Annotated in this window: 39 protein-coding genes, 1 other RNA gene and 1 pseudogene (1 of these 41 running past the window's edge); 31 read left to right on the top strand and 10 right to left on the bottom strand. The window is 50.2% G+C overall.

What is annotated here, in order from left to right:
• Window positions 1-960: the 3' portion of a protein-L-isoaspartate(D-aspartate) O-methyltransferase gene (locus ACN0YR_RS22805; RefSeq protein WP_417851516.1), read on the top strand. Its footprint begins 264 nt before the window's first position; only the last 960 of its 1,224 coding nucleotides appear in the window; its start codon lies off the left edge, out of view; its stop codon occupies window positions 958-960.
• 156 nt (window positions 961-1,116) lie between these two features.
• Here the strand turns inward: ACN0YR_RS22805 and ACN0YR_RS22800 are convergent, their stop codons facing one another.
• Together ACN0YR_RS22800 and ACN0YR_RS22795 are read right to left on the bottom strand one after the other, a co-directional pair.
• A complete protein-coding gene (locus tag ACN0YR_RS22800; RefSeq protein WP_417851515.1) occupies window positions 1,117-1,698 on the bottom strand; it encodes a DNA-3-methyladenine glycosylase I in 582 nt (193 codons plus the stop codon).
• Window positions 1,699-1,793: 95 nt separating this feature from the next.
• Complete coding sequence (locus tag ACN0YR_RS22795; protein ID WP_417851514.1) at window positions 1,794-3,233, bottom strand: AI-2E family transporter; 1,440 nt, start codon at window positions 3,231-3,233, stop codon at window positions 1,794-1,796.
• Window positions 3,234-3,619: 386 nt separating this feature from the next.
• Between ACN0YR_RS22795 and ACN0YR_RS22790 the strand changes: the two genes are divergently transcribed.
• From ACN0YR_RS22790 to ACN0YR_RS22770, 5 genes are all read left to right on the top strand, one after another.
• Window positions 3,620-6,178 carry a PQQ-binding-like beta-propeller repeat protein gene (locus ACN0YR_RS22790; protein ID WP_417851513.1) on the top strand — a complete coding sequence of 853 codons (2,559 nt, stop codon included), beginning with the start codon at window positions 3,620-3,622 and terminating at the stop codon, window positions 6,176-6,178.
• Window positions 6,179-6,456: 278 nt separating this feature from the next.
• Window positions 6,457-8,136, top strand: a complete 1,680-nt coding sequence (locus ACN0YR_RS22785; RefSeq protein WP_417851512.1) for a PQQ-binding-like beta-propeller repeat protein — start codon at window positions 6,457-6,459, stop codon at window positions 8,134-8,136.
• Window positions 8,137-8,748: 612 nt separating this feature from the next.
• Window positions 8,749-12,060 carry a PSD1 and planctomycete cytochrome C domain-containing protein gene (locus ACN0YR_RS22780; protein WP_417851511.1) on the top strand — a complete coding sequence of 1,104 codons (3,312 nt, stop codon included), beginning with the start codon at window positions 8,749-8,751 and terminating at the stop codon, window positions 12,058-12,060.
• Window positions 12,061-12,086: 26 nt separating this feature from the next.
• A complete protein-coding gene (locus tag ACN0YR_RS22775; RefSeq protein WP_417851510.1) occupies window positions 12,087-13,502 on the top strand; it encodes a DUF1501 domain-containing protein in 1,416 nt (471 codons plus the stop codon).
• Between the two features lie 215 nt (window positions 13,503-13,717).
• Entirely contained in the window at window positions 13,718-14,830 is a 1,113-nt protein-coding gene (locus ACN0YR_RS22770; protein WP_417851509.1) for a Gfo/Idh/MocA family protein, read from the top strand.
• Window positions 14,831-15,084: 254 nt separating this feature from the next.
• Here ACN0YR_RS22770 and ACN0YR_RS22765 read toward each other — a convergent pair whose 3' ends face one another.
• Window positions 15,085-16,377 (bottom strand): polysaccharide biosynthesis/export family protein, encoded by a 1,293-nt coding sequence (locus ACN0YR_RS22765; RefSeq protein ID WP_417851508.1) that lies wholly within the window; start codon window positions 16,375-16,377, stop codon window positions 15,085-15,087.
• Between the two features lie 594 nt (window positions 16,378-16,971).
• Between ACN0YR_RS22765 and ACN0YR_RS22760 the strand changes: the two genes are divergently transcribed.
• The 3 genes from ACN0YR_RS22760 (at window position 16,972) to ssrA (ending at window position 20,689) form a co-directional block, all read left to right on the top strand.
• Window positions 16,972-18,273, top strand: a complete 1,302-nt coding sequence (locus tag ACN0YR_RS22760) for a hypothetical protein (RefSeq protein WP_417851507.1) — start codon at window positions 16,972-16,974, stop codon at window positions 18,271-18,273.
• A gap of 158 nt (window positions 18,274-18,431) precedes the next feature.
• A complete protein-coding gene (locus tag ACN0YR_RS22755) occupies window positions 18,432-19,991 on the top strand; it encodes a hypothetical protein (protein WP_417851506.1) in 1,560 nt (519 codons plus the stop codon).
• A gap of 342 nt (window positions 19,992-20,333) precedes the next feature.
• Window positions 20,334-20,689, top strand: a transfer-messenger RNA (tmRNA) gene (gene ssrA / locus ACN0YR_RS22750).
• A 368-nt stretch (window positions 20,690-21,057) separates the two neighbouring features.
• Here the strand turns inward: ssrA and ACN0YR_RS22745 are convergent.
• Window positions 21,058-21,327 carry a hypothetical protein gene (locus ACN0YR_RS22745; protein WP_417851520.1) on the bottom strand — a complete coding sequence of 90 codons (270 nt, stop codon included), beginning with the start codon at window positions 21,325-21,327 and terminating at the stop codon, window positions 21,058-21,060.
• Between ACN0YR_RS22745 and ACN0YR_RS22740 the strand changes: the two genes are divergently transcribed.
• The 3 genes from ACN0YR_RS22740 (at window position 21,214) to ACN0YR_RS22730 (ending at window position 22,709) form a co-directional block, all read left to right on the top strand.
• Window positions 21,214-21,537: a hypothetical protein gene (locus ACN0YR_RS22740; RefSeq protein WP_417851505.1), complete on the top strand. Its 324-nt coding sequence runs from the start codon at window positions 21,214-21,216 to the stop codon at window positions 21,535-21,537. The two genes, ACN0YR_RS22745 and ACN0YR_RS22740, sit on opposite strands and share 114 nt — an antisense overlap.
• 86 nt (window positions 21,538-21,623) lie before the next feature.
• Window positions 21,624-22,244, top strand: a complete 621-nt coding sequence (locus ACN0YR_RS22735) for a hypothetical protein (RefSeq protein ID WP_417851504.1) — start codon at window positions 21,624-21,626, stop codon at window positions 22,242-22,244.
• A gap of 15 nt (window positions 22,245-22,259) precedes the next feature.
• On the top strand, window positions 22,260-22,709 hold the full coding sequence (locus ACN0YR_RS22730; protein WP_417851503.1) for a hypothetical protein: 450 nt from the start codon (window positions 22,260-22,262) through the stop codon (window positions 22,707-22,709).
• A 1,344-nt stretch (window positions 22,710-24,053) separates the two neighbouring features.
• Here ACN0YR_RS22730 and ACN0YR_RS22725 read toward each other — a convergent pair.
• Window positions 24,054-25,658: a DNA cytosine methyltransferase gene (locus tag ACN0YR_RS22725; RefSeq protein ID WP_417851502.1), complete on the bottom strand. Its 1,605-nt coding sequence runs from the start codon at window positions 25,656-25,658 to the stop codon at window positions 24,054-24,056.
• A 357-nt stretch (window positions 25,659-26,015) separates the two neighbouring features.
• On the opposite strand from ACN0YR_RS22725, the gene ACN0YR_RS22720 reads away from it, so the two are divergent.
• Window positions 26,016-26,234: a hypothetical protein gene (locus tag ACN0YR_RS22720; protein ID WP_417851501.1), complete on the top strand. Its 219-nt coding sequence runs from the start codon at window positions 26,016-26,018 to the stop codon at window positions 26,232-26,234.
• Window positions 26,231-26,434 (top strand): DUF2997 domain-containing protein, encoded by a 204-nt coding sequence (locus ACN0YR_RS22715; protein WP_417851500.1) that lies wholly within the window; start codon window positions 26,231-26,233, stop codon window positions 26,432-26,434. Before ACN0YR_RS22720 ends, ACN0YR_RS22715 begins: the two co-directional genes overlap by 4 nt.
• On the opposite strand, the gene ACN0YR_RS22710 is transcribed toward ACN0YR_RS22715, so the two are convergent.
• On the bottom strand, window positions 26,431-27,249 hold the full coding sequence (locus ACN0YR_RS22710) for an endonuclease/exonuclease/phosphatase family protein (RefSeq protein WP_417851499.1): 819 nt from the start codon (window positions 27,247-27,249) through the stop codon (window positions 26,431-26,433). The two genes, ACN0YR_RS22715 and ACN0YR_RS22710, sit on opposite strands and share 4 nt — an antisense overlap.
• A gap of 294 nt (window positions 27,250-27,543) precedes the next feature.
• Complete coding sequence (locus ACN0YR_RS22705) at window positions 27,544-27,726, bottom strand: hypothetical protein (RefSeq protein ID WP_417851498.1); 183 nt, start codon at window positions 27,724-27,726, stop codon at window positions 27,544-27,546.
• A 584-nt stretch (window positions 27,727-28,310) separates the two neighbouring features.
• Between ACN0YR_RS22705 and ACN0YR_RS22700 the strand changes: the two genes are divergently transcribed.
• The 5 genes from ACN0YR_RS22700 (at window position 28,311) to ACN0YR_RS22680 (ending at window position 32,645) form a co-directional block, all read left to right on the top strand.
• On the top strand, window positions 28,311-28,784 hold the full coding sequence (locus ACN0YR_RS22700; RefSeq protein WP_417851497.1) for a DUF2141 domain-containing protein: 474 nt from the start codon (window positions 28,311-28,313) through the stop codon (window positions 28,782-28,784).
• A 127-nt stretch (window positions 28,785-28,911) separates the two neighbouring features.
• The gene (locus ACN0YR_RS22695; RefSeq protein WP_417851496.1) at window positions 28,912-29,535 is read left to right on the top strand and encodes a TetR/AcrR family transcriptional regulator; all 624 of its coding nucleotides are present in this window, start codon (window positions 28,912-28,914) and stop codon (window positions 29,533-29,535) included.
• 31 nt (window positions 29,536-29,566) lie between these two features.
• A complete protein-coding gene (locus ACN0YR_RS22690; protein ID WP_417851495.1) occupies window positions 29,567-30,712 on the top strand; it encodes an efflux RND transporter periplasmic adaptor subunit in 1,146 nt (381 codons plus the stop codon).
• Window positions 30,709-31,920 carry an ABC transporter permease gene (locus ACN0YR_RS22685; protein WP_417851494.1) on the top strand — a complete coding sequence of 404 codons (1,212 nt, stop codon included), beginning with the start codon at window positions 30,709-30,711 and terminating at the stop codon, window positions 31,918-31,920. Before ACN0YR_RS22690 ends, ACN0YR_RS22685 begins: the two co-directional genes overlap by 4 nt.
• On the top strand, window positions 31,920-32,645 hold the full coding sequence (locus ACN0YR_RS22680; RefSeq protein WP_417851493.1) for an ABC transporter ATP-binding protein: 726 nt from the start codon (window positions 31,920-31,922) through the stop codon (window positions 32,643-32,645). Before ACN0YR_RS22685 ends, ACN0YR_RS22680 begins: the two co-directional genes overlap by 1 nt.
• Window positions 32,646-33,032: 387 nt before the next feature.
• Here ACN0YR_RS22680 and ACN0YR_RS22675 read toward each other — a convergent pair whose 3' ends face one another.
• The 3 genes from ACN0YR_RS22675 to ACN0YR_RS22665 all read right to left on the bottom strand — a co-directional run bounded on the left by ACN0YR_RS22675 (window position 33,033) and on the right by ACN0YR_RS22665 (window position 40,688).
• Window positions 33,033-37,088, bottom strand: coding sequence for an SHD1 domain-containing protein (locus tag ACN0YR_RS22675; protein ID WP_417851492.1), 4,056 nt, complete (start codon window positions 37,086-37,088; stop codon window positions 33,033-33,035).
• 530 nt (window positions 37,089-37,618) lie between these two features.
• Entirely contained in the window at window positions 37,619-40,144 is a 2,526-nt protein-coding gene (locus tag ACN0YR_RS22670; RefSeq protein WP_417851491.1) for a serine/threonine protein kinase, read from the bottom strand.
• A complete protein-coding gene (locus ACN0YR_RS22665) occupies window positions 40,137-40,688 on the bottom strand; it encodes an ECF-type sigma factor (protein WP_417851490.1) in 552 nt (183 codons plus the stop codon). Before ACN0YR_RS22665 ends, ACN0YR_RS22670 begins: the two co-directional genes overlap by 8 nt.
• A gap of 657 nt (window positions 40,689-41,345) precedes the next feature.
• Between ACN0YR_RS22665 and ACN0YR_RS22660 the strand changes: the two are divergent.
• From ACN0YR_RS22660 to ACN0YR_RS22605, 12 genes and pseudogenes are all read left to right on the top strand, one after another.
• Window positions 41,346-42,157, top strand: a pseudogene (locus tag ACN0YR_RS22660) (MsnO8 family LLM class oxidoreductase); the annotation flags it as partial.
• Between the two features lie 89 nt (window positions 42,158-42,246).
• Entirely contained in the window at window positions 42,247-42,864 is a 618-nt protein-coding gene (locus tag ACN0YR_RS22655; RefSeq protein WP_417851489.1) for a glutamate synthase-related protein, read from the top strand.
• Between the two features lie 22 nt (window positions 42,865-42,886).
• Window positions 42,887-44,101 (top strand): alpha/beta fold hydrolase, encoded by a 1,215-nt coding sequence (locus tag ACN0YR_RS22650; protein ID WP_417851488.1) that lies wholly within the window; start codon window positions 42,887-42,889, stop codon window positions 44,099-44,101.
• A gap of 70 nt (window positions 44,102-44,171) precedes the next feature.
• On the top strand, window positions 44,172-45,212 hold the full coding sequence (locus ACN0YR_RS22645; RefSeq protein WP_417851487.1) for an NADP-dependent oxidoreductase: 1,041 nt from the start codon (window positions 44,172-44,174) through the stop codon (window positions 45,210-45,212).
• 619 nt (window positions 45,213-45,831) lie between these two features.
• Window positions 45,832-47,847, top strand: a complete 2,016-nt coding sequence (locus ACN0YR_RS22640) for an ATP-binding protein (RefSeq protein WP_417851486.1) — start codon at window positions 45,832-45,834, stop codon at window positions 47,845-47,847.
• 89 nt (window positions 47,848-47,936) lie between these two features.
• Window positions 47,937-48,194 (top strand): response regulator, encoded by a 258-nt coding sequence (locus tag ACN0YR_RS22635; protein ID WP_417851485.1) that lies wholly within the window; start codon window positions 47,937-47,939, stop codon window positions 48,192-48,194.
• A gap of 156 nt (window positions 48,195-48,350) precedes the next feature.
• A complete protein-coding gene (locus ACN0YR_RS22630; RefSeq protein ID WP_417851484.1) occupies window positions 48,351-48,590 on the top strand; it encodes a response regulator transcription factor in 240 nt (79 codons plus the stop codon).
• 148 nt (window positions 48,591-48,738) lie between these two features.
• On the top strand, window positions 48,739-50,235 hold the full coding sequence (locus ACN0YR_RS22625) for a DUF1549 domain-containing protein (RefSeq protein ID WP_417851483.1): 1,497 nt from the start codon (window positions 48,739-48,741) through the stop codon (window positions 50,233-50,235).
• A complete protein-coding gene (locus tag ACN0YR_RS22620; protein ID WP_417851482.1) occupies window positions 50,216-52,150 on the top strand; it encodes a DUF1553 domain-containing protein in 1,935 nt (644 codons plus the stop codon). Before ACN0YR_RS22625 ends, ACN0YR_RS22620 begins: the two co-directional genes overlap by 20 nt.
• Window positions 52,151-52,155: 5 nt before the next feature.
• Complete coding sequence (locus ACN0YR_RS22615) at window positions 52,156-53,598, top strand: DUF1501 domain-containing protein (RefSeq protein ID WP_417851481.1); 1,443 nt, start codon at window positions 52,156-52,158, stop codon at window positions 53,596-53,598.
• 858 nt (window positions 53,599-54,456) lie between these two features.
• Complete coding sequence (locus ACN0YR_RS22610) at window positions 54,457-55,617, top strand: lipocalin family protein (protein ID WP_417851480.1); 1,161 nt, start codon at window positions 54,457-54,459, stop codon at window positions 55,615-55,617.
• Between the two features lie 174 nt (window positions 55,618-55,791).
• Window positions 55,792-56,922 (top strand): hypothetical protein, encoded by a 1,131-nt coding sequence (locus ACN0YR_RS22605; RefSeq protein ID WP_417851479.1) that lies wholly within the window; start codon window positions 55,792-55,794, stop codon window positions 56,920-56,922.
• The last annotated feature ends 749 nt before the right edge of the window (window positions 56,923-57,671 follow it).

The following is a 57,671-nucleotide window of genomic DNA, read 5'->3' as shown; positions in this document are numbered from 1 at the left end:
ATCTCTCCGCCGTTCATTGTTGCATACATGACGGAGATGCTCGCCACGCAGCCGACTGACAAAGTACTGGAAATTGGAACCGGTAGTGGCTATCAGGCAGCCGTGTTGTCCGGATTGGTTCAGGACGTTTACACGATTGAAATTGTAGAACCACTCGGGCAGCGGACCGAAAAACTTCTCAAGCGGCTTAAGTATGACAATGTTCATACCAAGATTGGAGACGGTTACCAGGGTTGGCCGGAGCATGCTCCGTTCGACAAAATTATCGTCACCTGTTCCCCGGAGTCAGTCCCCGCTCCGTTGGTGGAGCAACTCAAAGAGGGGGGGCGGATGATTGTTCCTTTGGGAGAACGGTATCAGCAAGTCTTCTATCTGTTTGAGAAGGAAAACGGGCAGCTGAAGCAAACGAAACTCCTGCCCACTTTGTTCGTCCCGATGACTGGCCAGATGGAGGAACTTCGCAAAGTCAAACCTGATCCATTGAATCCAACAATTGTGAACGGAGGATTTGAAGAGGACGAGAATGGTGACGGACTTGCAGATCACTGGCACTATGTTCGCCGTGGTGAGCTCTCTGATGAATCGTCAGCTGGTCGAAAGAGTATCCGTTTCGAAAACTCTGAATCTGGTCGGATGTCGCACATGCTCCAGGGGATGGCGATTGATGGTTCTCAAATTTCCGAGGCACGCGTCAGTTGGGCGATGAAGTCTGAAAACATTCGCAGCGGACGTGCCGCACAGCAGCAGCCAGGAATTGCTTTCTACTTTTACGATTCTCGCAGACTCCCAATTGGACGTGTTGCAATTGGTCCCTGGCTGGCAGATCAAGAAGAATGGAAGCGATCCTCAACGGTCATCAAAATTCCTCGCACTGCAAAAGAAGCAATCATACAGGCCGGCCTGAACGGGTCGACGGGAATTCTGTATCTGGACGAAATCCAAATCACTCCGATCCGCTAGAGCAGTTTGCTCTACCATGTGCCCGTGAAGGACGCATTTCTTTAGTAAAAATGCTGTTCGCCACGAGGCAGAACCTGCAAACCAATTCGAAAGATGCTCTAAAGCAGTTCCAGCCTTGGTCTTGATGCTCTGCCTCGTGGTGAGCTGTCTATGAAGTTATGAAAGTTCGGAGTGGCGGAAACAATCGGTGAGATGATCATTGACCATCCCGACAGCCTGCATGAAGGCGTAACAGATCGTACTCCCCACAAAGCCGAATCCACGCTTCTTTAAGGCTTTGCTCATTGCTTCAGATTCTTTAGTTTGAGCAGGAACTTCACCCGGAGTCTTCCAGCGATTCTGTCGCGTTTGACCTTTGGTAAACTGCCAGATGTATTTGTCAAACGAACCGTACTCTTCCTGGACGTCCAGAAACGCTTGAGCGTTGCGGACGGCAGAGTTGATCTTTAATCGATTTCGAACAATCCCAGCATCTAACAGAAGCTCATCGATTTTCTTTTGGTCATAATGCGCGACAACTGCAGGATCGAAATTGTCGAACGCTGATCGGTAATTCTCTCGCTTCTTCAGAATCGTTGTCCAACTGAGCCCAGCTTGTGCCCCCTCCAGAATTAAGAATTCAAATAACATCCGATCGTCGTGAAGCGGAACACCCCACTCACGATCATGATAGTCAATATCAAGGTCGCCGCGTGCCCATGCACAACGAGTCAGCTCAACCGGTGATTTCTCTGGCATGACGCTCTCTCTGATAATTTTATTCTCGCGAGAGTCTGGAGCAGTCTGTCTCTGTGGCGTTGACAGGCTTCCGAGGTAATACAGAACCCTCTCCATCAATCCTTTTCGAGAAGACCTTCAATCGGAGAGTCTTTCTCTTTTGACAACTCTTGAAGTTCGTGATTGAAAATTTGCACGAGGGCATGCAGACACGACGCAACGATTGGACCAATAAAGACTCCCCACAGTCCCATCACTTGCAACCCGCCGAGTATACTGATGAATGCTAAGAGTGGATGGAGCTTTGTATCGCTATTGAGGACGTAAGTTCTGACAACATTATCAAGGAACCCGACGAAAGCAGCCCCGTAAATCGTAAGCAAAATGGCCTGCACCCAATGCCCGGTGGCAAAAAGGATGATTGCACACGGAACCCAGACCAGCCACGTCCCGGCAATTGGAATCAATGCGGATATCGTCGCGAGCATCAGCAGGATGAACAGATGATCAAAATCGAAAAGCCATAGTGCAAAGGTGGTGGCAAAGCCTTGAGCGAACGCTGCCAGAAAGGTTGCGACCACAACAGATCGCACCACTAAAGCAAACTGCTCAAGTAGCTGACGCTGATATTTGGCATGAACTGGAATCATCTTCTCAGCAGCCAGTAATAATGTCGTTCCATCCGCCAGGAAATAGTACAACGCAACGACATACATCATCAGTCCGATCAGCGCGGAAATAATAGCCCCCGCTGCACCAGCCAAAAAACCGAATGTCGTACCCGCAGCTCTTCCCAATGATCGGTCTCCCAAATCGTGAAGCATGGCGCCGATTCGCAATCGGATCTCTCGGCTGACTTCTGCGGGGTTACTCTTCAGCTCTTTGGGCAACCAGGAATTGACAAAGTTCACGGCATCATCCAGAACCGATGGTTCAGTTATTTCTGATGATGCGCTGGCAGGTGGCTGCTCATCGCTGTCGTGTTTCTCGTCCTTCTGCCTGTCCGGCTCAATACCCTCTATTTCATCTTTGACTTCTATAGCTTCCGTGTTCGTGACGATTTCGTTATTCGCTGTGGTTTCTGCATTCACGACCGGTTCAGAGATGGCAGCATCATCGACGGGCACATCCTCCAGCACCGCGCCGGGGAGTTTCGTGGCTGCTTCTTTGACCTCAAGATCTGCAGAGAAAGAGTTGTCCGGGTCACTCTCGACAGTTACCACTTCCGGAGCGAGGAAGATCCTCAACCAGCGGCTCTCATCGACTACGCGTGATGAGAAAGTGTAGAGCTGCAACGTTGCAATCAAGATGCCTGTAATCAGCGGGACCAGAATGGAGGTCATGATGGTCGCTGTCGTCAGAGCTGCGGAGAGAGAAATTTGCTCATTGGTTCGCGAGAGGAAGTAGCGAAAGAGCGGCTGACAGACAACGGCAGTCATCCCTGCCAGAAAAAGCGGAAGCAAGAAGGGGGCGACAACTCTGAAGAACGTCACGCCCAAAGCGACGATCAGAACTAGCAGGACAACTAGAGAAACTTTTCGACGCATCGAGGACATGATGTCATATTCTCATAAAATGAAAATCAATTATGGGGAATCGGAGAATAGAGGGAATCAACCGTTGTCAGCAAGGTCTGATTCGTCGATCGGCTTGCGAGTAAGAAGTCCACGGATCGGGCAGGTCAGGGCATTTATCATCTTTATCAGAGAAAAGCGGCACTTTGAACTACAGCGTTCATTCGTCCCAACTTCATCGTGTCTGACTACTCTAATTAAAACACGACGACTTAGAAGTTCGACGAAATTTCTCGATTCCTTGCCCACTGGTCCGGTGTTGAGTATCGTTGTAGACGGCGTAGATGTGAGTCTACGCGCCCACCTGCCTGCCTCAAAGTTGAACGAGACCCTTCGTTCAAAGTCTTCCTGTACAGATGAGTTCACAGATGATGAGAAGAACAACTCTTTTTTGCGTTGTCGCAAGCATTGCATTCACATTACAAAGTTCTACGTTCGCTGAAGAAAACTGGCCATACTGGCGTGGACCCGATTTCACGAACGCCTCTGCAGAGAAGAATTTGCCTGCCGAGTGGGATCCGAAGGGAGGGGAAGGCAGCAATGTCATTTGGGCGGAACCCTACCCCACACGTTCAACACCGACTTTGATGAACGACAAGCTGTACATTCTCACGACAGCTCATCCTGAAGAAGAATCAAAGATGGGCGAAAAGGTCGTCTGCATCGACTCCAAAACTGGAAAACAACTTTGGGAATATTCGTTCAATGTCTACTTGAGTGATGTTCCTGCTGAACGTGTCGGGTGGTCCAGTGTGACCTGTGACCCTGCGTCCGGGAATGTTTATGCCTTGGGAGTCTGTGGATACTTCTGCTGCCTCAACGGGGAAACAGGTGAAGTGATCTGGGATCGCTCACTCCACGAAGAATTCGGATTGTTGAGCACCTACGGCGGACGAACTAACTTCCCACTCGTTTATGAAGACAACGTGATCATCAGCGCAGTGGTCATTGGTTGGGGTGAACAGGCGAAACCAGCACACCGCTTCATTTGCTTCGACAAAAACAACGGAGTCCCGATTTGGTTCGAAGGAACAAGACTTCTCCCCGATGACACAACCTATAGTGCTCCTGTGCTGGCTGTCATTGAAGGTGAATTGCAGATGATCTTCGCTTCTGGCGATGGTGGCGTTTACGGTTTTCAGCCACGAACCGGAAAGCAATTATGGAGCTACATGGTCAGTGGTCGCGGAATTAATACCTCTCCGCTGGTCGTTGGAAACAAAGTCTATTGTGGTCACTCTGAAGAGAACCTCGACACCACTCAGATGGGGGCTGTTTTCTGCATCGATGCAACAAAACGAGGCGACATCACCAAAACAGGTGAGGTCTGGCGAAAAACCGGCTTCCTCGTGGGACGTTCCAGTCCGGTGATGATCGATGGACGACTTTACTGTGCTGACGACCGTGCCAAGTTGCACTGTTTCAATCCTGAAACAGGTGAAACGATCGGACAGCCCGTTCGACTTGGAACGATGATGCGATCGAACTTGCTCGTCGCTGATGGCAAAATTTATGCACACACTGCCAACGGTCGCGGATACATCTTGAAGGCAACAGAAGACGGCGCGGAAATCCTGTACAAATTCCGCTTCCAGAAAGGTGAAGAGTCCCACGGAACACCTATTGTCTCCAAGGGGCGAATTTTCATTCCTACGACTGGAAACTTGTACTGTGTCGGTTTGAATGATGCCAAAGTCGAAATCGGTGAACTTCCGCCAATGGCGAAAGAAACGGACCCTGCTAACGATGACAAGCCAGCGACTGTGGTCCTTGCTCCAGTGGAATCATTACTGCTTCCAGGCGACCGTCAGCCAATGCAGGTTCGCCTGTACAACTCCAAGGGACAATTCATTCGTCTCGCAAATCAGGAAGAAGTCGAGTTTGAACTGACTGGTCCAGGAATGATGGACAAAGAGGGGGCCTATAACATCCCCAAAGATCAGGAAACTGCTGCTGCAACACTCATGGTTGCCAAAGTTGGAGAGATCAGCGGGAACGCACGGATTCGTGTCATCCCACAACTGCCGTGGTCAATTGACTTCGACAATGGGGTGATTCCGGTCACTTGGGTTGGAGCACGCTATCGGCATATTCCTCTCGATTTTGACTTGCTGATGAAGTTAAAGAAAGATGATCAACTCGCCAGCGATTTGTACATCTATTTCATGACACAATTCAAAAACGTCGGACCTAAGGGAGTCTTTGACGACTCGACGCCTCGCCAGACATGGACAGCCTTGCTCAGCTTTACTGGTCTTGCGGACGGAGCGAATCGTCCAAAGAACATTGAAGATGCCAAAAAAATCTTCGGTGCCGCTCTACAGAAACTGACTGATGAAAAAATTCTGTCGTCTGTGGAATGGTCAGAATGGGAACGCCCAAGTGCCGTCGAAGGAGAAACCGTTAAAGAGCCACGCCTCACAGTGACTCAAGGCGAACGGAAGATCGATGGAAACGGCGTGATGTGTAAAATTACCACCATCCCCAAAGGGGCTCGCAGCCAAGGTTGGATGGGGCACCCGGACTTCCATGACTACACCATCGAAGCGGACGTTTATGCCTTCGAGCGAAACGGAAAACTCCCTGACATTGGACTTGTTGGACAACGATACACCCTCGACTTGATGGGGGCATCGAATCAGCTTCAACTCCGGACCTGGACGCCTCAAATGAACCGTTTCTCTGCAAACGTTTCTTTTGTCTGGGAAGCAAATAAATGGTACACCATGAAATTCCAGACAGAGGCTCAAGACGGAAAAGCGATCTTGAAAGCCAAAGTCTGGGTGAAAGGTGAAGAAGAACCAGCTGAGTGGACCATTACAGCAACCGATGAAATCGGCAACGTCATTGGAAGCCCTGGTTTGTTCGGTAACGCGAAAGATTCAGAAATTTTCTACGACAACCTAAAAGTGACAAAGAACAAATAGATCAAACGAAGTTTCGATCTCAATTGAATTCTGTCAAAGACACCGATTCCCGAAACCTGAATGGTTTCGGGAATTTATCACAAGAAGCCCTGGCAGCCCTGTTCGAATCGTTGTGATTCACTCGATTATCGATCACTTGTGCAGGTTTTGTTAGAGCTCATCACACTCTCTGGCAAAATGTTGTTTGAATCGATTGTGAGCAAGAAATAACCTTGCCAGAACAATACTACGATTTGAACTGCAGGTTGGCAGATTCATTTTCCATAACGGGGAATCAAATGAAATCACGATTTTTTGGCATCTCACTGGCAGCTGTCCTGATGGTTGCCCTTTCTGTTCAGGTGACTGCACAGGATGGAGAATATAACCCTCGAAAAGAAGCACTGGCTGAAATCAAGAAGATGGATGTCGGCCCTCATGACTGGCCTCAATGGGGTGGCTGGTCACACAAAAACAACGTCCCCGAAGCAACAGGAATTCCAACAGAATTCAATGTTGAATCGGGCGATGGTGTTCTTTGGAAAGTTCCTCTCGGATCACAAACATACGGAAACGTTGTTGTCGCTAACGGCAACGTCTACGTCGGGACGAATAATCACCATGGATATGTTCCACGGTTTCCAAAGTCAGTCGACTTAGGAGTCTTGCTCTGTCTTGACGAGAAAACCGGTGAATTTAAATGGCAGCATTCGAGCCAAAAACTCTCAACAGGACGCGTCCACGACTGGCCTGACCAAGGGATTTGCTGCTCACCAATGGTCGACGGAAACCGATTGTGGTACGTCACCAGTCGTGGTGAAGTTGTCTGTCTGGATACTGAAGGTTTCCTCGACGGAAAAAATGATGGCCCTTACAAGTCAGAACCGATCGAAAGTAAAGTCGAAGCGGACATCATCTGGCGATTCGATATGATGGGCGAACTGGGCGTCTCTCAACACAACATGTGTAGCTGTTCGATCACCGGACACGGAGATATTATTTTCGTAAACACTTCGAATGGTGTCGACGAATCGCACGTCAACATTCCGGCCCCAAGTGCTCCGAGCTTCATGGCGATGGACCGCAACACAGGCAAAGTTTTGTGGACGGACAGGTCACCAGGACTCAACATTTTGCACGGTCAATGGTCATCACCGTCGTACTGCGAAATTGATGGGCAAGCACAAGTCCTCTTCGGTGGTGGAGATGGCTGGTTGTACAGCTTCGATCCAGCTGGTGATGGAAAAGGAAATGCGAAACTCCTTTGGAAATTCGATGGCAACCCCAAGGAATCACTTTACTCCGTCAGTGGACGCAGTGAACGAAACCATATCATTGGAACAGCCGTAATCTACGATGGACTCGTTTACATTGGTGTTGGCGAAGATCCTGAGCACGGCGAAGGAAACGGTCACCTGTACTGCATCGACCCAACGAAACGTGGCGATGTCAGCCCGACCATTGCTGTCGATAAAGACGGAAAAGAGATCGAGTTCAAAAACGATGGAACGCGACGCCTCCAGAAGATTCGTCCCGATGATGGAGAAACGACCAAGCCAAATCCAAACTCTGCAGTTGTTTGGCACTTCACCGGTGAAGATACCAACGGAGATGGTGAAGTTGAGTTCGAAGAAGAAATGCACCGGACCTGTGGAACTGTCGCGATTCTGGACGATATTCTTTACGTCGCTGACTTCTCGGGAATCTTCCACTGCATCGATGCAAAAACTGGAAAGCCTTACTGGCACTACGACATGTTCTCCGCAGCGTGGGGATCACCATTGCTGGTTGACGGGAAAGTCTACATCGGGGATGAAGATGGAGATATCGCTGTCTTTAAGCATGGCAAAGAAATGGAACTTCTTGCGGAGAACCTGATGGACAGTTCTGTTTACAGTACTCCTGTCGTTGCCAACGGAGTGTTGTACATCAGTACAAAGGACACTCTTTACGCCATCGGAAATAAGAAGAACGACTGATTGGCGGAGTATGGTAATCACTATGACAACTGGGACGTTTGCCGGATTTTTTTTCGACATCTTCCCACGAATCCTCATAAGTGAGTCCACTCCTTACCAGTGAAATTAACAGTGACATCATCAAGCCCGGAGCAACATGCTTCGGGCTTTTTTTGGTACTGAAAATGAAATCACCGCTATGGATTCGGCGACGCTTCACACATTCAATAAAAATAGATTGTGTGAAATGTTTTCATGTGGTGCTTGATCTTCGTTTGGGTTCGACATTTGTTTGCTAAGTCCCTTATGCTAGAGCAAGTCTAGGTTGGTCTTTACGTAATGCTCCGTGGAGAGCAGTCAATCAAGTTGCAAGAGTGAACTTCACGGACACAGGAAGCCGGACGCAGCAAGCCGGGCACGGCGAGCATATTAAATGAAGTAAGCATTCTGTCTCCTGGGAATGAGCCATTGATAAATTGAAAGCAAAATTCACGGAGACGCAACAACACGAAAGTGTTCTAGCCCATGGAGCTGAGGTCGTTCCCAGCTCTGCTGAAATCCAGACGAGACAGGTTGACAGCGGTCTCATTCCTCTGTTGGTCAGTTGAGTCAGTCTCAGGGAATTCGAAGTCAATGATTGAACAAGATGTTCGAAAATTACTACTTGCTTCACTGGTCCTCGGGTGCGTCCTTGGATTGGTGCAGAAGACTGTGCAGGGCGAAGAGAGCACTGCCTTGATCGAGCAGTTTGAAAATGAAATTCGCCCATTGCTGATCGACCATTGCATCGAGTGTCACCAGCAGGATAACGATTCCGGTTCCCTGGTCATTAACTCCCGCAAAAGTCTTCTTGAAGGTGGCGATTCAGGGCCTGCAATTCAACCTGGAGATCCGGAACGAAGTCTGTTAATTCAGGCAGTTCATCGTTCAGGAGAACTGAAAATGCCTCCCGATGAACCGTTGACTGATCGCCAGATACAATCACTTGTTCAGTGGGTGAAAGCGGGGGCAGTCTGGCCAGATAAATCACCACCACTAGCGGAAACGGTTCATCAGAATGCTTTGAAACATTGGGCCTTTAAACAAGTCGTTCAGCCAGTTGTTCCTTCGTTTCCGGATAACAGCTGGATTCGAAATCCGATCGATGCATTCATTCTTCAGAAGCTGATTTCTAACGAACTCGAACCCTCTCCGGAAGCAGATTCTCGCACGTTGCTTCGTCGTTTAAGTTATACCCTGACCGGTTTGCCGCCGACTGCTGAGCAGGTCGAAGCATTCACCAACAATTTCAGTTCAAAAAACTATGAGAAGCAAGTCGATGAGCTTCTGGCCTCAGAACACTATGGCGAACAGTGGGCGCGTCACTGGCTGGATGTAGCGCGTTATTCAGATACAAAAGGTTATGTCTACGCCAGGGAAGAGCGCTTCTGGCCACATGCCTGGGTTTATCGTGATTGGGTAGTCGATGCCCTGAATGCGGACATGCCCTATGATCGATTCCTCTTGCTGCAGTTGGCTGCAGACCAAGTCGAAGACAGTCAGCGGCACGACTTGGCGGCTATGGGGTTTTTGACTCTCGGTCGTCGGTTTCTGGGAGTGAATCATCTCATTCAGGATGACCGGATTGATGTCGTGACTCGCGGAACGATGGGGCTGACAGTCGGATGTGCTCGATGTCATGACCACAAGTATGACCCGATTCCTACTGCCGATTATTATTCCCTGTTCGGAGTCTTCAACAACTCGGCGGAAAATCTTGTTCGTCTGTCCGATCCGGGAACTGAATCAGAAGAGTTCGAAGCCGAATTAAAAAAACGAATCGAAATTCAGGCGACAAGGTTTGCCGAGAGTCGAACAGAAACTTCCAACCGAGCGAGAAGTCGTGTTCGAGAGTATCTGATTGCTCAAACGGAACTGCAGAAGTATCCCCCCAAAGGCTTTGACCAAATCTTTTCAAAATCCGATCTCCTTCCTGCGTTTGTCTGGAAATGGGAACGCTATCTCGACGCTGCCAAACGGAACAATGACCCGATCTTTATTCCCTGGCATCGCTACGCTGCTCTGAACAAAGAATCATTTACCGAGCAGGCCGAGACTGTGACCGAGGGATTACACAAGGCCTCTTCAGTTCAAATGAACTCGCTGGTGCTTGCTCGATTCGGAACTCCGCCTGCTTCGTTTGTTGAAGTCATCAATCGTTATGCAGATCTTTTTGAAGAAGTTCGTGACGCAGCCCTGGAAGACTCGTTCCCCGGGACGTTTGAAAACCAGGAACGGGAAGAGATCCGGAAATTACTTTTTAGTGAGTCTTCTCCCTGTTTTATCCCAGATGAACCGATCGTTCATACCGAATTCTTCTTTGACTCATCAACGACAACGGAACTCTGGAAGTTACAGGGTGACGTCGATCGCTGGATTGTGGATTCGAAACGAGACGTCCCATTCGCCCTGGCGATGACAGATACGGTCGCTCCGAGTGATCCCCAGATTTTCATTCGTGGCAACCCTGTGAACGCAGGTCGTGTCGTTCCTCGTCAGTTTTTATCCATACTCTCCGGAGAAAATCGACAACCCTTCAAGACTGGGAGCGGAAGATATGAGTTGGCTCAGCACATCATCGATCCCAAGAATCCTCTCACTGCGCGTGTGATTGTGAATCGCGTTTGGACTCACCATTTCGGGCAAGGTCTCGTCTCGACTCCCAGCGACTTTGGGACTCGTGCAGAAACCCCGTCTCACCCGGAATTGCTCGACTGGTTGACTTACCGATTTGTTGAAAATGGCTGGAGCTTGAAAAGCCTGCATCGCTTGATTTTAACCTCAGCCACATATCAACAGCGTTCGCAGTTTGCAGAGAATGAAGTTGCTCTGCGTGCTGTGAAAGTCGATCCCGAAAACCGGCTGCTCTCAAGAATGAATTCACACCGCCAGACCTTCGAGGAGTTTCGAGACTCGTTACTGAGTGTGTCGGGCGAACTTCAACTTGAACTAAAAGGGAAGCCGAAAGATCTCTTTGCAAGCCCGTTCCCGAAACGTCGAACATTGTACGGACGTGTCGATCGACAGTATCTCCCCGGAACATTACGGGTCTTCGATTTCGCTAATCCCGATTTACATATTCCAAAGCGAAGCGAAACAACCGTTCCACAACAGGCGTTGTTCTATCTCAACCATCCCATGGTCTTAGAGCAAGTGCAGAGATTGGCGAATTCCGTCTCAGAGAAGAAAACAGCTGAAGAGAAAATCACTGCATTGTTTCAACGTACACTCCTAAGACTTCCGACGTCGATTGAACTCGCTGAGTCGTTGGCATTCATTGAATCTAACGAGAAGATCGATCAGCCCATTCCATCGGTCACTGCCAAAGACTGGTCCTATGGATTCGGAAAGTTTGACGAGGAGCAGAAACAGGTTGTCGGTTTCACTCCGCTGCCACATTATACCGGGGATGCCTGGCAAGGTGGTGTCAAATGGCCCGATCCCAAGCTGGGCTGGGTCCAGCTGACATCGGCAGGAGGCCATCCTGGGAATACTCGTGAGAAGGCTGCGATTCGGCGTTGGACAGCTCCGCGCGACGGGAACTTCAGCGTGACAACAAAGTTGACACATGAAGCCGCGCCGGGTGACGGCATTCGAGCATTCATCGTGAGTTCGAGCGAAGGGCTTCTCGCTTCTGCGGTTGTCCATCAATCTCAGGCAGAACCTGGCATTGATTCGATTTCGTTGAAGAAAGGCGAAACTCTCGACTTCGTTGTCGATATCAAAGATGTTTTGAACAGCGACCAGTACCTTTGGTCGGTCGATATTCAGGAAAAAATCTCTGAGTCCGGGACAACCTGGGATTCTGTCGCAGACTTCACTCCGAAGGAATTCGACCTGCTGACTTCGTGGGAGCAACTCGCCCATTTATTGATCTGCACAAATGAATTCCTCTTTATTGACTGAACCTCTTCGAAATTGAGAGTGTCGAGATGAACACAAATTCGCTGCTGAATTCATTGAATCGTCGAGAACTTCTCAAGCGTTCCGGGATGGGACTTGGATCGCTTGGACTGGCGAGTCTGTTGAATGATGATGCCCATTCTCTTCAGGCGGACGATGGACTGGTGACGAAGAAGTCTCCTCATTTCCCCGGCAAAGCGAAGCGAGTGATCCACTTCTTTCTCAACGGCGGTCCCTCTCATGTCGACACATTTGACCCTAAGCCAGCGTTAACGAAGTACGATGGGAAACTGCTCGAAAACACTTTGACCACTGAGCGTAAAACCGGCGCAGCGTATGCATCACCATTCCAGTTTCAGAAGTATGGCGAATCTGGAATTGAAGTCAGCGAACTCTTTTCGAAAACCGCTCAGCATATTGACGACATCGCTGTCATTCGTTCCATGTCTGCAGAGGTCCCCAATCATGAACCATCGTTAATGCTCATGAACTGCGGAGATTCCGTGCAGGCTCGACCGAGTGTGGGGGCCTGGGTGCTGTATGGTTTGGGGACTGAAAATCAAAATCTGCCCGGCTTTATCGCCATGTGCCCGAGTGGATTGCCCATTAAAGATAATGAAAACTGGCAGGCGAGTTTCCTGCCCGGTGCTTATCAAGGGACATTTGTCGATTCCCAACATACTGAGATCAGCAAGCTGATTGAAAATATCGACCATCCGCACATCTCTCGGAAGGACCAACGCCGACAACTCGATCTGCTCAATCGCTGGAATCAACGCCATCTTGAGACTCGCAACGACGATCGGCTCAATGCGAGAATTCATTCGTACGAGCTTGCTTTTCGGATGCAGCAGGATGCCGCGGTCGCCTTTGATATCTCAGACGAACCAAAGCATATTCAAGAAGCTTACGGTTCAGAAGTTCACGGTCGCCAAACATTGATTGCACGTCGACTGTTGGAACGCGGTGTACGATATGTTCAGCTCTGGCATGGAGCGGGCCAACCATGGGATAATCATGACAACATCGAAGCCAACCATCGTAAGCTCGCGTCGCAAATCGACGGGCCCATCGCAGCATTGCTCTCGGATTTAAAACAACGGGGAATGCTGGAAGAGACACTCGTTGTCTGGGGCGGAGAATTCGGTCGGACACCGACCGTTGAGCTTTCAAGCGAAGGAAAGTCGAAACTGGGCCGAGATCATAATCACTACGGATTCACCGTCTGGATGGCGGGTGGCGGGATCAAAGGAGGGACAGTTTATGGTGCGACAGATGAATTTGGGTTTGCTGCGACTGAGAACCGAATGACTGCTCACGATCTTCATGCAACCATGCTGCACACTCTTGGTTTTGACCACGAGAATCTGACGTATCGCTACGCCGGTCGCGACTTTCGATTGACAGATGTGCATGGTCGTGTGATTCGTGAAATCCTAAGTTAGATCGTCATCTCTATTTTTCGTTTCCGTGAAGGCTACTTTCTCAACTTCTGAAACGGTACGACGATTCCCTGATTCTTCCGCATCGACTTTATCGGTTTTCCACTCCTCGATCCGACTCATTAAGGATCACCAATCTTTTGCAGCTCGAACAATTCATCCCACTCAACTCCAACACCACCAAAGTCTCAGCCTGAGAACACAAGGAGATAGAAGCAATGCCGAAGAAGTATCGAGTGGGAATCATTGGGGCGACTGGCAAAGGAAACTACGGGCACAGTGTCGACAAAGCGTTTACAAAGCTCCCAAACATCGACATCGTTGCAGTGGCAGACGACAATACTGCGGGACTGGCAGCGGCGAAAGAGCGGCTCAAAGCCAAGTCGACCTACTCCGACTACAATGTAATGCTGCAGAAAGAAAAGCTTGATATCGTAGCGATCTGTCCCCGCTGGATCGATCAGCATCACGCAATGCTCATGGCTGCTGCCGAAGCTGGCTGTCATATTTACACGGAGAAACCATTTTGCCCGACCCTCAAACTCTCTGACGAGGTTGTGCAAAACCTGGAGATGAGACATCTCAGCCTTGGGATTGCACATATCAGCCAATACTCGCCAGTGCTGGATGTCGTCCTGGAGATTATCAAGTCTGGTGAAATCGGGGATGTTCTGGAGATTCGCGGTCGTGGAAAAGAGGACCATCGTGGTGGAGGTGAAGATCTGTGGGTGCTTGGTTCTCACGTCTTTGGATTGATGCGATCTCTCGCAGGAGGCCATCCCGTCTCTTGCACAGCGACAGTCACAAATGGCGGACAACCAATCGCCCCGAAAGACATCGTCCAGGGAGGCGAAGGATTGGGCCTGATTGCTGGAGATCATGTGCAGGCCCGTTACGATTTCGAAAACGGCATCGTCGGCTACTTTGCGTCAAAACGTTCCATGGGTGGGAAACCGTCGCGTTTTGGGCTGCAACTTTTTGGGTCCAAAGGAGTCATTGAAATGACAAGCGGGTATTTGACTCCGGCTTACATTTTGCGTGATAGCAGTTGGTCTCCCGGGCGAACAAGCAAAACGTGGGAGACGATCACATCGAACGGCATTGGAAAACCTGAGACCCGAAAAGATGGGAGCTACGAAGGGGGGCACATTGCAGCGATCAAAGATCTCATCGACAGTATAGAAATTCAACGGCCGACTCGCTTTACTGCAGAAGATTGCCGAGGCATCATCGAGATGATTGCAGCGGTTTACGAATCACAACGTATTGGAAAAACTGTCTCTATGCCTTTGGAAACTCGGGTCAATCCGCTCTCTTTGATGTCGCGATAGCGATTCGTCTTTCGAGTTGTGATGACTCCAACATTCCCGAAGACAGCCGGTCTGGTCGCCTGCTTGATGGACTAACAATTCTCCAACAGGTGGTTGAGTATGCAATCAGCAAGTCATCGCACTTCGCTCCCCTGAAAAGGGGCTTCTCAAAGCAGGGCATCTCAATGTTTGAGTATAATCCTTCCATCTCGCAAAACTGAAGGAGCGATCAATCAAAATACTCATCACGAGCGAGGCAGGCTTTGCAAACTGCTCTAGAAAGAGCTTCCGTTCTGAACTTGGTCAAGTAGGAAGTTAAACCCAATCACACTGATGGCTGCGTTGTAAAGTTCTTCAGCGAGTGTGTATCGAAGAATGAGAGTGTCGCCAGGTTGGACCAGGATTCGTTGCGACGGATTCTGAAGTGCTTCGTTAAGATCCACCCGAATCGGAATTTGTCCTCCGCATTCAAGCCGGCGAAGTACAATGAGGTCGGAAGGACTTTTTCCGACGCTCCTGCCAGAACCTCCTCCTCCTCCAAAGCCACCACCTTGTGAAATCCCGCCAATTCCAGTTCCACCGCTGGCAAATGTACCGCCAGCAAGTGCGACAGCTTCGACAACATCCAAGTCATAATCACGTGGCAGTAATTGTTCACCCCCATTGAGCAAGCCGCCAGTGTAGTATCGTTCTTGATCTCTGGCTGGGATGTAAACGATGTCACCTTCTTCAAGGATGATGTCTTCTTCTTTGAATTGTGGGATTTTTTCAGAGTAAAAACGGAGTGGAATTCTCGTAATAGTTGGACCATCCGGGATTGCTGGAGGGCATTCACATTCTGCTTTGCAATTTTTAATTGCAGCGATCATTTGATCTCGTTGGTAACCATCTTCGAACGTTCCTCGAATGATGAAGACTTCGTTGAGAGCATCCGTTCCTGGCAGGCCACCAGTCAGGTTGAGAGCGTGCATCACATCGTTTTCGTATGCAGGCAATTCAACCGTTGTCCCTGTTCCCCGCTTGCTAACCCCTTCGGCTCCACCACTCTCTTCACGAATGACCGTCACCTGAATTTCACGACGCCGCATCAGTGTGACAATCACCTTCGCTTGTTCGCTTTCAAGAATTTGATTTTTGGCATAGACCTCACGTATGAGATTCGTCGCTTCAACCACGGTCAAGTCATTGACGGGAATCGCGTCCACATAGGGAAGATCGACGGTTCCGTCTTCGCGGACCGGGATCGGGAAACCTAAAGCAGGTGCCTGATTTCCTTCTGTTGGAAAGTGAACTGGCGGCGAAGCATCCGGAGTTCCCAAGACATTTTCGATGTACACTCCCAGTACATCACCAGATGCGAGCCGATAGGCATCTACCTGATCTTGACGCAATCGTGAAAGAGAGATGTCTTGCATCTGCTCTTTACCACGTCCAAGGAATTCCTCAGGGACCCGATTTGCCGGGACCGCCTGAAGGTTGTCACAGAGTGAACAGCCATTCAGAAGAGCGACGCTCAAACAAATGACTCCAAACAGTTGTCGCTGTTGTGTTGCCATTAGTGATGACATGAAATTCTTCCTTGAGATGTAATCTACGACGCGTCCTTGCAAGCCCGATTCTTAAACCCTCGTAGATGAGGTCTACGTCTCGCACATAGAATTCAGGCCATTGAGAATCTCACACAAAACTGATGACATCGTTGTCCGTGACTGAAACGACAATCACTTGCTCAGTTCGGTTAGAGCTTCATACGTCTTACTATCGGACTTGACATCGGGGCTGAGTGATGAAAACTCATCTCAAAAATGCCTGTTTTGACGGGAAATTTGATTATCGGAGCTGCTAATTTCAATTGAAGAATCACCTACTTTCCAGAAACTACCAGACCGGACTTCCGTTCGATTTTCTTGGAGAATTCGGATGAAATGCATCTTTGGGCTCAAGCCGCTTTGCTCACCTCGCGAAGGTTTCCGGGAGAAAGACTCTGATGGGGAAAATTCAGGATCAATGAATTCAATTCAATTGGTTGTAAACATATCAGCAGAAGCAGATAATGATCGGCCCCGCAGCAATCTTCTTCATGAGCCTATAACTGAAGAGATTCCAATACTGTATTTTGATCTGAGCTGCTTCACCCACCTGTAAATCAAAACGGAAGAAATATGTTTCGTCCTGTTGTTCTTGCCTCTGTCGTCGTTGTACTGGCTGTTGCCAGTTTCGCGGTCCTGAGTGATCGCTCGTTACAGGCCGACCCCGCCCGAGATGTTGGCTCACTTCCCACGCAATGGTTCAAGGGGAATTTGCACACTCACTCACACTGGAGCGACGGCGATGATTACCTGGAGAACATCGGTCTCTGGTATCGTGAGCAAGGTTACCAGTTTCTTGTTTTCACCGACCATAACGTTCTCGCGGATAGCGAACGTTGGGTTGTTGTTGAAAAAACAAAGGGCAAGCAGAAAGCCTATGACAAGTTGAAGAAGAATTATCCTGATTGGATCGACGAACGAACAAAGGATGGGAAATTAGAGGTTCGCTTGAGGAAATTCACCGAGGTCTCTGAAAAACTCAATCGACCTGGGAAATATCTATTGATTCAAGGTGAGGAAATTAGCGACAGCTTCCATCGCCATCCGATTCACTTGAACGTGAGTAATGTGAAAGAAGTCATTGCGCCTCGCCATGGTTCCAGTGTCTTCGAGACGATACAGAATAATGTCGATGCAGCGATTGCTCAAAGAGAACGAACCGGACAAGTGATGATGATTCACCTCAATCATCCAAATTTTGGATACGCGATCACAGCTGAAGATCTCGTACGAGTTCAGGGAGAGAAATTCTTCGAAGTCTACAATGGACACCCCGGTGTTCATAACACTGGTGATGACACTCATGCTTCAACTGAACGAATTTGGGACATCGTCCTTTCACAGAGGCTGGGGAAATACGATCTGCCAATCATGTATGGTCTGGCAACTGATGATGGGCACAACTACCACAACATCCCCAGCCGAGCGAGTGAGCCTGGCCGTGGCTGGGTCATGGTTCGTGGAAAAGAATTAACAGCGGAAGCCTTAATTCGCGCGCTCGAAGCGGGGGATTTCTATTCCTCTTCTGGAGTCTCATTGAAGTCTTTTGAAGCGAAGAACGGACAAATGGAAGTCGTAATCGATCCTGTCGAAGGGGAGACTTACACCATCGAATTCATCGGGACACTCGAAGGAACTCCTCTTGAAGGTGAGCCTCTCCTCAACGACAAAGGTGAACCGCTTTCAACCACTCACAGATACAGCGCTGATCTCGGGAAGATTCTTCAGAAGAATGAAGGAACATCTGCGACATACAAGTTTACCGGCAAAGAACTTTATGTCCGTGCTCGTGTTACTTCCTCAGCAGATCATCCAAACCCTTCAGAGGTCGGCGATAAAAAACAGGCTTGGGTACAGCCCGTCGCTCCTGAATAATTGGCGAAGGATTAAGCACGAATTCAACAAGAAATTTTACGTGGCTGTAGTCGTGAAGCTTCTTGTGACCCATACTACTTTTCAAGAATCCGGTCGCTCGTTGATTCGTCGACCGGATTCTTTCGTATTGACGACATGTAAATCTCTGCGGAAACGAAATGATGATATCACTGAAACAAACAAATGGTCTTCACGAGATGAGAAGCATCCAATGCTTAAGCCGGTTAAATTTGCTAGTGCTTTCAGGACTGATTTTCCTCTCCTCGATTCAAACTATTCATGCAGCAGGCCTTCAAGCTGGAGCTGCGAAAGTTGATGTCACCCATCGTGACGCCGGCCCCGTCAACGATACACTTTATGCTCGAGCTTTGGTGATCAAGTCTGGTGAAACAGTAGCTGTGATCGTTTCAGTTGATGCAGTTGCAATCGGTGAAATCGGACCAATCAAAAACGACTATCTTCCATCGGTTCGAAAACAACTGCAAAGTAAACTAGGGATCGCTCCTTCAAACGTGATGATTAATGCCAGCCACTGCCACGGGATCGTCGTGCCGGATGTCGCTGACAGGACGGTTCAGGCAGTCACGCAGGCAATGGAGAATCTCGAACCCGTTCGCGTAGGCGTCGGGATCGGTCACGAAGACCGCATCCAGGAAAACCGACGACTGAAACTGAAAAGCGGCAAGGAAGCCGACGTGCGTCATGCCTATTCGCTTCCCGCTGACGAAGAAGTAGCTGAAGTTGGGCCAATCGATCCTCAAATCGGAATCTTGAAACTCGATCGGGAAGATGGGCGAACCCTCGCCGTCGTATACAACTTCGCCTGCCATCCTATCCAAGGTGTTCCTGGAGGAGCGAATACGGCAGACATGACTGGGTACTCATCGAAAGTGATTGAGGACAATCTTGCAGAGGGAGCAATCGCACTCTTCGTCCAAGGGTGTGGTGGAGATATCAACCCGATCGACTACAAAGATACTGATCATCCGCGTCATGCTGAGCCCTTAGGCAATATGCTTGGACTGAGCACGCTGCAAGCTGTTCGGAAAATTAAGTGTCAGGAGGACAATCGCCTCAAGGTTTTCAACGAATCGCTGACACTCCCGCGAGGTGACCGCGCCGAGCGTATCGCTCAGTTGGAAGCCAGGCAACGACAACTTGTCCAGTCGCTCGGCGGAACGAGTCTGAATCTCAAAACGTTTCTACCTTTAGTCATGAAATACAATTTGTCCGATGAGTTCCCCTCTTATTACTCACATCGCTACCTGCATGATGACGCCCTCGACAGAAAGACCCTCCGTCATCTTGATGCAGAAAACCGCCGAAACATTGAAGCCTACATCAAGAACATTCACACGATGGAAGAGCTAACTCGGGTCAACACAAATTTAAGACTGCTCAATAAACATCAGGCAAGTATGATTGCATCCGGAAAACGGACCATTGATGTGGAGGTCGGTGCGCTCCGAGTTGGAAATTTTGTCCTGGTTACATTCCCCGGAGAGTTGACGGTCCGAATCGGGTTAAACATCAAAAAAGCGTCGCCACATCAACCGACTTTTGTAGCAGGGTACACGAATGGATACATCTATTATGCACCGACCGCTGAGCAACTCTTGAACGTAGGCGGCGCACAAGAGGATAGCGATTGCATCCTCGCTCCCGAATGGCAGGAGATCTTCGAAAACAAAGTTGCAGCGATGCTCAAAGAACTTTAATGAACTCGAAAGAATCGCCAAGTGATTTAAGCCTCGAGAAATTTCTTCGCTTTGCAGCTGAATGAAAGTCGAATTCGCTGAAAACCCATTTTTCGTACACAAGGTTTGTTAAGCACTCACTCGCCAGTCAAATCCGTTCACCCATTCACGATCGCAAAATCGTTTCAGAGCTTTTTCGAGAATGATTTATGTTTCCTGCGTGGTGGCGTACCGCATTTCCTCTGACGAAAAGCATTATACATGTCCCCAAGGAACACTTCCTCAATTCGGGTCAACACTTATGAAATTCTGTGATTTTGCCCCTATGCTCTGGAACGTAGATTGCGTAAGATGTTAGTTCTCGGGGGCGATCGGATTCGACTGGTTTACCGCGGGTGAAGGTTGCGTGTCGTGGTTGATCGGCAGGCCACGTAAAAAGCTGATCACACAATAATTGCAAATAACCAATTTGCTATGGTTGCCTAATAGGCTTCCCCGAACAAGAAATCCCTGCCTGAGGAGTTCGAAGTTCGGTCACAAAATCAGGCTGGCTTCAGACCAATGGTTGCTACTTCTGAAGTAAGATTCGTTGCGACCTGCTCTGCCGGCGAGACCGTCGTTCGTCGCAAAGGCAGCTAAGACCAATAGAACGACTACACATGTAGACGCCTCACTTCAGGACTCACAGGACGCGGGTTCAATTCCCGCCGCCTCCACTAAGGCCAATTTGCGAATTGATCGCAAGTTGGCTTTTTTCATGCGCTTACGTCAAATCCCTGCTGCGAAAGGACTTCGGAAAACGCTCTGTGTCAGGTTAGCCCGCATTTCTCACGGGGTGATTTTGGAGGTCGTTTTTGGGGTGTTGGGGTGATTATTGGGAGTGATGGCTTGTTTTTGGAATCCTGACGAGATGCTTTGCTCTCAGCAAGCAACCAAGTTCAGTTGGTCACAAAAACCATCCCAGTAACATAAGAACTCACCCAAGCACCCCAAAAATCGACCGCCGAAACCGCGCAGTGAGAAATGCAGGTTAGCGGGACAGAAGTGGGTGTGGCTCCCAATTAAGGAGAGGAAGGGACAACCACGGTCACAGATCATAGGCTCCTTTCTTGTGGACCGGCCGATGCGTCCTGAATCGGCCGGTTGTGGAAAGATGGGCACGCCCTCTTGGTGAGCCGGAATTGGTCATGGCACCGTCGTCAGCGGGACGAAGATCAAGCGAAACACGCCCCTCTCGCCAAATTTGCGGGCCCATTTTGAGCGGTTCATTCAGAGTCTGAAGCACGAGTGTCTCGACAAGTTCATGATCGTGGCTCAGCGGCACCTGAACCACATCTTCCGCGAGTGGAGCGCCCACTCCAACACAGAACGACCTGATGAATTTCGCGACCATCTTCCGCCAGCGTGCGAGATACTTCCTGAGTCAATCAAGCCCATTAAAACCAACGACCTCGTCTGCAGATCCAGGCGGGGCGGACTGCTCAGTTCGTATTCGCGGCGGGCCGCAGAGTCATGTCCAGTGACCGTCAGGACAAGTCAAATGCAGCAAGGAGAAAAGACTGGCTGACAGCCGACACTCAATGATACAGCGAAAACACCTGTGCCTGTATTTTAACAATTGACACAGCTCCTTGTACCGCTATTGTATGCGACATGAGCAGGATTGAGAGTGGACGTCAGGTACTTCGCGATGCAGAGCAGGCGCTACAAAGTCTCCTCGCAGATGCGGCAACTGATGGGGATTACTCTGCTGTCCCACTATTGATGGATTGGGCCAGCCATTTGAGTGAACTTGCCAGTGAATCTGCTGCTCGTGGCCAGGCAAAAGCACCAAAGCGCGAAACTGCCGGTTCGGTTGCAAAACGCAAAGGCAAGAAGTCGCAACAACGCAAAACAAAGAAGAGAGAGGGGTATCCGAGATTCATCCGGGACGAAAACTGCCTAGTGAAAATTGGCTGGTCCAAAAGCGGTCGAGAGGAATACGAACATAGGGCTGACAAAGATTCGGTCGACTCAATCGTGTCTTCACTTGCTCGCGCAGGACGTCGAGGAAAGCGATTCTCAATGGAGAGTCTACTTCCCTGTAAAAAGTCTGACGGTACGGTCATTCCGGACTACCAGTCATACTTAACGCTGGCGTGGCTGCGCGAAGCGGAGCTGGTGTCTCAGCATGGGCGGCTTGGATATACGGTCCCTGACGGAGACAGCCTGCAGAGTGCCGTTGAAGATTGCTGGCTAAGGCTGGCCGAACGAACTTATGAAGGTCAAAACTAAGGTGAACATTTTATTGTGACTGATCTTTCCTGGAAGCGGATTGAACTCGGGCCCGGCAATCTTGGAATTGGCGACGCCGCAGCCCAGTTATTCGAAGATCGTCGTCAGATGCGTCTGGAAATCTTCGTAAGAGAAGACCTCCAGAACCGTGTCGATGCTCGAAAAGATGAATTCGGTCCCCCTGTTCGGGTCAGGATTTCTCTGCAGACTCTGTCTGCCAAGCTAATCGAAAAGTACTTTCCTGGAACTTTTCAAGACTGGTACTCTTGCACTAAGGCACAAATCTGCAATGTAGATGATGCCACGCGTGGCAACCAACAAATCGATGGCCTGTTTGCATTTGATGAGTCCCCTGTTCTTGTCACCCGGGACTTTGAGGGTACTGGTCTGAACGAGCCGATCAACGACATCGCTTCCGTAATGCCACTCAGTTGTGAAATGGTACAGCCACGCATCAAAATGTAGACTTCAACGAAAAAGGGCTTGTCTAATGGCCAAATGGCATTTCCAGCAACATGACGGTTACGGGGACATCGACCAGAGTTCGTCCGCCGAGGCGTTTGAAGGGGCGGCGGTCAAAGAACTCTCCACGAGCGTCGTTCGCGAGAGCGTGCAGAACGTCCTAGACGTGTCGCTTAATGCTTCCGAACCTGCTAGCGTTCGTTTTACAATCTTTGAATCATCCACATGCGACAATATCTGCGCTGACTGGTTCGACGGCCTGATGCACCACTTGCAACAGGAGGATGCCGGCGCACCCGAAGCACCGAATCCGGAAGACCCATGTCGAAGCCTGCTCATTGAGGACTTCAACACCAAAGGCCTTGTGGGAGACTATACTGCGCCCTACGTTCCGGGCACAGAAAACAACTTCGTCAATTTCCTTTATCACGACGGACTGACCGGAAAGAAGGGGAAGAGTCTCGGGAGCCGAGGGGTGGGAAAAATCGTCCTTTTGCTGGCCAGTCGTGCCCGGACGATCTTCGCATACACAATCCGTAACGACGATCCTGAAAGGCAGCCGATCCTCGTGGGGAAGTCCTTGCTGAAGTTCCGCCAAGTCGATGGCAAGTTGTATAAGCCTGCGAGCTATTACGTCGAATCGTGGCCTGAATTCGGCGCTCGTGAACCCGTCTCCAATAAAAAGGACCTGCAACGATTTAGAGACAGCTTTGCACTCTCCCGCGTGGAAAAGACCGGGCTGAGCGTCGTGATTCCCTATCTCGATACGAGCATCTCGTTGGATACGCTTCGTCGTGCTGTTGTGGAGGAATACCACTTCGCGATATTGAAAGGAAAGCTGGTCGTTGAGCTTTCAGATGGAGACTCAGTTGAGAGGATCGACGCCGATCGTATCCCCGATCTCGACGATGAGGAACTTTCTGCACGTGTTGCTCTTGCTCAATTTGCCATCAATAATCCCAATCCGGATTTGCAAACGGTTGCACCACCTGCCGGGAAACCTCAGAAGCTCAGCGACACAGTCGTTCCGGAGGATGTCCGCGGCGCAATCCTTGAGGCCCTGAAACAGCACGAACGGATCGCGATCCGCTGCCACCTGCATATTCACCCGAAGATTGGAGACCCCGTCGAGACTTCGTGCGACCTGTATTTCGAAGCGGTTGAGAACGTTCATCAGCGGCCCATGTTCGTTCGTGAACTGCTGCCAATCTCTGGGGAAGGGAAACGCTGCTCGCAACTCCGCTCGCTCGTTTTGATCCGTCCGGGGCCTCTCGCCGACCTGCTCCGTGCCGCCGAAGGTGCAAATCACACGCAGTGGAGTCCACGCACCGATAACTTCAAGAAGGCCTACAAGTCGCGACATAGTGAAATCGAGTTTGTCAGAAACAGTGTCAACGAACTCGTCGAAATCGCTCGTGGTAACGCCACCGAGCCAGTCGGAGGAATCTCAACATTCTTCTTCTCTGCGCCGCTCGACGACGAGGGCGGAAAGTCAAAGAACAAGGGCAAGAAGAAACCCGGTCCCAAGCCCGACACCCCGGATATCGTCGACGATGGCTTTCCGGCGATCTGGACACGAAAGCGATCATCAAAGTCGCCACTCGAAGCATTCTTGTGATTTGGCTGCAGGTCGGCGGGAAACTGAGAAAGCTTTGGTGAGACCCCATTCACTTTCGCATAACACGTGGCGAAGAGATAACGCGCCAGGTCTGTGTCCATATGACCACGGGTTGAATGATTGCAGACTCCTCCCAAGCGTAAATCCAGATACCAGTCTCTCAGTCTTGACGGAAGACTTGATTCTGTTTTCCAGGAAACAAACTCGCTTCCGCGATCTTCGGGAGAGGAATCGAGGTTGCTGACGATTGAAAGTATTTCATCACGGATACTTGGTATCGTCCCATTCGAGACCGACTTCAGCCAGCGACGTTCATCCTCTGGTGTTGATCTGACTGTCTGCTCAATCAGCGTCTGACGCCACAGCTCGGGGCTGTCCTTCAGGTTGATATAGCGGGAGCCGACGCGTTTCCGAGACAAGCCACTTCGCAGGGGAGGGAGACCTCCAACGATCTCAGCGACCGATGGTGCTTTAGACGGAGTGAGAAACGGTAATTCCACATCTCCAAGATCTTCCCGGATGCCAATTAGAAATACTCGATGACGGATCTGAGGAATGCCATGATGCTCACTCGCGACGAGAAAGTCGCCCGGTTGCCAAGCGCCATCGACCAGCGAGTTCCGCGGTTTGACCAGTGGGACGATTCTGTATCGTTGCGAACTATTGACACGCCGTTTCTCTCCAGAGGCCTCAAGCGGTGATTCGAGGTCAGTAATAATCTTTTCGAAAATCTTTTGATTATTGACTGTCGCAGACAGAAGACCTTTAACGTTCTCCATCACGAACACAGAGGGCCAGTGTTCCGCGATGATGCGGAGATATTCCTGATAGAGCGAAGATCTGTGGTCGTCTTCAATGCGGTAGTCAGCAATCCCCTTGTTACGGGCCCTTCCAGCGATTGAATATGCCTGACATGGAGGGCCGCCAATCAGAACCCAAGGTTGCTTCCTGTTTTTCACAGACTTTTGAATCGCACTGCCAATGAGCTTGTGCGATTCCTCCGATGCCCCCAGTTCAGCACAGACGGCTTCCTTTTCCGCCGTTTTCCATGCTGCCAAGACATTAGGTTTATTCTGCAGGCGTTCAGGCAGGTCTTCGAGCTTAAGTTCGCCTCGGAGAACCTGATAGTACTCCTCAGGCGCTGCCCCGACAGGAAACTGCCGGAGGAAGCTCCGAAGTTTCAATGTTTCGTGTGCGCGGGGATCCTTTTCGACAGAGAGCGAGATACGGAACGGCTGATACCCATCGCGTGTTCTAAATGAACTGAATCCTTCCCCCAGACCGCCAGGTCCGGCGAAAATATCGATTACTGGTATCTGTTCGATTTCTTCCATTCTTCAATCCCATTTCACAATCCACTCCGTCGCTTTGCTAATCAGCTGGTTCTCACACCTCCACATGATCCTTCGCGGTTGTTTCATGTAACGCCTTTTGCACGCAATTCGTTGAGCGATTACGCCAAGTTTTCCCTATGTTAAGCTGCCCTATGGAAACAGGAAGGCACAGGCGAAAAGTTTCGTAATTAAGTGGAAAGCTGGAGATATTCAGCCATAGAATTCCCCCCCCCCCGGTCCGATTGCTCGCATCACACGTATCGATTGTCGCCGTCATTGACAGCTACAGCAGGTTGTCTTCAGTGAAGTGAAGTTGTTCAGCAGTTCGGCGACCGGCTGGGCGGTGCGGTTGCCGGAGTGGCGGTATCCGGTCGTGGCCGACGTCAACACCGGCAAGCTGGCTACGACAGCTACGAATGTCGCTGGGGCGAGCAGAAGCAGCTCGATTGTTTCCTCCAAGGGTATGCGGTTGAGAAAGCAACCATCGAAGCGCGCAAGCAGGGCCATTCCGTGATCGAACAGTCACTGGAAGATGGCTCGATCAAGTTGACCGTCAGCGCCGGAGGTGCTGCATGAGCAGTTTCGGAAAAACCATCGAAATCACTGTCCTGCCCAACGGTCAGGCGAACGTCGAAACGAAGGGCTTCGTCGGGACGGAGTGTCGTCAGGCCAGTCAATTCATTGAACGAACGCTTGGTCAGCAGTTGGATGAAGTTCTCAAAGCGGAGTTTCATCAGACCGCCTCAATCAGTTCATCGCTCCACGAGAGAAATTAGCGTCGAACTATACTCAGGTCGACACACACTCCATTGTGGTCAGATACCGGTTTCCCCTTTAGGCAGTCAGCTTGCCAGGCATCAACGTGGACAACATGTTTTGTAAGTGAGTTCGAGACACAAAGATGGTCGACACTCGACTTCGATGGCAGTTGCCCGGTCTCATTAAAATCTCTTTCGGTAACACAATTCAAGCCCGATTGCTCAAGGCAGTCGGTCAGAAGTGTTCTTCCGTGATGAGTTCCATACCACTGTCTTCCCCAAGGCCAGACTTTGCCGTCACGACTTTGATTTAGGTCACCTCCAAAGCAAATGTGATGGGTTGGGTGCCGCTCGATCAATGTCTTCAGGTCGGCTTGATGCCGCTGAATTGATTCGTAGTGCAATTCCCAGCCTTTCCGTCCTTTGACCTTCATCCCACCTGAGTAATAGCTCATGCCTTGGGTTGCTGCATGCTGATAGGGAAGGACTGTTCCATAGACCAGAAAATCCCCCATGGGTGTTTCAAGTTCGACACAAACCGCTGATTCGGGATCATGCGTAGGGATGATTTTCCGTACTGGGAATCGTGACCAAATGATCGTTCGATGTTCGCCGTCATAGACACCTTCAGGAATTTTGCGGGAATGAATCGCCTCGTATTTATCACCGGGTGAAACCTGATCGTGAGCTTCAGTCAGAATCCATACGTCCGCATTTATCTTTTTCAGACGCTCTCGTTGCACCGCGACGCGTGGCTCATTCACGGATTGGGGACGTTCCAAATTCCAAGTTGCGATTCGTAGGTCGGAGTCAATTCGCTCTTTAATGCTCATTACACAAAAATTGTCTTTGTCATCAAGTTTCAATTGGAGAATACATGAGTCTTTCAAACACTTTATCAGAGTACGTGCGCGCGTGCTTCACTGGAAGGCGTTGCGAGTGATCGACGCAATGGCTCCCTCCCTCCATGACGGCCTGTCCGAGTTGTCCATTCCGTAAGCAGTGTGACGCCTGGTCCGGTTGACGAACACCATCCATTCATCCATCAACGACGACGACAACGAAAGCCTTCACCATGGAATCCATCTTCTCAATCGGCCTGATACTGACCCTCGGCTACTGGCTGTTTACGAAAGGCAAACAATCCGGCTCCCGCGCCGGATTCCGCGCTGGCTGGCGGAAAGCTCGCCACCGCAGTTCCCACCGCCGTTAATCGGCTGCGGAGTTGCCCGTCCGGTCTTGTGAGTTCCGAACCAATGCGGTTCTCGCAGGCCGGGCCATTTTGAATGAAGTCCACTCTCGAATGACACAGTTCATTTTTTAGCATTCAGAGATTGAATTCAAGAGGAAGTGTCTCCCAACAACGATTCCTGTTCGCAATCCCATAGTGTCGGCTCGACATTGTCGTAGTAGACGTCGCATTGTGAGCGAACCCAACGATAGATCGTGAGTACCTGATTGGTGGATAGATTCTCGACAAAATGTCCGACTGCGAACCGTCATCCGTATCGAAGAGATGATGCAGCTGTCGCCAAAGTCGCGCATTGGTGTGCCACATAACGGCAGTGTTCACCGGGCACGGAGTGAAGAATTTCTACTTGTGAAAACGCGCAAGCCGGACTCCGTGTGCATGGAGTTGTTAGCTGGTCCCCGATTTTCGTTTTGCCAATTTGAACACTCATTGGTAATGCTGAACAAGTCAGCAATGGCCTCGAAATTAAAATTTGAGGCCAAAATCTGGGAAGCAGAATGCAATCGCTACGCCACAAGAGGAAAGATCTCTTTCATTGCGTTCTGTACAAGTAGATACAGATGGCATTGACTCATTGTGACCAGCGGGTCATAATGAGTCAGGCAAAAGATCCCTCCTCTCGATTTGAGCAAAGGTTCTGCAATGAAACATCAGAACGAAAGAGCAGTGGCACTGATTTTGGCAACACTTTTCTTGGCCGGTTCAGCCTCAGATGTTCAGTCACAACAATCGAATAGTACCGCAAAGAACAATTTTGAGCTGACAGTACACGTCACTGAAATTAAGCACCAGGACGGAAAGGTCTTGATCGGTGTTTACAATAAAAGTGATGGGTTTCCTAAAGAGCTGGAGAAAGCGCTGCTGACTGCAAAAACTGCTCCCGGCAAGCCGACACATACATTCAGAGGGTTGAGCCATGGAAATTACGCAGTAGTCGTCATTCATGACCGCAATAATAATGGGAAGTTAGATCGCAACTTGCTGGGTATGCCCAAAGAGCCAGTCGGATTAAGTAACTATTCGGTAATTGGTATCTCTAATCCACCAACATTTAAAACAGCTTCGTTTACACTCAGTTCCATTGAATCAATAAATATAAAACTGAATCAATTCTGATTGTGACATTATTCCTGAGATTCAATCAGAATAGTTAAGTTTGAGAACTCAAACGCTCAGGTAATTCTCTTGTTTGTGGTACGGGTCCAGCACACTCATTTTGATTCAACAGAAACAGTGAACGATCATGGCTAAACGCCGAGGGAAAAGAAAAGAGGCACGTCCAGCCGAAATTTTACAGGCTGCGATCGAGGAGTTCTCCGAAAACGGTTTTGCCGGTGCAAAAATCGTTGACATCGCTACTCGTGCGGGAGTGGCGAAAGGGACGGTCTATATTTATTTCAACACAAAAGAAGAGATTTTCGAGGCCATCGTTCGTGATCGCATCAGTCCCGTATTCAAAATCGTCTCGGGTATTGTCAAGTTCTGGCCGGGATCTCAAGCGACGCTTCTCAAACAGATTATCACTCGTTTTTATAGCGAGATCGTCGAGAATGAAGAACGACGTATGATTCTGAAAACGTTAATCTCTGAGAGCGATCGTTTCGAAGAACTCGCAAATTTCTATTTCCAAGAGATATTAGTTCCTGCTCGCAAAATGTTTAAGAAAATCATCAAAAAGGGGATTGATAAAGGAGAGCTTAGAGATACTTCAATCGTTAATGAGCCTATGGTGATCGTAGGTCCGGCGCTCATGGCGGCTGTCTGGAAAATGACATTTGAATCATCTGAGAATTTGAACACCCAGCGCTGGCTTGAAGCACACGTCGATTTGGTTCTCCACGGCCTCCAGAACACAGAAAAAAGTTAATAAGAATACAGATCACTCCGGAATCAAGATTATGGGAAAATTATGGTTCATCTTGAAACTTGCTCTCCTGATAGGAGTTGTTAGTGGAAGCCTCTATTTCTTCAAGTTTTCTCCCCTCTCAGTGATCACACACACCGTGCAACGCGATGCAATCTCAGTTGAAGTGATGGGGACGGGTACTTTGGAAGCTCGGGTCCAGACAACCATCAGTCCGAAAATATCAGGTCGCATCGTGGAAGTGATTGTCGATCAAGGAAGTCGTGTCGCTACGGGTGACTTATTAGTTCGGCTGGATGACGACGAACTGCAGCAACAAGTTGCAATTGCACAGGCCAACGTTGACGCTGCGTCTGCTGCAATCGTTCGTCTCAAAACGGATAAAACTCGCTCAGCTGCGGTTTACGAGCAAGCAAAAAAGAGCCACGACCGGACAGTGCACCTTGTGGAACAGAATGCTGCAAGTCGCGATGACGTGGACAAAGCGATTGAAGCGCTGGCGGTCGCTGAAGCGGGTGTCTCTCGATCCGAAGCTGAAATTGCGGAAGGGCAGAAGGTGCTAGTCGCTGCGGAGAAGACTCTGGAATATCACCGTGCGAGATTACACGACACCAAGATCATGGCGCCTTTCGATGGTTTAATAATTAAGCGGAACCGCGAACCTGGCGATGTTGTCGTACCTGGGAGCTCGATTTTGAGCTTAATTTCAACTGACGAATTGTGGATCAATGCATGGGTCGATGAAACAGAAATTTCCAAGTTAGCCACTGATCAACCCGCTAGAGTTTTGTTTCGCTCCAAATCAGAAAAGCCCTATCCAGGAAAAGTTGTCCGACTCGGCAGAGAAGCGGATCGGGAAACTCGTGAGTTCATCGTTGATGTTCGTGTCCTTGAACTTCCTTTCAATTGGGCAGTAGGCCAGCGTGCAGAAGCTTTCATCGAAATCGTTAACAAAGATGACGTTCTCGTTTTACCTCTAGAATTTGTCGTCAGGCGTGACGGCAAAACAGGTGTTTTCACTCTTGCAGGTGGGGTAGCTGAATGGCGGCCTGTAAAGCTGGGAGTTCGGAGCCGCGACAACATTGAAGTTATGGCAGGACTTGCTGAGGGAGAGATGGTCTTGAGCCCAAAGAGTCCAAATCAGGTATTGATCGATGGTCGCAAGGTGTCTATTCAATGAACCTTGCTATTAAAGATATTCGACACAATTTCGGTCGATTTGCCCTGACGGCTGTCGGGATCGGCATGCTGCTAATGGTCGTAATGGGGATGGGGGGCATCTATCGAGGTGTTGTCGAAGATGCCACGCTGCTAGTTGATCGAATAGGTGCTGATCTCTGGATTGTTCAGCGAAACACTCGTGGTCCTTTTGCTGAGCAGTCTCGCGTTCCTTCAAATTTGGTTTACCGTGCTGCATCGGTTCCCGGCGTCAAGTCGTCACGAGAATTTGTGTATCACACAATCCAGCGTCAGCGCAACGGCAAGCCACTCCGAATTGCAGTCTTGGGATTGAGTTGGCCAACAGACAAAGGAGAATGGATCCCTTTGACTTCCGGCCGATCACTTGGGCAGGGACACTACGAAATGATCGTAGATAAAACGCTCAATTTTGAGGTCGGTGAGGAACTGATTCTTGGAAAAGAAAAATATACGGTCATCGGAACGACCGATAACATGATCAGCTCGGGTGGCGATGGGATCGCTTTTTTTACAGTCGCCGATGCACAAGTCATTCAGTTCGACACCCCCGGTGAGGCCGTTCGATTGGAGCGTGCAGCTCGGGAGTCGCGCGGAAAAAAATTTGAACAGGCAATTCAACAACCGGTGATGCTGGAGAATGCTGAGAGGCCATCATCGCAACTCCCAGCAATTGCTCGTCCTCAGATTAGCGCTGTCATGGTCACGCTGTCATCGGGGGCCGACCTTGCTCAAGTTGCCCAGATTATTTCTGGATGGGGTGATGTCTCGGTGTACACTGCTGACGGACAACGCGAACTGTTATTGAAAGGAAGCGTAGAGAAAGTTCGACAACAGATCGGGCTCTTTCGTATTCTTTTGACACTCATCGCAGCCATTATCATGGCTCTTATTTTATACACGTTAACGCTTGACAAGCTCCATTCGATCGCCTTGCTGAAACTGATTGGTGCTCCCAACAGAGTGATCTTAGGATTGATTTTGCAGCAGGCATTGATTCTCGGAGTTGTCGGATTTGGGATCGGTTACCTTGTAGGACGCCAGCTGTTTCCAATGTTTCCTCGTCGTGTCATTCTTGCTAATACGGACTTGATCCAACTGGCGGGAATCGTACTGGGAATCTCGGTAGTTTCCAGCATGTTAGGGATCTGGAAAGCGATGAGAGTTTCTCCAAACGAGGCACTTTCATAATGACCGTTCCAGCAACAAAATACGCTATCGAAGCTGACAATCTGACGAAAATTTATGGAAGCGGCAACACTGAAGTCGTTGCGATGCGCGATGCGACGATGTACGTCAAACAAGGTGAAGTCGTTGCCTTGCTTGGTCCGAGTGGTTCAGGGAAATCCACATTTTTGACCGCCGTCGGCCTGATCAATCCTCCGACCTCCGGCCGCATCACGATTCGAGGCAAACTCGTTCAAGATGGTGAAACTCCTCACACCAACTTACGTTCGTTTCGCCGTGAGAACATTGGATTTATCTTTCAAAAGTCGAACTTGATCCCGTTCCTTTCGGCAGTAGAGAATGTTCAAATTGCGATGGAATTGAATGGTGATTCGAAACGTGCTGCGCGACGTCGCGCGATCGAGTTGTTGGACTATCTTGGTGTAGCTGACCGAGCGGACAATTTGCCATCCATGCTTTCTGGGGGACAACAGCAACGCATTGCCGTTGCTCGTGCAATAGCGAATCACCCCAGTGTTATCTTAGCCGATGAACCAACCGCAGCGCTGGACGGTCATCGAGGTCGACAGGTCATGGAGCTGTTTGCGAAAGTTGCACACGAACAGGGAGCGGGGGTGATAGTCGTCACACACGACCATCGTGCACTTGACGTCTTCGACACGATCTACGAAATGGAAGACGGATTGATGAACGAAAAATCTCACGAAGAAAAACTGGCAGCTAACTGAGGCAGTGGTCTGAATGGCTATGAGATGCTCTCAAACGTTGAGTGAAGATATACGCCACATCGATCGGTCCGTTCTGGTGAGAGGTCGAGGAGTCCAAAATAATGTGCCCGGGATGGGGCGCCTGCTTTGGCGATGTTGTGACGGATTCTGCTGTCTGTGGTGAGTTCAGGATCTGATACTCACCTGACGCAAAGCAAGTCGATCATCCATATCTGAATAAAATCGTTGAGTACCCAACTAGAGCATCTTTCGAATTGGTTTGCAGGTTCTGCCTCGTGGCGAACAGCACTTTTATTGATGAAACGCGTTCTTCACGGGCACATGGTAGAGCAAACTGCTCTACTCGGATACGCTCGGTCGGCAGATTGTAGCGACGAATCTCATTACCTATTTTTTTTGTGATTCTCTGATTTCCAGCGACAAGACGGTTTCGCCAGAGTCGGCGTTGACTAGTCGGGCAGACTGCAGATTGACGTGAATCATGGCGTATTGGCCGGCGTCACTTCTCTTCCTGTATTCCTTCATTTCACTTCTGATGTTCTGCGGAGGAGCGTGTTGCAGGCACGCTTCAATCCAGGGATGTGGAGCCGGCTGATCGAGGACCTCAACTTTCTGCGGTGTGAACGTCAGTTCTAACTGGAGTGGTGCATTGTTTGCCGCGATAGACGCATCTTCAGGAAGCCAGATTTCTTTGTCGATGCTGAGCACGGGGAAGATCGGTTCGGTTGCAGGCTTTGCGATTGGAAGTCCCGCAATTCCGCCGCTTGAACGCCCCCCCATCGAGGCTCCCTGAGTAGGTCCAGAGCGTTTCCCGGTGGAATCAGGAACAATATATTCAAAACGTTTCGTACTAAAGTAGATTTCGCGTGGCAGATTAGTCACCATTTTCTTCCAGGCAGCCACGTTTTCTTTCCTCTTGTTGAAAGCAGGCGTAGTTTTTGCATAGTCGGAAGCTGATTTCAAATCGCGTTCCGCCTGATCGTAGGCCGTCATTGCCGAATGAACGAAGTTTGTGTCGGAATTGAATGGTGTCTCGTAGACCCCGCCAATGACCGCTGGAGCAGGCGTGATGCCGAGAATCGGATGTCTGAATTCAAGTTTGCCGAATCGGATGGTGAGTGGTCCGGCAGTTATTGATTTGTTCTTCTCGACCCATCTCTTGAATTGCGTTACCAATTTTTTACGCCCGTCTTCATCGGGCATGTTATCGAATACAGGCAAGGCTTCGCCCAGTGCCGGGTCGACGCCGTAGGTGTTCTTCTTGGGATCTGTCCGAAACCAATGCTCGTGCTGCAACCGCGTTACGATGAATTGATCGAGATGACTTTCGAAAAACCTGGATTGATGTTTGGCGATCAACAGAGGAATCATGGCAGGAGTTAAGTCTTGCGATGACGTGCGGCTGGTTTTCGGGAAAGACTCGCCTGGTTCCGGAGTGAATGGATTGTCGTCGGGATTCACTTTACTAGCGGGCAGGACCGACCCTGGGATGAATGCGACCGGCTCGCCATCGCGGTTTAGAATACGAATGCCGTCGACCTTGCCGACGATGACCCCCTTGGGGTGTTTTTTGCCGTCGTAAGAGAATTCCGTGGCGAGATCGACCGTGATTTCACTGACAATAATTCGTGCCTCAAACGCCCGTGCTCCTGAATGTTTACGCAGGTAATCTGCTTCGGTTAAGGTATTCACGATTTCAGGGGAGAGTGGGATCTGGTCGAAGACAATTTCGCGATCCAAGGCAACCGCTGCCGGGTAGTCTGTCAGGAATTTTGCTCCACTTTGGATACTACGGACTGCACGGTTCATCCCATGCCCGGCATTCCCGCTGAACAGCCAGTCGTCGATCAATTGATCAGCTTTCAGGTTCTCCGGAAAACTTCGCACTCGATACAGCATTTTGTTTTGGACTGACTGTGGAAAGCCAACTCCCGGTTTTTGCTTCGGTTCACCAAACGTTGGTTCATAAACAGGTTCCAGCAGTTTGAATTTACCATCTTCGGATTGAGATGAAGAATAGCTGGGATCGACCACCAACGCAGTTCGAGCGGAGTTGAGTGTGACACGCGAAAGTGACACAGGAATGGCAAGTCTGTCTGGAACTTTGTCTGCAACTTGTTTGGCGAATGCCTCAATCATTGGTGTCAATGTGACTTTGGCAGACTCAACCGATTGGTCAACGACCTGCTCTTTTGAAAACAAGAAGGGGGCCACAGTCGCGTTGAAACGGTCATCCCAGTTTGGCTCTTTGCGAATAAATGACCACGCCTGGTCATTCCCAGAGAAGATCTCCATCAATGGTCCGTTCGCAAGATCTTGCCGCTGCGATTGTAACTCTCGATAGCTGTAAATGAAGATCGGCTGTTTAGGGTTCAGATTCATTGCGGTGCTGCGTCCCGCTTGTTGCAGCTTGAATTTCTGAGCGATCTCGTCGAGTTGTTTCCAGATTTTCTGCTCGGTCACAATTTGATTGCGTGTCCATTCCTCGAGTCGTTCTCGATTGAGCAACTGCGGATGCTCACGAAACTGTAACAGTGCCATCCGCATCCGTGCCATGTCAGGGACTCGTTCACCTGCCTGTTCATTGGCCGATGTTGTTGCTTTAGTGATTGAGTCTGGTTCAGCGACTGGTTCAATTTTGAATAGATGCAATTCCTGCTGAGTGAGGGGATGCAGGACTCGAGCTGCGATTAAATTGCTTGGGATCTCTTGCAGCTTTCCTTCAGCGATAGTGATTGGCCCCACCTGAACAAGACCTTCGATGAGTACTTCACGTTCTTTGCTTCGACCTCCCGGCCGCGTAGAGAGTTGCTTGAGCAGCGACTCGGCTTGAGCGGGCGACATTGGGAGGTGATCAATCTTGTCGAGATGTGTCACTGCGAGCGTGAAGACGGCTGAACGACCATTCCTTCCCATATCTAACGGCAGCAACTGCGAGGGACGAAAGTTCATTCGAAAAATTGGGGCAACTGTTTTCTGCGTGCCGTATTCTTTGCGTGCTGTTGGAGAGAGGTAAGCCCGTTCTACGGGAATTTTGTCTTTAGCAAAGCCGTTCGTGCTGTAGTTCAGACCACGCAGCGTAGTAAAAGGCAACGGAAATTTCTGGGCAGCGAAATCATACTCACCTAAACGGACTGACCAACGTAAACGGAAGACTGCTGTCGGTTTCCAATTCTCGGCGTCAGCAAGTTGTTTAGATGCGGCATCCTGGACTCTCTTATCGATGTTTCTGCGAGTGAACTCGTTCTGAAAATACTCTTGTGAGTCGTCCCACCACTGTCGATCAAACCCACGCTTAGCATGGATCCCATCTTTCTGGGGATCAAGCGGCGGTAGCGCAAGAGTCGTATAAACTTCCATCGCAAAGGAAGGATCTTCATTGAGGATATCACCGTTCGCAGCGTAGTACATCTTGAGTAATGTCTGGTGATCGGGTTTGGTGTATTTTGAGAACTCCGTTTTTCCATCATCCTTATTGAGCTGTGCGCTCTCCGGTTTATTTTGGCTTGAAGCGGGGTTCTGTGGGGTGGTACGAGTCATGCGATTGGGAATGGGAATTCCGGCACCGCCTTGCATCTTCACCCTTTCTTTCGCGCTAGCGAGGTTCTTTACCAAGCTCTCGTAAGCGTAAATCTTGCTCGCCACAGAAACGTCTTCCTCTGCCGGAGCCCGCAATTGTTCAGCGATAGGAGCTGCCTGATTGAGAATAGCCTCGACCTCTTCAATTCCACCCCTCCGGCGATACATCGCCGAGTTGAGCTTGCCGACCTTCCGGTTGAGAACTTCGAGCTGTTCGGTCAGGCGAGCCACTTCCTTAGGGGAAAGATCTTTGCCGGAAGTCGTGTTTGTTGGCTCGGCAGTCGCCGATGAAGGGGGGAAGGCTGAAACAGTCTCACCCGGAGAACTGGCGGCTGTGATCTGTTGAATGTAGTCCAGATCGGCTTTGCTAAACTTGGACAATGGCAGAGTGAATACTCCTATAGCGGCTTTCAATTGAATATTATCACCCTTGACCGCAACAAATTCGGCTTTCAGTTGCTGCGTTCCATCTGCACTCGTCCAGAGTCGCTCTTTTATCTGGGGCCCCGTTGTTTTCGAATCTTCTGCGAGCATCAGCTTTGCTTGCTCGCGAGCATATTGAGCGTCGGCTGCACTCATTTGGGAGAGATCGACTTTGAAACTTTTGCCCGAGGCTGATTGGTGGAGGTAGAGAGTATTTCCGTCGAGCCGAGTCATCTCCGCAACGATTGTGTTCTTCCCATCTGCACTCGTCCAAGTTCGTTGTTCTTCGGCAACTGCGTATTCAGAGGATTGCAGAATCAGGATGCCGAGTAGAAATGAAAAGCAGAGTACTGATGGCTTTGGAAAGAGCGATTCACCTACTGTGGACTGGCGAAGGTGCTTGTATTGATCAGTTCGTTTTTTGAGCGTTGAGAGAGTCATCTTTCGTCTCCAGTCATGGTTCTCGCCATTGAGAGGCACAGATTTCTTCGCGTCCGAGGTTTATTTAATCGATCAAAGTCGTGTTCTTAGAACTGATCCTGAAACTTGAAATTGCCCTCTCAAACGTTGAGGAAAGCGACTATTCCAGAAGTTTTCGGATTGGTTCTAGAGCATCTTTCGAAGTGGTTTGCAGGTTCTGCCTCGTGGCGAACAGCATTTTTGCTAGAGAAATGCGTTCTTCACGGGCAAACGGTAGAGCAAACTGCTCTAAACACTTGGCGACACCGAGCCTTAGAATGTGCAACACTGATTGGAATTTTTTTCTCCCGACAGCGTTGGTTATCGTCGAAACTTTGGATATGGCTGTCTCATTACTCATCTGGAGATCGCGACTACTCAGATGGCACGTGCGCGCAGCAACTGCCCCAGACTTCAGAATCGCATAAAAAACTGAAGATTTGAGTCACGATTTTGAGCAAACAGACTTCGAAGGAATATCGATCTGTGAAGGGCTCAAGAGACTCAGCACACTATTGCGAGTTTTTCTGAGAGTTCTTCGGAACCAGCTTGGCCAGCCAGATGTCGAATGAACCCTGTCCGCCTTGCATATTTGTCGTGAAGAGCAATGAGCGATTATCGTCAAGGAGTCTGGGAGACCCGCTGGAGACTTCGTCGCCAGAGATGCCTGAAAAAAGCAGACTTGGTGCGGACCAGGAATCACCGTTGGCTGCACGCGTCGAATAGAACAGTCGGGTCTGACGAGCTTTCTTCCCATTGTCGATTTCTGTTGCAAAAATATACATCTGGGCGTCGTCGCTCAAGGTCCCTGAATTCTGGATCGGTGAGAGGATCGGCAACAGATACTCACTCGACTCATCAAATGGGGAATCCAGGGCCTCTCGCCGCCAGATCGTCAGTTTTCCATTAGTTTGAGTCTGATCTGTGATCAGCTTTCCCGAGCGAAAAGCCGTCAACCCGTTCGGAGTCGTATCGTAATTCTTCAACGGACCTTCCGAGTAGGGATCGAGCAATGCCTTGGACCACGGGGCATCGACATTCTCTCTGACAGAGTGCATTAAGGCGTTTCCGTCACCTCGAAACCACAAACTGAGACCATCGCTCGAAAGCCGTGGTTGCTCTTCTTTCGAGTCTGTATTGATTTCCGGTGGCAAACGGACCGGTTCTGACCACGGTTCCTCCGGTGAGCTACGTGTTGCGATCCACAGGTCGCGATTTCCCGGTGGCTGTTGCTGTCGCAGCGACGAATAGACAATGGTCCGTCTATCCGCCGTCATGTCAGCTCCGAACACGATAGCTGGGGAATTGATCGTTGGCCCGAGATTCTTTTCCACCCGCCACTCCCATTGCCCCGAGGCTAATAAGTCGGCTCCTGAAACTTGAGTTTCGTTCGTGCTGATTTCTGAGTGAGTCGTCAACCCGTCAACCGAGCGGCGATCTGGAGAATGCTTGACCGATTGACTGGTGACGGAATCACCTTTCATCATCTGTAATGTTTTATTCTGTGCGGTATCATGCCTTGTCCAGCTGAGTGCGATCAGGACAACTGCTGCCGCAGCACAGGGTGCCCACAGCCAACTGAACGCTATGAGGCGTTTTATCGTAACTGGCTGCTTGCCTGTCGTTGGCGATTCGCTAATGTCGGTATTGAGAGTTATTGATTCCTTAGCGGCAGCAGGGGACGCCGCTGAGTCAGTCGTACGTGCTTTTCTGACCGGTGGCGCGATGCGACAGTCATCCAGTGCGACCAGGAATTCGGCGATGGACCGAAATCGATCTTCAAGCTTCTTGGCTACCATTCTGCGGAAGATGGCATCGATGGAGTCCGGAACATCGGGGCGTTTGTCCTTAAGTGAAGGAATGGCTGCCTCACGATGCTCGACAAAGACTTTGAATACCGTACTGCCAGAGTAAGGTGTGTCGCCAGTCAGCAGATAGTAGAGAGTGCAGCCTAGACTGTAGATGTCGGATCGGAAGTCGACAAAATGGGCGTCCAGTGACTGTTCGGGAGCCATGAATGAGGCGGTTCCAAGAACAGCTCCGGCGGCTGTTAATTCCGTACGGCTGACATATGGTTGACCGCTATCATTGTCAGTCTCTTCAGGATTCAAAGACAGCGATTTATCGATGTGAGCAAGTCCGAGATCCAAAATCTTCACGACTCCCCGATCGTCTAGTAGCAGGTTTCCCGGTTTAACATCCCGGTGCACAATTCCACGCTCATGTGCGTGTTGCAATCCGAGCGCTGCCTGACGGATGTAATCGACAGTCTTGGGCAAGGGGAGAGGACCCGAAGTCCGCACGATCCGATCTAGATTGTCACCTCGAACGTACTCCATCACGAGGAAGTTGATGCCACGGGATTCATCGGCGTCGTAGGCTCTCACGATATTCGGATGTTCGAGTGTTGCGGCAACACGGACTTCTCGCTGAAAGCGTTTCACCAGATCTGCCGACCCTAACATTTGATGTGAGATCATTTTGACAGCGACGACACGATTCATTGAACGATGAATGGCTTTGAAGACCATTCCCATCCCGCCGACGTCGATCAGGTCCAGAATAAGATACTTGTCAATCAGCAGCTCAGGTTCACCCTTTAACAACGCCGACGCCTGATACTCTGTTAGTTTTCCTTCGGAAACGAGACGAGACGCGATCTGCCGGGGCTCTGTTGAAGGATCTCCGGTCGAAATCGAGTCGTTCACAGACGCGAGTTCATCGGGGGAAAGCACACCGACTTCCGTAAGCTTTGATAAGAAGTCATCAGGATTGATCTCCGCTGGCTGATCGCGTTCTACTCGAGTCTGGAGGTCATCATCGCCATCTAGCCGAGGGATGTCAGCAATGACTTCGTCCAAATTCTGTTCAAGCGGATCCAAGCTTGGCTCGGCGTGGTCCAAGAGCGATCGAACTTCCGTGATCAGTGCGCTGTCCGAACCACATTCTCTCCTAAGCCAGGCATCGAGTTTCTCTGGACGAATATCAAGAGCGGCAAGGAAGACCTGCTGAATCTTTAGAGCGCGCGAATCAGTCATCAGGATGATTGCCTTCAAATTCGGGACCAAGTTCGCGGTACAACCAAGCCTTTGCAAACTTCCAGTCGTTATTAACGGTCCGGAGTGAGACAGCCAATTGTTCCGCAATTTCTTCTCCGGTGAGTCCGCCGAAGAACTTCAGTTCGACGATCCTTGCTGCTCGTGGCAATTGAGACGCAAGTACGTCCAAAGCATCGTTAAGTTCAAGGACATCTAACCCTTTGGCGTCATCGGCGATTGAAATGTGCAATGGAATTCCACGACCATCCTGGCCTCCGCGTTTTAAGCGTTTCCTGCCACGTGCATAATCCACCAGCAGTCGGCGAATGATGGTCGCACCGGCTGCCAACATAATCGACCGATTGGCGGGATCGAGATTCTGCTGATCTTGCAGCCGCAAATAGGCATCGTTGACCAAAAGCGTTGGTTGCAGTGAATGTCCTGGCTGCTCACCGCTAAGTGCTTTCTCGGCAAGAACGTGCAACTGATCGTAGATGGACTGATTCCAGCCCACAGCTTCATTTTCAGACGAAGAGTCGCTCACAAGAAAAACCTGAGTAGGGGAAATCAAGAAATCTAGAATCAGTCCGAAAACCACTGGGATTGTCGCTTTTCTCAATGTTTGAGCGAGCAAATTCGGGTTTCAGGATCAGTTCTAAAAATTGCACAGACCTGTTTGCACTTTCCAGAGACCGTTTGATTGATAACCAGAGCCAAAAAGTCTAACTCATTGTTCATTGAGGACCAAGACCTTGAGGAATCCGTAGAGTTCAATTCTGCTACTGTAGACACCAGGCAGAAAATGTAGCGCCTGTCGGAGGGATGTTTTTCGGAATGAACGTATAGCGACCAGATGATCACTTGTTGAGCGAGGGACGGGTGATTACGAACATGAAATAGTGGGCGGAGATCCACAGTCGTGTTCTGAACGGCGAGATCGGTAAGCGAGCTGCATGTCGTGAGTACGACATGCACTGGAAGACGCTGGGAAAATTCCTGACGTTCACCGAACCGCCGGGGTATTGACTCAAGAAGCCTCGTGGTTTCAAGGTTGAGCCCTTCTTGCCGATCATCAATGAGATTATAGAGTCGGATAAGAAAGCCCATCGCAAGCAGCGGCATACGGCTCAACGGATTTTTGAGCGACTTCGTGATGAGCATGGCTACTACGGTGGTCTGACGATTGTTGCTGGTGCGGTGCGGAGACTGCAGTGCGGAGACTGCGGTGTTGATTGGTTATCTTGCAGCGGGACCGGGCGAATTCGGGGCGGTGCTTGTGGGGTGATGCTACTCAATCATGCACCTTTAGTGATTGCTGAACAGATTGGTACGTTAGAGGCACTGTATCCAGGACGAATTGATTTGGGGCTCGGTCGAGCACCGGAAACTGGTCAGGTGACCGCGCGGGCTTTGCGCAACCATCGCACTGGGAGTTCAGCGGACTTTCCTGAAGAGATCATCGAATTGCAAAAGTTTTTAGAACCACGTCGCACAGGACAGCAAGTCATGGCGATGCCAGGTGTTGACAGTAACGTCCCCATTTGGATTTTAGGTTCCAGTCTGTTAGAGCGCAATTAGCTGTGGAGAAAGGTTTGCCTTACGCCTATGCTTCGTACTTTGCGCCGCGTATGATGATGCAAGCCATTGAGTTGTATCGCCGACACTTTAAGACATCAGCGGTTTTGGAGAACCATTAGTTGCAGCAGAGACTGACGCGCAAGCAGAGTTTTTAGCCACCACCACATTCCAGCGCATGATTGCTTAGCTTCGAAGAAAAAGCCTGCTGATGCGTCCGCCATTTCAAAAGTGCAAGATCTCTGGCTACCGCAAGAAGAGAAGATGGCCAAAGAATTTTTACGGATGGCTATGATTGGCAGCGCAGAAAACATTGAGCAAAAAATTACAAGGGGCGCAACAGACCCAAGCGGACGAGCTGATTTTTACCTGCGATCGGTTCTGTATAAGCACAAAAGTCGTTTGAGTTCCTTTGAAATTCTTGCCGGGTTGCAGTGATTTAACTCGGCAAGAACTCAAGGCAATAATGTCCTCATACGACATCGTGTCCACTACTGGAAAATCAAAATTCTACTCTATTACTCACCATGCCCAAAGCACTTTCCGTTGACCTGATCCGTCTCTCTCGTTTCGCCAACACGACGCTGCTCTTTCTACCGGTGATGTTCTTTGCTGCAGGGTATTATATTTCGTTTTACTTCCACTTTCTCACGGTGGCCTCTCTGTTTCTCCTTTTGGTGAACTTCTCATATCGGCACGTTCAGAAAGATCACACTCTGTTGCGGAACTTCGGCGTCCTCGGGCAGGTCCGCTACCTTATAGAGAGTCTCGGACCTGAATTTCGCCAGTATCTTTTCCTCAACGACCGCGAAGAACGCCCGTTTAATCGCACAGAGCGTAGCGAAGTCTACCGCAAGGCGAAAAATGTGGATTCCTCTGATTCCTTTGGCACGCTGCTCGACTACGGCGCCACTGAAATCAAGCTGCGCCACTCTATGTTTCCCACACGTGAGGGAGACGTACGGCCATTTCGCGTCACCTTCGGAAATCGCAGTGGCGTAACGCGCCCCTACACTCTGAAGAGCCCTATGCTCGTCAGCGCGATGAGTTACGGCTCCCTCGGACAAAATGCCATTCGCGCGATCGCACGCGGAGCGGCCCGAGCTGGCATTCTCCTGATGCAGCGGGGAATTGCTGATTCCTGATTTCTCCAAATGAATGGTGAAAATGTTGAACAGTAAAATTGAATTCGAAGGATCTCAGGGTGCCACATTGGCGGCAAGGCTTGATATGCCTGCGGTGCAACCTCGTGCTTTTGCTATCTTCGCTCACTGCTTCACATGTTCCAAAGATATTCACGCAGCGACGCGCATTGCTGGGGCACTCTCCGCCAAAGGGATCGCCGTATTGCGGTTTGATTTCACCGGCCTGGGCCATAGTGAAGGCGAATTTGCCAACACGAACTTCTCATCCAATATCCAAGACCTGATCAAGGCTGCCGATTGGCTCCGAGAACATCACTCACCGCCATCAATTTTGATCGGTCACAGTCTCGGAGGTGCAGCCGTGCTGGCGGCAGCCGGAGAGATTGATGAAGTAGTCGGTGTGGCAACAATCGGAGCCCCGTTCGATCCAGAACATGTTTCCCACTTATTCGATGAACAACGCGATGAAATTGAGCAAGCCGGAGAGGCGGAGGTCAATCTGGCGGGCCGCAAGTTCACGATCCAGCGGCAATTCCTCGAAGACCTGAACGCTCACGCAATGACTGACAAGATTGGCTCCCTTCGCCGCGCTTTGATCGTGTTTCATGCTCCATTTGATAACGTGGTCGGAATCGACAATGCAGCGAGCATTTATGAGGCTGCAAAGCATCCCAAGAGTTTTGTATCGTTGGATGATGCCGATCATTTACTGACTCGTCGACCTGACTCGCAATACGTGGCGGACGTATTGACCGCCTGGGCGGGACGGTATTTACCGGACGAGACTCGTGATTCGATTAACGATTCATCGGAGAATCGTGTTGTTGTTTCTGAAACCACAACTGGAAAGTTTACAAACCAGGTGACGGTTGGCCGGCATAAGCTGCTTGCCGATCAACCAGAGGGCGCAGGAGGAGACGACCTTGGTCCAGGGCCGTATCAGTATCTGCTGGCCGGACTGGGGGCCTGTACTACGATGACATTGCGAATGTATGCTCAACGCAAGGGAATTCCATTAGAGCAAGTCAACGCGTCGCTCGAACATTCACGTATCCACGCGGAGGATTGTGAGAACTGTGAGAACAAAGAGGGCCGAATCGACTGTATTGAAAAGACGATCGAATTGCGTGGTGAACTTGATGACGCTCAACGCACTCGCCTGATGGAAATCGCCGACCGCTGCCCCGTCCATCGCACCCTTCAATCCGAAATTATTATCCGTAGCAAACTAAGTTGACGAATACTACTTCAAGTCCTGGGGCCACAGTATTGATTAGACACCCGCTCTATAAATTTAGGAAATTATCATGGCTCAATTACCTGAGACGAACCGACGGATCGTTCTAAATTCCCGGCCGCATGGCGCTCCTGAGCCCGATAACTTTCGATTGGAAACTGCGGCGTTGCCAGAGCCAGTTGACGGACAGCTATTACTGCGAACAGTTTATTTGTCGCTTGATCCTTATATGCGTGGTCGCATGAGTGACTCACCCTCTTACGCTCCTCCTGTCGAAGTTGGAGAGGTGATGGTTGGGGGTGCGGTTTGTCGAGTTGTACAGTCGCTGCACCCCGACTTCGTTCCAGGAGACTGGGTGTTGGCAAATACAGGCTGGCAGGACTATGCAGTCTCCAATGCGGAGGAATTGATTCCGTTGGGAAAGCAACTCGAACATCCATCACGGTCTCTGGGGGTCCTCGGAATGCCAGGATTCACTGCCTACATGGGGCTACTTGATATTGGTCAACCCAAACCAGGTGAGACTGTGGTTGTTGCCGCTGCGACTGGCGCAGTCGGCTCCGTCGTTGGGCAAATCGCCAAACTCAAAGGTTGTCATGTTGTTGGAGTCGCAGGCGGTCCAAAGAAGTGCAAGGTGGGAGTCGATACGTTTGGCTTTGACGCATGTCTGGATCATCGCGCGACCGATTTTGATCAGCAGCTTGCCGGTGCGTGTCCCAAGGGCATCGATGTGTACTTTGAAAGCGTTGGTGGAAAGGTGTTTGACGCAGTTCTTCCACTATTGAACGTGAAAGCTCGTATCCCGGTTTGCGGGTTGATCGCCCACTACAACGATACCGAACTCCCCGCAGGTCCAGACCGATTACCACTGTTAATGCAGACATTCCTGGTTCGCCGAATTAAGGCACAGGGCTTCATTATTTTTGATGACTACGGTACTCGCTACGGAGAGTTCCTGGCTGATATGACGCCTTGGGTTGCCGAAGGCAAAGTTAAGTACATCGAAGATATCGTTGACGGACTCGAACATGCTCCGGAAGCATTCATCGGCTTGCTTGAAGGTAAGAACTTCGGAAAACTTGCTGTCCGCGTTGACGAGGATTCTCAATAGCGTTTTCCTTCTCCGTTCTTAAAGACAAGCGCGGTGATGGATGTGCATCTCGCTCTATGATGCCATGTTGCTGAGTTGGGCAGACAACTGCTTACCGCCTCGTGTTTGTGTCCTAAGAAAACAAAAATACGGAGGAACAAAATGAGCAACGTAGACAAATTGAACCAAGAAGTGATTGATGGTCGACCAGAGGGATGTTTTTCAGTATGGAGTGTACCCGATAGACTTCGAGGCCCACAGTCGCACTGTTGCCGAGCACGTTTGATCACTGTATTCTAACGACGTTCGAAAGGGGCGTCCCGGACAGAGTTATTTCAGGCGAGTGAAACTGACAGTCACCTCAGACTCTCAATCGGGCGATCCGTGTGACCTGTGCTATGAAAAAGGCGAAACCTGCCGAACTCTTTTTCATCCCAAACTTGATGAAGCTGACTGAAGCGGGGATAAGCATTTCTACAGGGACAGACGGCTTTCACCGATGGTCGCGTCATCGTCCTGGTTTGGAAACCACGGAGACTGAGCAAAAAAATCTCCTGCTTCTTGCTCCGACATGCGGATACCATAGAGCTGGAACTCGTTGCCATGTCACTACATTGAATCGACCTTATGGAAGTGAATCTTGAATGCACGTGAATGGTTGAGGAGGATTGGCTTCGTTGCCTCGATTGTATGTACGTTTCGTACGGTCGCTGCAGAAGAACAGTCAACTGACGTGCTCGCCGAATTCTTCAGTTCCGCTGTTCGCCAGATGAGCGCTGAGCGAATGGAACTTCTTGATCGCCTCGAACAACTCTCACCCATTTCGACTGGACACGAAGGACCAAGACTTGGCTCTCATAGCAGTTATCTCGATCAACCAGACCGTCCGGTCGAGGTAGTGATCGACTTGGGACGTGAAGTCAAATTCGACGCGGTTACGTTAATACCAGTTGAATCCATGGTCAATAACCGACGTGTTGCAGGTTATGGGTTTCCGGTGCGGTTTCGTGTTGAAACGGCAAACGAAATTTCGTTTAGCAAGCCCATTATGGTCGCCGATCATACAAACAGGGATTATCCGAATCCGGGCTTTTTTCCAGTCTCCTTGCCTGCTGAAGGCGTGACGGCACGATTTCTAAGAATCACTTCGACTAAACACTGGAAACGAGGTCCCGGGGTCTGGGTTGTCGCAATGGGCGAAATTGCCGTCTTCTCTGGCAATCGTAATGTTGCAATCGGAGCCTCTGTTCGTGGTACTTGGCAATCTCATTCACAACCAACATGGATGGAGGAAAACCTGACCGATGGGCAAAGCGGTTTGGGGCTACCGGTGACTTCCAAGCAAAGCAACACAAACGGCTATCACTCTAAGCATGCCTCAGAAGCTGATACAATAAAGTGGGTTCAGGTCGATCTAAGGCAATCTCATGCCATCGATGAAATTCGACTGATTCCCTCGTTACCACACGACTGGCCGGGGCGTCCAGGGTTTGGTTTCCCCGTTCGTTTTCAGCTGGAAATCAGTGAGAACAAAGACATGACGGACTCGGTCGTTGTGGCTGACTACACAAAGGCTGATTTCCTGAATCCCGGTAATAACGGAGTCGTAGTCCACTGTGACGGACGCCGCGCCCGACATGTGAGATTGACGGCAACGCGTTTGTTTAACAAAGGACGTCGCGGCGATGGTTCGACATTATGTTTATTAGCATTGTCCGAGTTTCAGGTTTATTCCGGGAATGAAAATGTCGCGTTGCAATCGGAGGTGTCATCACTAGATTCTTTCGCAGGTGAATCACCGCCGCTTTGGGCCCCCCGGTACCTCGTCGATGGTTTCAGTAGCCAGAATCAACTGATCGAACTGCCTCGGTGGCTCAACGAGCTTTCGCAGCGTGGTGTGATCGAGTCACGTCTACAGGCAGTCACGTTACAGCGTTCGCAGGTGGTTGATCGAATCGAAAGACGCGTGATTCGATTGGCAGTGTTTTTTGCGATTGCGGTTGGCGTGACAATGACTGCTTTATTGTTGTTCGTAAGATTGCGTCAACGTCGACAACTCGATCGTTTGCGATTTCAAATCGCAGCAGATCTGCATGATGACGTTGGCAGTAATCTGGGCAGCATTCGCCTGCTCAGTCAGATGGCACTCGACGACAACAACGTCTCCAATGAAAGCAATGGTGACCTGCAGGAGATCAACCGCATCGCTATGGAGACGGCTGATTCGATGCGTGATATTGTCTGGTTGATTCATGGTGATCGTTCTACGCTTGTCGAGTTAGTACGTCGGCTCCGGACAATCGCTGACTCAATGCTCAGTGGCATCGACTACAAGTTTGAAGTGAGGGGCGAGCCAAACGATTTAGAGCTCAGCCTCGAAGTTCGTCGGCATCTATTGTTGAGCGTAAAAGAAGTGCTGCACAACATTGTTCGACATGCCGATGCAAAGCGTGCGACCATTGAAATCAAGGTAAGAGACAAAGAGCTGGGTATTACGATTGAAGACGATGGAGTCGGTTTCGATCCGGAAGCGACCTATGATGGACAGGGCTTGCAGAATTTGCGTCGACGAGCCAATGAGATGGGAGCTGATCTAATCGTACAAAGCAATCCTTCCGGTGGGACTCACATGGCGATCCGTATAAACCTTCAGTAAAACAGGAGGCCCAACAATGTCATCCTATCGTACTCCGCAGGGGATCCTCATCGAACGGACACTGCGAATTTGTTGCCTGATAAGTCACTATGAACGAGATTAAACCCAACATTGATGTATGGCTGATTGAAGATGATGCCACGTTTCGACGTAGCCTTTCTCGTGCAGTCAATCGCTCGTCTGGCATGACTTGCGTCCATGATTTTGGTTCGTACGAGCTGGCTGCTCCGCAATTCGAACGTACCGATGCCCCCGATGTGATCCTGCTTGACGTCGGACTTCCGGGAGTTGATGGCATCGCTGCGCTGGCAGAAATTCGGAAATTGCCCCCAACGCTAAGGTTGTGATCCTGACAGCTTTTGATGATGACGACAAAATATTTCGTGCCGTTTGTATGGGGGCATCGGGATATCTACTGAAGACCTCGAATATCGGAGATATCGAAGCTGCTATCGGACAGGCATCGCAAGGAGGCGCACCGATGACACCTTCAGTTGCGAGTCGTGTGCTTGAGCTGCTCTCTCTGCAAGGATCGCGTCGCGTCTTCCGATCCGGCTCTTACAGATCGAGAGCGAGATGTTTTGGAATTGATGGCGCAAGGATTGATCAAGAAAGAAATCGCAGTGCAGTTGAATGTTAGCATCCATACGGTCAGCACACATTTACGCAACATCTATGACAAGTTGCATGTGAACACTAACACTGCTGCTGTGGCAAAGGCGATTCGCAAAGGCATTGTGTAAAACTAGTTGAAGCTACGGATTCAGCTGTTCCACAGGATCTTGATCAATAAAGTGGATAGCATCACATGATCATGCGATGGCGGTTTTTGATGACTGTGCAATAATCATCGGAACCAACTCTTCCGATTCCCTCGAAATTGTACCGAGAATGAAACTCTCCCTCCTGATTGTTGTTCTGACGATTGCATCGGTGAGTTTGCACGCTGCTGACGGCCCGATGAGTGAAACAGCTTCCCATCCAACGCTGCAACAGGCTGAGTTTTTCAACAGCAAAGTCCGTCCATTACTGGAATCACGGTGCTGGAGATGTCACGCAGCGGACAAGCAAGAGGGGGGATTGCGACTTGATTCACTCGCCGCAACGTTACGGGGTGGGGACAGCGGTGCGACGGTTGTGCCGGGACTCCTCGGCGACAGTCTGTTGATCGAGGCGGTTCGTTACGAGAGCTTTGAGATGCCACCTGACGCCAAGATGCCTGAGGGAGAAGTGGCGATCTTAGAGCGCTGGATCGAAATGGGTGCGCCTTGGCCTGCAGGCGGCAATGATCCGTCCGAAGATACGATGGCGACTGATGCGCGCGCAGAAATTCGCAAAGCGGCTAAGTCACACTGGGCATTCCAACCCTTGACGCGACCACGCGTTCCCGTCGATGAGCATGACGATTGGTCTAAGAACGAGATCGACAGTTTTGTCTGGAGGAAGATGAAACAGAATGATATTGAGCCGTCGCCGCCTGCTGATCGTCGGACTCTGGTGCGGCGTGCGTTTCTTGATTTAATCGGAATGCCGCCGACTCCGAAGGAGATGGAAAAGTCCAGTGCTCCCGAATTTGCTGCGATTGTGGATGATCTGCTGGGCGATGCTCGTTACGGCGAACGCTGGGCACGGCATTGGCTGGACGTGGCGCGGTATGCGGATTCCAAGGGAGCTGTCTTCGGTCAACCGAGACGTTATCCATATGCCTACACTTATCGCGACTATGTGATTGCAGCGCTGAATGATGACAAGCCATTTGACGATTTCATTCGCGAACAGTTGGCCGCTGACCTGCTCACCGACAAACCAGATGATCCATCGCTCGCAGCGCTCGCGTTCTTAACGATTCACAAGCGATCTGACGCAGGTGGTATCGAGGAACAACGCGCCGATCGCGTTGATACAATCGGCCGGGCGCTACTTGGGCTGACAGTGGCATGCGCGCGGTGTCACGACCACAAGTACGACCCGCTGACGATGATAGATTTCTATTCGCTATACGGTATTTGCGCCAGCATCGAAGAACCGGATGATCTACCAGTGATCGGGGGGCCAGAATCGGGCTCGACACTTGAGAAATCGTTTCTGGAATTCAAAGCCGAGAAAGACCGAAAACTCCAGGAGTTTCGCGACGAAAACTACGCTCGACTCATGAAGCAGAATCGCGGTGACATTGGCAAATACCTGCTGATGGCACACGAGGGACGCGAACTGCCGGAAGGCGAGTTCCGCACGCTGGCCGGCCGACAGAAGCTCAACCCTCATATTGCATTGCGTTGGAAGAAGCGATTGGTTGAGCACGGGGACGATGCAGTATTCGGCCCATGGCATGCATTTGCAACGTTGCCGACGGCTGAGTTTGAACAGCGTGCAGAAAAAACTTGCTGAACGGGTAACGGCAAACAAGCTTGTCGATTGCCAATTGAATCCGATCGTTGCCGCTGCGTTCGACAAGCAGCGACCAGAATCATTGAGCGACGTCGCTGCGATCTATCAGAAGTTATTTGATGAGATTGACAAGGAATGGCTCAAGCACGCTTCCAGTTTTCCGAATACTCTTGGTTTTGAAAATCTGCATCAAGAACAGTTGCGGAAGCTTCTGTACGGTGAAGATGCGCCGGGTGTGATTCCTGCAGACGACTTTAAAACGCTCGACCGCAGCGTGTTTTTGCAACTCATTAATACGCTGATTCCTAATCGTGATCTGCGTTTGGCGATGCACCCAGGATCGCCACGACGTGCGATGATCGTCCGCGACACTGAAAAACTGTATGACCCACATATTTTCATTCGGGGCAACAAAGATCGACCGGGCGAAGCGGTGCCACGGCAGTTTATTGGGCTGCTTGCTGGAGAAGATCAAATTCCATTCACCGAGGGTTCGGGGCGACTGGAACTGGCTGAAGCTATTGTTGCACCGGACAATCCACTGACGGCGCGAGTGATCGTCAATCGTGTCTGGGCGTGGCATTTTGGACGCGGCTTGGTTGATACTCCCAGCGATTTCGGTCTTCGATCATCGCCGCCATCGCACCCGGAATTACTCGACTGGCTGACCAGTGAATTCGTAGATTCTGGTTGGTCAATCAAACAACTGCATCGGCTGATCCTGAACTCAGCCACGTACCAACAGTCCAGCCACAGCGACAACGAGAAACTCACTGCCGATCCAGAGAACCGACTGCTTTGGCGATTCAATCGTCGACGACTGGAGTACGAAGCGATTCACGATTCGATGCTTGCCGTGAGCGGCAAGCTCGATCCGACCCGTGGTGGCCCGTCGTCACTGATGTTCAAGTACGCAGCGTTTGATCAAAAACCAAATACCGTCACTTGGGAATTCAATCCGTATCGTCGAGCCATCTACGGGGCCATCGAACGCGACAAGCTGCCGTCGCTCTTGCTGACCTTCGATTTTCCGAACCCTGACGAAACCAATTCGGGGCGAAACACTACGACCGTGCCGACGCAAAGTCTGTTTCTGATGAACGGCGACTTCACAATGGAGATGGCGACGGCGTTGGTTGCTCGCGACGAAATCCAAATCGCCAGCGATCCGCACGAACGTATCGGCCGACTCTACGATCGAGTCTTCAATCGCACCCCGACGTCCACTGAACTGCGAGTGGCGTCCGCGTTCATTCAATCGAGTCGCCCCGATGAAGAAGACGTATTGCCACGATCAGAGTGGGTGTTTGGTTTCGCGCCCTATGATCGCGACAAAGTTGCTCACGACATCGCTGCTGTTAAAACTTTCCCCCACTTCGTGCCGACAGCACTTCAGGGAGACATTGAATTTCCGGATACGAAGAACGGTCTCGGCTGGTTGCGTTTGACGCCTTCAGGAGGACATGCGGGCGGAGGAGGGGTGTGTCTCGTACGACAATGGACGAGTCCCGTTTCTGGAGTCGTCGATCTCGAAGGAACACTCAAGCACGGAGCGACTCAGGGTGATGGAGTCCGAGCAACGGTCTATGTTCGCGGAACAAAGGCTGGTCAGTGGTCAGTTCATAATGAAGAAGCCGCAACGACCGTCGCAGGCATTACGGTTTCCAAAGGCGATCAGATCGCTTTCGTCATCGACTACGTGCGCAACGGTACATACGACGGTTTTCAGTGGGCCCCGGAAGTCAGAGAATCTCCAAAGACAGGCGATGAAGCGCAAACGGGTACGGTTTGGTCCTCAAAACAGGGCTTTCCCAAAATGCCTGATGCTCAGGTAGACCCCCTCGACGAGTTTGACGCCTGGGAAAGACTCGCACAGGTGTTGCTGATGTCGAACGAATTCATGTTTCTGGAGTAGTACGAATGAATGACACGGACAGCGAAAACACGTTTCCCGCGCTTGGCCAATCGAGACGAGAATTCCTTCAACGCGCTGGTGGAGGCATCGGAACGATTGCACTTGCAGACCTCCTGGCGAAGGAGTCGCCCGCAGCAACACGAACACTCTCGCCGCTAGCGCCGAAAATACCTCACCACCAGCCGAAAGCCAAACACCTTGTGCACCTGTTTATGAACGGTGGCCCGAGTCAGGTGGATACGTTCGACCGGAAACCACTGCTGGATAAGTATGATGGGAAAACGTTACCGGTACATTACAAGACTGAACGCAAAACGGGAGTTGCTTTTAAGTCACCATTCAAGTTCCAGAAGTACGGTCAAAGCGGAATTGAAGTCAGCGAATTGTTTGAGAAAACGGCCGAGTGTATTGACGACATTTGTCTGATTCGGTCAACGCACTGCAGCGTCCCAAATCATCCACCATCTACACTCGAGATGACCTGCGGCGATCCGATCCAAACTCGTCCCAGCATGGGATCCTGGCTGGTGTACGGTCTGGGAACAGAGAATCAAGACCTGCCTGGATTCATCTCGATGACACCAAGCGGTTATCCCGGTCGGTTCGGACCGCGATTGTGGGGATCGGCGTTCCTGCCTGCAACATTTCAAGGACAATACATCAATTCCGAGTTTAAGAACATCGAACAGCTGATCGACAATATCCGTAATAAACAAATCAGTTCGTCAAAGCAGCAGCAACAACTCGAACTACTGCGTCGCCTGCACGAAGAACATGCTCGTCGAGTCAATGACGAAGGGCCTTTGGAATCACGTATTCAGTCCTTTGAACTGTCGTTCCGCATGCAGACGGCAGCGGCGGAGGCGTTTGACCTCTCGAAGGAACCTAAGCACATCTTGAAACTCTACGGAGACACCTTCCACGGTCGCCAGCTTATTATCGTGAGGCGATTAATCGAACGCGGTGTCCGTAGTATCCAGGCGTTTACAGGCAAAGGCATCCCATGGGACCACCACGATGACATCATCCTGCATCGCCGCGACGCAGGTCTCTGGGACCAGCCAATCGCAGGGTTCCTAAAAGACCTCAAGCAACGCGGGTTGTTGAGCGAGACACTCGTTCTGTGGAGTGGTGAGTTCGGCCGCACACCAACAGTGGAACTCCCCGCGCCGGGAACGAACAAAGGGCTTGGCAAAGGCCGCGATCACAACAATCACGGATTCACCACATGGTTGGCGGGCGGCGGCGTCAAAGGTGGTCACATCCACGGTGCGACCGACGAGTTCGGTTTCAAGGCCGTGGAAGACCGAGTCCACATTCACGACCTGCACGCCACGATCCTGCATCTGATGGGACTCGATCATGAACGGCTTACCTACCGCTACTCCGGCCGTGATTTCCGCTTAACCGATGTTGCAGGAGAAGTCATAGACAGCATCATCGCATAGCTTCGCCCAGAATCCACCACTTGGTTGACATTGGTAGAAGCGTAGCCTTCGACGATCGATAAGCGAAGATCTTGTTTGAGAAAAGCACTCGGTCAAGCAAGAGGATGAGAGTGATTCAGCGAATGTCAGCAGGTCGCTTGGCGAGAGTCTGACTCCTAGTACTAGACAAGATATTCCCTCTAGAGCAAACTGCTCTAAATTCAAACGGAATCAACGGAATCAATCCATTGATTTAGAATGCTCTGCACTCGGCAGGTAAAAACTGATTGAGAATTACCATAGGGGAACTTACGTTCCGAAATGACGCGAACAATAATCATTTCTCCGCAGCGTGTGACCAAAAAGTTTCTGTAGTCCTCCTGTTCCGTGGGCGGACTTGCACTTCAACCATCGTCCGAGCGGTCTCAAGGCTCGGAATTCCAACATCTTGCGCAAATCGTCTGGTTTGGCAACGTTTCACAAAAATACAAAACTTAGCGTGTATTCACTGTGAAATTGTTAGTTTCTCCGTAGTTTCCGAAAGCATTTTTGTAAGCAGCATTTCCAACCGACTCGAAGATGGCTGACGCAGAGAAGTGCTTGAAATTGGAAGACGAACCATGGGGACGTGAGCGAATCACGAGCAAAGCTGTTGGTTTGATCCACAATAATTGACAGCGACATGGCACGTCGTTTGTGACCTGCGCAATCGTATTGAAGTTGTCATGCTCTCCCATTTTCTGGTCCAGAGATTTTCACTCATGCAAGAAAAAATAAAAAATTAAGCAATGCGGTGTCACAACTTCGGTGGAGGCTTGTACTGGAAGTGTCTCAGGAAGACACAACCCAAAACAAACAACCTTTTCACTGGAGAATGAGATGATTTTCGCTAGCAAAAACCTGTTTCGTAACCTGTTCAGCAGCAACGCTTTCAGACTTCTCTGCTGCGGTATTGCAGTCTCGAATCTCCTGGCAACCCCCAGCTTCGCTGCGAAAAAGAACCCGATTTTCGACGCTGCTGAATACGAAGAGTGGGGACTTGATTACCCTGGAGCTACTCCAGCTGACAGCGAATCTGACTCCGATGAAACAGCGAGACCGCCCGCAACAAGACCAACAAATCAGCGACCTGCAACACCAGAACCTTCAGCACAGCCTCAAGAAACACAATCACCTTTGCCAACGGGAGGTCCTGTTCCTCAAGGAGTGGCAACATTCATGGATCAGGCTGCAGTTCATGTGATCGTGATTTATGGCAAAGACGATTACACAGTCATGCCAGGCTGGATTGTCGATGCCGAGAGTCGCATCATTATGACTTTCGATTTGCTCAAAGGTGCAAAACAAATCAAAGTCGCATACCCACAGGACAAGAATGTGCCTGAAGGCGAGATTTCACAGTCTCTTGCAGTTCAACTTGAGCACGAAAACAGCATGAGTTACGTGTACATTCAAGCTGAAGTGATGCCAGCTGCGGTTGCAAACCTGGGTCTTATGAAGCCCGCACCGACTCGACCTGTCGCTCAACGCCCAACGGATCAGCGCCCAACGGATCAACGCCCTTCAGTTGTTGTCAATAAGCCAACAGCTCCTGTTCCTCCAACCAACGGTGGTTTGAACGGTGGCGGTCAGACAAACGGCGGCTTTAACCAGGGTGGGGGATTCAATCAGGGTGGCGGGAACGTCAACAACGGCGGCGGGTTCAATGGCGGTCAGCAAGGTGGATTCCAACGACCTGCTCAGTCGAATCACCCACTTGTTGGAACCTGGTATCTGCAGGACACTGTGAACGGCGTTCAAATTCGAATTGGAGCCGCGTTTGATGCTCAAGGACAGTTTGCAATAGAAATGGTTACGCTCAACGGATACGGACAGCAAGGTCGAGAATCATCATACGGAACCTACTCAGTTCAAGGTAATACGCTAACGACAAATTCAAATGACGGTGTCGAACAATCACATTTCTGGTTCGAGAACGGAATGTTGTATGTCCAAATGAAGTCACTTGGAACAACACTTGTCTTCCAGCCTGCATCTTAATCGCAGCAAAAAACGAACTTCTGAAAGTCCCCATTCTTATCGAACGGGGACTTTTTGCATTTGAGGCATGGCATCTGATGGAATTTTAAAAAACACGAGAAACGAAGTGTCACAGCTGCGAATCTCAACTGTACGGGAAGGCATCACCCATTTCATCCAACGCGGAGCACTTCAATGCCTCACTCGATGCGCACTCACTATTTTCGTTCTTCAGTTCTGGTTTTCGCTTATGCACTCAACTTATTTGCTTACTCGCATGGCGTCACGCATGCAGCAACAGAGCGCCAGAAGCTGCACGTCAAACAAGCGAGACTTTACGATGCCAATGGGTTTCAACAACCATTGTTGTCCCGAACGTTTCTGATCCCCGCAGATTGGCAAGTTGCTGGTGGCGTCCAATGGAATTCTGGAACTGATCCGAATCAACCAGCCTTTTATGAAAGTTTCTCTGCTCTCAGCTCCGATGGACGCGTCAGCTTTGAAATGCTGCCTGCTTACTCGTGGGTTTGGGTCCTCGATCCCAACGTCAGGCAGTTCATGATCCAAACCGGCCAGGATTCACAGTTGGCACCGCCTCTTGATGCAACGGGAGTGGTTCAGCATTACATCATTCCCAACTATCGCCCGGGGGCAACAATCGTCCAAATTCAAAGTCGCCCTGATCTCGCAAATGCTTATCGCCAACAACTCGTCAAGTCGGGCTTACAAAATATCGAAGCGAGTGGGCTGCGAATTTCTCTCGATTTCGTGGAAGCGAAACTCAGTTACATGCTCAATGGCGAGCGATATTTTGAGTCCGTGTCTGTGCAGCTTTCACGAGTTGATACTCCCTCGGGTTTGCAACTGCATACGGCTTCAAATCTCTTCCTGTTTCGAGCCCCCGCAGTCGAATGGGAAAGCCAGCAGTTTGTGTATGCAACAGCATTGCGATCGATGCGTCAGAATCCGGCGTGGTTAAAAGCAATCGGTCAATTCAACCAAAATGTTGCTCGAATCCGTCAGGAAGGTGCAGTTCGTCGTCAGCAGATCATGAGCCAGATGTACGAACAGATGCGGTACTCGCAGCAACAAAGCTGGGAGTATCGGCAAGAGTCAGTCGACTACGTCGCCCGAGAGTTCAACGAATCGATTCGCGAAGTGGAAACTTACAGCGACCCCGCAACGGGTTTCGACGTCGAACTCCCTAATTCCTATGACTATGCTTTCTCGAATGGTCTGGGAGAATATATCGTGACAAATGACCCGTCCTATAATCCCACAGCCGAACTGTCTGGCAACTGGCATCCTTTACAGGCCGCACGTTAACTAAGTCTCATCCATTTTTTACACGATTGATAGGATTCAATGGCTTAAATTGGAGACGAAAAGTGACTCCCACACGACACACATTCCGCCAAAGTGCGTTTCAGAAAGAATCCTCAGTGCAAGTAACGGCTGAAACAATCCAGTTGCTCGACAATAGAGCAGTTTGCTCTACCGTTTGCCCGTGAAGAACGCTTTTCCCTGGTAAAAATGCTGTTCGCCACGAGGCAGAACCTGCAAACCAATTCGAAAGATGCTCTAGTAGAACGATTAAGCGGGAAATCCGCTTCGAAGATGTCGCTAAAATGCACGCGGAAGATGTTGGACTGGAACCGGAATGACTGATGCATACTGGAATACGAAGTTCACGAAAGGGTTTGAGATGATCGTAAAAGCGGGCAGTTGCGCGATTTAGAAGAGGGCCACTTGGTCATTGAATTTGCGGGCACATATGGAACGAGTGGTGCAGACCTTGAGACGGAATAAATATATTATGAGTGAGTCACGAAAATCGGGATCACCGTCTACGTCGCAACAATTCGCCACAAGAAAAACCACATCCTGAGATGCCGAGCATAAAAAGCGGTCATTCGAAAGCTCAACGTCTCAGTTTCCGTTGCGAGTTTCGACGTGAAACCCTTCTGTTCAGGTGCGTTCCAGGGGCTTTACTCCGCTGTGCAAAACCACGAAAATTTCTGACTTTTTAACGACACTTTCGCCATTCTCGCTGAACAGACTTGTTACGGGTTGTG

This window comes from Thalassoglobus sp., assembly GCF_048270125.1.
In the GTDB taxonomy this organism is placed as follows: domain Bacteria; phylum Planctomycetota; class Planctomycetia; order Planctomycetales; family Planctomycetaceae; genus Thalassoglobus.
This window is presented reverse-complemented; position numbering and strand designations above follow the sequence as displayed.

What these genes read in the sequence shown, in the direction of transcription:
- ACN0YR_RS22655 (WP_417851489.1), top strand. Translation starts at nt 42,247, where the DNA reads ATGCCCAAAGCACTTTCCGTTGACCTGATCCGTCTCTCTCGTTTCGCC.
- ACN0YR_RS22735 (WP_417851504.1), top strand. Translation starts at nt 21,624, where the DNA reads ATGAGCAGGATTGAGAGTGGACGTCAGGTACTTCGCGATGCAGAGCAG.
- ACN0YR_RS22770 (WP_417851509.1), top strand. Translation starts at nt 13,718, where the DNA reads ATGCCGAAGAAGTATCGAGTGGGAATCATTGGGGCGACTGGCAAAGGA.
- ACN0YR_RS22650 (WP_417851488.1), top strand. Translation starts at nt 42,887, where the DNA reads ATGTTGAACAGTAAAATTGAATTCGAAGGATCTCAGGGTGCCACATTG.
- ACN0YR_RS22715 (WP_417851500.1), top strand. Translation starts at nt 26,231, where the DNA reads ATGAGCAGTTTCGGAAAAACCATCGAAATCACTGTCCTGCCCAACGGT.
- ACN0YR_RS22760 (WP_417851507.1), top strand. Translation starts at nt 16,972, where the DNA reads ATGTTTCGTCCTGTTGTTCTTGCCTCTGTCGTCGTTGTACTGGCTGTT.
- ACN0YR_RS22710 (WP_417851499.1), bottom strand. Translation starts at nt 27,249, where the DNA reads ATGAGCATTAAAGAGCGAATTGACTCCGACCTACGAATCGCAACTTGG.
- ACN0YR_RS22610 (WP_417851480.1), top strand. Translation starts at nt 54,457, where the DNA reads ATGATTTTCGCTAGCAAAAACCTGTTTCGTAACCTGTTCAGCAGCAAC.
- ACN0YR_RS22765 (WP_417851508.1), bottom strand. Translation starts at nt 16,377, where the DNA reads ATGTCATCACTAATGGCAACACAACAGCGACAACTGTTTGGAGTCATT.
- ACN0YR_RS22685 (WP_417851494.1), top strand. Translation starts at nt 30,709, where the DNA reads ATGAACCTTGCTATTAAAGATATTCGACACAATTTCGGTCGATTTGCC.
- ACN0YR_RS22690 (WP_417851495.1), top strand. Translation starts at nt 29,567, where the DNA reads ATGGGAAAATTATGGTTCATCTTGAAACTTGCTCTCCTGATAGGAGTT.
- ACN0YR_RS22670 (WP_417851491.1), bottom strand. Translation starts at nt 40,144, where the DNA reads ATGACTGATTCGCGCGCTCTAAAGATTCAGCAGGTCTTCCTTGCCGCT.
- ACN0YR_RS22675 (WP_417851492.1), bottom strand. Translation starts at nt 37,088, where the DNA reads ATGACTCTCTCAACGCTCAAAAAACGAACTGATCAATACAAGCACCTT.
- ACN0YR_RS22680 (WP_417851493.1), top strand. Translation starts at nt 31,920, where the DNA reads ATGACCGTTCCAGCAACAAAATACGCTATCGAAGCTGACAATCTGACG.
- ACN0YR_RS22755 (WP_417851506.1), top strand. Translation starts at nt 18,432, where the DNA reads ATGATGATATCACTGAAACAAACAAATGGTCTTCACGAGATGAGAAGC.
- ACN0YR_RS22645 (WP_417851487.1), top strand. Translation starts at nt 44,172, where the DNA reads ATGGCTCAATTACCTGAGACGAACCGACGGATCGTTCTAAATTCCCGG.
- ACN0YR_RS22615 (WP_417851481.1), top strand. Translation starts at nt 52,156, where the DNA reads ATGAATGACACGGACAGCGAAAACACGTTTCCCGCGCTTGGCCAATCG.
- ACN0YR_RS22800 (WP_417851515.1), bottom strand. Translation starts at nt 1,698, where the DNA reads ATGCCAGAGAAATCACCGGTTGAGCTGACTCGTTGTGCATGGGCACGC.
- ACN0YR_RS22785 (WP_417851512.1), top strand. Translation starts at nt 6,457, where the DNA reads ATGAAATCACGATTTTTTGGCATCTCACTGGCAGCTGTCCTGATGGTT.
- ACN0YR_RS22780 (WP_417851511.1), top strand. Translation starts at nt 8,749, where the DNA reads ATGATTGAACAAGATGTTCGAAAATTACTACTTGCTTCACTGGTCCTC.
- ACN0YR_RS22725 (WP_417851502.1), bottom strand. Translation starts at nt 25,658, where the DNA reads ATGGAAGAAATCGAACAGATACCAGTAATCGATATTTTCGCCGGACCT.
- ACN0YR_RS22795 (WP_417851514.1), bottom strand. Translation starts at nt 3,233, where the DNA reads ATGTCCTCGATGCGTCGAAAAGTTTCTCTAGTTGTCCTGCTAGTTCTG.
- ACN0YR_RS22605 (WP_417851479.1), top strand. Translation starts at nt 55,792, where the DNA reads ATGCCTCACTCGATGCGCACTCACTATTTTCGTTCTTCAGTTCTGGTT.
- ACN0YR_RS22700 (WP_417851497.1), top strand. Translation starts at nt 28,311, where the DNA reads ATGAAACATCAGAACGAAAGAGCAGTGGCACTGATTTTGGCAACACTT.
- ACN0YR_RS22635 (WP_417851485.1), top strand. Translation starts at nt 47,937, where the DNA reads ATGAACGAGATTAAACCCAACATTGATGTATGGCTGATTGAAGATGAT.
- ACN0YR_RS22775 (WP_417851510.1), top strand. Translation starts at nt 12,087, where the DNA reads ATGAACACAAATTCGCTGCTGAATTCATTGAATCGTCGAGAACTTCTC.
- ACN0YR_RS22625 (WP_417851483.1), top strand. Translation starts at nt 48,739, where the DNA reads ATGAAACTCTCCCTCCTGATTGTTGTTCTGACGATTGCATCGGTGAGT.
- ACN0YR_RS22695 (WP_417851496.1), top strand. Translation starts at nt 28,912, where the DNA reads ATGGCTAAACGCCGAGGGAAAAGAAAAGAGGCACGTCCAGCCGAAATT.
- ACN0YR_RS22790 (WP_417851513.1), top strand. Translation starts at nt 3,620, where the DNA reads ATGATGAGAAGAACAACTCTTTTTTGCGTTGTCGCAAGCATTGCATTC.